At 41.2% G+C, this 57,671-nt stretch carries 57 protein-coding genes (1 of these 57 running past the window's edge); 40 read left to right on the top strand and 17 right to left on the bottom strand.

Annotation, left to right across the window (positions count from 1 at the left end; genetic code table 11):
• The 6 genes from Q1R07_RS04810 to Q1R07_RS04835 form a co-directional block, all read right to left on the bottom strand.
• On the bottom strand, window positions 1-1,326 hold a 1,326-nt coding region (locus Q1R07_RS04810), incomplete at its 3' end, for a sigma-54 dependent transcriptional regulator (protein ID WP_300486546.1).
• 89 nt (window positions 1,327-1,415) lie between these two features.
• On the bottom strand, window positions 1,416-1,877 hold the full coding sequence (locus tag Q1R07_RS04815) for an MAG6450 family protein (RefSeq protein WP_300486549.1): 462 nt from the start codon (window positions 1,875-1,877) through the stop codon (window positions 1,416-1,418).
• On the bottom strand, window positions 1,861-2,337 hold the full coding sequence (locus tag Q1R07_RS04820) for a type II toxin-antitoxin system antitoxin SocA domain-containing protein (RefSeq protein WP_300486552.1): 477 nt from the start codon (window positions 2,335-2,337) through the stop codon (window positions 1,861-1,863). Before Q1R07_RS04820 ends, Q1R07_RS04815 begins: the two co-directional genes overlap by 17 nt.
• A 144-nt stretch (window positions 2,338-2,481) precedes the next feature.
• Window positions 2,482-3,897 carry an alkaline phosphatase gene (locus tag Q1R07_RS04825; protein ID WP_300486555.1) on the bottom strand — a complete coding sequence of 472 codons (1,416 nt, stop codon included), beginning with the start codon at window positions 3,895-3,897 and terminating at the stop codon, window positions 2,482-2,484.
• A 124-nt stretch (window positions 3,898-4,021) separates the two neighbouring features.
• Window positions 4,022-5,230: a diaminopimelate decarboxylase gene (gene lysA / locus Q1R07_RS04830; RefSeq protein ID WP_300486558.1), complete on the bottom strand. Its 1,209-nt coding sequence runs from the start codon at window positions 5,228-5,230 to the stop codon at window positions 4,022-4,024.
• Between the two features lie 290 nt (window positions 5,231-5,520).
• On the bottom strand, window positions 5,521-6,546 hold the full coding sequence (locus Q1R07_RS04835; RefSeq protein ID WP_300486561.1) for a GntG family PLP-dependent aldolase: 1,026 nt from the start codon (window positions 6,544-6,546) through the stop codon (window positions 5,521-5,523).
• 49 nt (window positions 6,547-6,595) lie between these two features.
• Here Q1R07_RS04835 and prfB point away from each other — a divergent pair.
• Window positions 6,596-7,703 (top strand): peptide chain release factor 2 gene (gene prfB / locus Q1R07_RS04840; RefSeq protein WP_300486564.1). Its coding sequence is split into 2 segments (ribosomal slippage): window positions 6,596-6,658 and window positions 6,660-7,703, totalling 1,107 coding nucleotides; the frame shifts between segments, so codons are not numbered across the junction.
• A gap of 103 nt (window positions 7,704-7,806) precedes the next feature.
• Here prfB and Q1R07_RS04845 read toward each other — a convergent pair.
• Window positions 7,807-8,877 (bottom strand): endonuclease, encoded by a 1,071-nt coding sequence (locus Q1R07_RS04845; protein WP_300486567.1) that lies wholly within the window; start codon window positions 8,875-8,877, stop codon window positions 7,807-7,809.
• Between the two features lie 235 nt (window positions 8,878-9,112).
• Between Q1R07_RS04845 and Q1R07_RS04850 the strand changes: the two genes are divergently transcribed.
• From Q1R07_RS04850 to Q1R07_RS04925, 16 genes are all read left to right on the top strand, one after another.
• Complete coding sequence (locus tag Q1R07_RS04850) at window positions 9,113-9,634, top strand: hypothetical protein (RefSeq protein WP_300486570.1); 522 nt, start codon at window positions 9,113-9,115, stop codon at window positions 9,632-9,634.
• Between the two features lie 200 nt (window positions 9,635-9,834).
• Window positions 9,835-12,024, top strand: a complete 2,190-nt coding sequence (locus tag Q1R07_RS04855) for a glutamine synthetase III (RefSeq protein WP_300486573.1) — start codon at window positions 9,835-9,837, stop codon at window positions 12,022-12,024.
• A gap of 305 nt (window positions 12,025-12,329) precedes the next feature.
• On the top strand, window positions 12,330-13,148 hold the full coding sequence (locus Q1R07_RS04860) for a hypothetical protein (RefSeq protein WP_300486576.1): 819 nt from the start codon (window positions 12,330-12,332) through the stop codon (window positions 13,146-13,148).
• 66 nt (window positions 13,149-13,214) lie between these two features.
• Window positions 13,215-13,697, top strand: coding sequence for a hypothetical protein (locus tag Q1R07_RS04865; protein ID WP_300486579.1), 483 nt, complete (start codon window positions 13,215-13,217; stop codon window positions 13,695-13,697).
• Window positions 13,698-13,707: 10 nt separating this feature from the next.
• Window positions 13,708-14,424 carry a CsgE family curli-type amyloid fiber assembly protein gene (locus Q1R07_RS04870; protein ID WP_300486581.1) on the top strand — a complete coding sequence of 239 codons (717 nt, stop codon included), beginning with the start codon at window positions 13,708-13,710 and terminating at the stop codon, window positions 14,422-14,424.
• A 16-nt stretch (window positions 14,425-14,440) separates the two neighbouring features.
• Complete coding sequence (locus tag Q1R07_RS04875) at window positions 14,441-14,893, top strand: curli production assembly/transport component CsgF (RefSeq protein ID WP_300486584.1); 453 nt, start codon at window positions 14,441-14,443, stop codon at window positions 14,891-14,893.
• Between the two features lies 1 nt (window position 14,894).
• Complete coding sequence (locus tag Q1R07_RS04880) at window positions 14,895-16,331, top strand: CsgG/HfaB family protein (RefSeq protein WP_300486587.1); 1,437 nt, start codon at window positions 14,895-14,897, stop codon at window positions 16,329-16,331.
• Between the two features lie 11 nt (window positions 16,332-16,342).
• A complete protein-coding gene (locus Q1R07_RS04885) occupies window positions 16,343-17,830 on the top strand; it encodes a carboxypeptidase regulatory-like domain-containing protein (RefSeq protein ID WP_300486590.1) in 1,488 nt (495 codons plus the stop codon).
• Window positions 17,831-17,968: 138 nt separating this feature from the next.
• The gene (locus Q1R07_RS04890; RefSeq protein ID WP_300486592.1) at window positions 17,969-18,796 is read left to right on the top strand and encodes an OmpA family protein; all 828 of its coding nucleotides are present in this window, start codon (window positions 17,969-17,971) and stop codon (window positions 18,794-18,796) included.
• Window positions 18,797-18,879: 83 nt separating this feature from the next.
• On the top strand, window positions 18,880-20,058 hold the full coding sequence (locus Q1R07_RS04895; RefSeq protein WP_300486594.1) for an AIR synthase related protein: 1,179 nt from the start codon (window positions 18,880-18,882) through the stop codon (window positions 20,056-20,058).
• Window positions 20,059-20,144: 86 nt separating this feature from the next.
• Window positions 20,145-20,585: a hypothetical protein gene (locus Q1R07_RS04900; protein ID WP_300486597.1), complete on the top strand. Its 441-nt coding sequence runs from the start codon at window positions 20,145-20,147 to the stop codon at window positions 20,583-20,585.
• Window positions 20,586-20,588: 3 nt separating this feature from the next.
• A complete protein-coding gene (locus tag Q1R07_RS04905) occupies window positions 20,589-21,152 on the top strand; it encodes a Crp/Fnr family transcriptional regulator (RefSeq protein ID WP_300486600.1) in 564 nt (187 codons plus the stop codon).
• Window positions 21,153-21,220: 68 nt separating this feature from the next.
• Window positions 21,221-21,547: a multidrug efflux SMR transporter gene (locus Q1R07_RS04910; RefSeq protein WP_300486603.1), complete on the top strand. Its 327-nt coding sequence runs from the start codon at window positions 21,221-21,223 to the stop codon at window positions 21,545-21,547.
• A gap of 105 nt (window positions 21,548-21,652) precedes the next feature.
• Complete coding sequence (locus tag Q1R07_RS04915; protein WP_300486606.1) at window positions 21,653-22,396, top strand: class I SAM-dependent methyltransferase; 744 nt, start codon at window positions 21,653-21,655, stop codon at window positions 22,394-22,396.
• Window positions 22,397-22,405: 9 nt separating this feature from the next.
• A complete protein-coding gene (gene ruvX, locus Q1R07_RS04920; RefSeq protein WP_300486609.1) occupies window positions 22,406-22,822 on the top strand; it encodes a Holliday junction resolvase RuvX in 417 nt (138 codons plus the stop codon).
• Between the two features lie 105 nt (window positions 22,823-22,927).
• Window positions 22,928-24,424, top strand: coding sequence for a malate:quinone oxidoreductase (locus tag Q1R07_RS04925; protein ID WP_300486612.1), 1,497 nt, complete (start codon window positions 22,928-22,930; stop codon window positions 24,422-24,424).
• A gap of 109 nt (window positions 24,425-24,533) precedes the next feature.
• Here the strand turns inward: Q1R07_RS04925 and Q1R07_RS04930 are convergent, their stop codons facing one another.
• Window positions 24,534-26,750: an FUSC family membrane protein gene (locus Q1R07_RS04930; RefSeq protein ID WP_300486617.1), complete on the bottom strand. Its 2,217-nt coding sequence runs from the start codon at window positions 26,748-26,750 to the stop codon at window positions 24,534-24,536.
• A 198-nt stretch (window positions 26,751-26,948) separates the two neighbouring features.
• Between Q1R07_RS04930 and def the strand changes: the two genes are divergently transcribed.
• From def to Q1R07_RS04955, 5 genes are all read left to right on the top strand, one after another.
• Window positions 26,949-27,536, top strand: coding sequence for a peptide deformylase (gene def / locus Q1R07_RS04935; RefSeq protein WP_300486620.1), 588 nt, complete (start codon window positions 26,949-26,951; stop codon window positions 27,534-27,536).
• A gap of 56 nt (window positions 27,537-27,592) precedes the next feature.
• Window positions 27,593-28,021, top strand: a complete 429-nt coding sequence (locus tag Q1R07_RS04940) for a DUF5606 domain-containing protein (RefSeq protein WP_300486623.1) — start codon at window positions 27,593-27,595, stop codon at window positions 28,019-28,021.
• Between the two features lie 70 nt (window positions 28,022-28,091).
• A complete protein-coding gene (mazG, locus tag Q1R07_RS04945; RefSeq protein ID WP_300486626.1) occupies window positions 28,092-28,865 on the top strand; it encodes a nucleoside triphosphate pyrophosphohydrolase in 774 nt (257 codons plus the stop codon).
• Between the two features lies 1 nt (window position 28,866).
• Complete coding sequence (locus tag Q1R07_RS04950; RefSeq protein ID WP_300486627.1) at window positions 28,867-29,184, top strand: antibiotic biosynthesis monooxygenase; 318 nt, start codon at window positions 28,867-28,869, stop codon at window positions 29,182-29,184.
• 18 nt (window positions 29,185-29,202) lie between these two features.
• A complete protein-coding gene (locus Q1R07_RS04955) occupies window positions 29,203-30,339 on the top strand; it encodes a hypothetical protein (protein WP_300486630.1) in 1,137 nt (378 codons plus the stop codon).
• Between the two features lie 167 nt (window positions 30,340-30,506).
• On the opposite strand, the gene fabF is transcribed toward Q1R07_RS04955, so the two are convergent.
• Genes fabF through Q1R07_RS04980 form a run of 5 tightly spaced genes read right to left on the bottom strand, consistent with a single transcriptional unit; the run spans window position 30,507 to window position 34,626 of the window.
• On the bottom strand, window positions 30,507-31,745 hold the full coding sequence (gene fabF / locus Q1R07_RS04960) for a beta-ketoacyl-ACP synthase II (RefSeq protein WP_300486632.1): 1,239 nt from the start codon (window positions 31,743-31,745) through the stop codon (window positions 30,507-30,509).
• A 37-nt stretch (window positions 31,746-31,782) separates the two neighbouring features.
• Window positions 31,783-32,328 (bottom strand): TetR/AcrR family transcriptional regulator, encoded by a 546-nt coding sequence (locus tag Q1R07_RS04965; RefSeq protein WP_300486635.1) that lies wholly within the window; start codon window positions 32,326-32,328, stop codon window positions 31,783-31,785.
• A 47-nt stretch (window positions 32,329-32,375) separates the two neighbouring features.
• Entirely contained in the window at window positions 32,376-32,810 is a 435-nt protein-coding gene (locus tag Q1R07_RS04970; RefSeq protein ID WP_300486638.1) for a hotdog domain-containing protein, read from the bottom strand.
• Window positions 32,811-32,824: 14 nt separating this feature from the next.
• Entirely contained in the window at window positions 32,825-33,997 is a 1,173-nt protein-coding gene (locus Q1R07_RS04975) for an acetyl-CoA C-acyltransferase (protein WP_300486641.1), read from the bottom strand.
• A 44-nt stretch (window positions 33,998-34,041) separates the two neighbouring features.
• Window positions 34,042-34,626 (bottom strand): TetR/AcrR family transcriptional regulator, encoded by a 585-nt coding sequence (locus Q1R07_RS04980; protein ID WP_300486643.1) that lies wholly within the window; start codon window positions 34,624-34,626, stop codon window positions 34,042-34,044.
• A gap of 120 nt (window positions 34,627-34,746) precedes the next feature.
• Here Q1R07_RS04980 and Q1R07_RS04985 point away from each other — a divergent pair, with 120 nt between their 5' ends.
• Window positions 34,747-35,361, top strand: a complete 615-nt coding sequence (locus tag Q1R07_RS04985; protein ID WP_300486646.1) for an LpxA family transferase — start codon at window positions 34,747-34,749, stop codon at window positions 35,359-35,361.
• Here the strand turns inward: Q1R07_RS04985 and Q1R07_RS04990 are convergent.
• The gene (locus tag Q1R07_RS04990) at window positions 35,347-36,519 is read right to left on the bottom strand and encodes an MFS transporter (RefSeq protein WP_300486649.1); all 1,173 of its coding nucleotides are present in this window, start codon (window positions 36,517-36,519) and stop codon (window positions 35,347-35,349) included. The two genes, Q1R07_RS04985 and Q1R07_RS04990, sit on opposite strands and share 15 nt — an antisense overlap.
• A gap of 277 nt (window positions 36,520-36,796) precedes the next feature.
• Here Q1R07_RS04990 and Q1R07_RS04995 point away from each other — a divergent pair, with 277 nt between their 5' ends.
• From Q1R07_RS04995 to Q1R07_RS05005, 3 genes are all read left to right on the top strand, one after another.
• Window positions 36,797-37,204 (top strand): hypothetical protein, encoded by a 408-nt coding sequence (locus Q1R07_RS04995; RefSeq protein WP_136402666.1) that lies wholly within the window; start codon window positions 36,797-36,799, stop codon window positions 37,202-37,204.
• A gap of 167 nt (window positions 37,205-37,371) precedes the next feature.
• The gene (locus tag Q1R07_RS05000) at window positions 37,372-37,836 is read left to right on the top strand and encodes a protease complex subunit PrcB family protein (RefSeq protein WP_300486656.1); all 465 of its coding nucleotides are present in this window, start codon (window positions 37,372-37,374) and stop codon (window positions 37,834-37,836) included.
• 165 nt (window positions 37,837-38,001) lie between these two features.
• Entirely contained in the window at window positions 38,002-39,651 is a 1,650-nt protein-coding gene (locus tag Q1R07_RS05005) for a patatin-like phospholipase family protein (RefSeq protein WP_300486659.1), read from the top strand.
• Here the strand turns inward: Q1R07_RS05005 and Q1R07_RS05010 are convergent.
• A complete protein-coding gene (locus tag Q1R07_RS05010) occupies window positions 39,635-40,624 on the bottom strand; it encodes an alpha/beta hydrolase (RefSeq protein WP_300486662.1) in 990 nt (329 codons plus the stop codon). The genes Q1R07_RS05005 and Q1R07_RS05010 overlap by 17 nt on opposite strands.
• A 143-nt stretch (window positions 40,625-40,767) precedes the next feature.
• Here Q1R07_RS05010 and cls point away from each other — a divergent pair, with 143 nt between their 5' ends.
• Window positions 40,768-42,243 carry a cardiolipin synthase gene (gene cls / locus Q1R07_RS05015; RefSeq protein ID WP_300486665.1) on the top strand — a complete coding sequence of 492 codons (1,476 nt, stop codon included), beginning with the start codon at window positions 40,768-40,770 and terminating at the stop codon, window positions 42,241-42,243.
• Window positions 42,244-42,325: 82 nt separating this feature from the next.
• Window positions 42,326-43,072, top strand: coding sequence for a metallophosphoesterase family protein (locus Q1R07_RS05020; protein ID WP_300486668.1), 747 nt, complete (start codon window positions 42,326-42,328; stop codon window positions 43,070-43,072).
• Between the two features lie 7 nt (window positions 43,073-43,079).
• On the opposite strand, the gene Q1R07_RS05025 is transcribed toward Q1R07_RS05020, so the two are convergent.
• Window positions 43,080-43,526 (bottom strand): nuclear transport factor 2 family protein, encoded by a 447-nt coding sequence (locus tag Q1R07_RS05025; RefSeq protein WP_300486671.1) that lies wholly within the window; start codon window positions 43,524-43,526, stop codon window positions 43,080-43,082.
• A 144-nt stretch (window positions 43,527-43,670) separates the two neighbouring features.
• Here Q1R07_RS05025 and Q1R07_RS05030 point away from each other — a divergent pair, with 144 nt between their 5' ends.
• On the top strand, window positions 43,671-44,255 hold the full coding sequence (locus Q1R07_RS05030; RefSeq protein ID WP_300486674.1) for a DUF308 domain-containing protein: 585 nt from the start codon (window positions 43,671-43,673) through the stop codon (window positions 44,253-44,255).
• A gap of 123 nt (window positions 44,256-44,378) precedes the next feature.
• Complete coding sequence (locus tag Q1R07_RS05035) at window positions 44,379-45,074, top strand: alpha/beta hydrolase (RefSeq protein ID WP_300486677.1); 696 nt, start codon at window positions 44,379-44,381, stop codon at window positions 45,072-45,074.
• Window positions 45,075-45,126: 52 nt separating this feature from the next.
• Here Q1R07_RS05035 and Q1R07_RS05040 read toward each other — a convergent pair whose 3' ends face one another.
• Complete coding sequence (locus Q1R07_RS05040) at window positions 45,127-46,350, bottom strand: hypothetical protein (protein WP_300486680.1); 1,224 nt, start codon at window positions 46,348-46,350, stop codon at window positions 45,127-45,129.
• Window positions 46,351-46,756: 406 nt separating this feature from the next.
• Here Q1R07_RS05040 and Q1R07_RS05045 point away from each other — a divergent pair, with 406 nt between their 5' ends.
• From Q1R07_RS05045 to Q1R07_RS05090, 10 genes are all read left to right on the top strand, one after another.
• Complete coding sequence (locus Q1R07_RS05045; protein WP_300486682.1) at window positions 46,757-48,565, top strand: hypothetical protein; 1,809 nt, start codon at window positions 46,757-46,759, stop codon at window positions 48,563-48,565.
• Window positions 48,566-48,605: 40 nt separating this feature from the next.
• Window positions 48,606-49,727 (top strand): ferritin-like protein, encoded by a 1,122-nt coding sequence (locus Q1R07_RS05050; RefSeq protein ID WP_300486685.1) that lies wholly within the window; start codon window positions 48,606-48,608, stop codon window positions 49,725-49,727.
• Window positions 49,728-49,744: 17 nt separating this feature from the next.
• Window positions 49,745-50,572: an EboA domain-containing protein gene (locus Q1R07_RS05055; protein ID WP_300486688.1), complete on the top strand. Its 828-nt coding sequence runs from the start codon at window positions 49,745-49,747 to the stop codon at window positions 50,570-50,572.
• Window positions 50,573-50,605: 33 nt separating this feature from the next.
• Entirely contained in the window at window positions 50,606-51,511 is a 906-nt protein-coding gene (locus tag Q1R07_RS05060) for a TatD family hydrolase (protein WP_300486691.1), read from the top strand.
• Window positions 51,512-51,519: 8 nt separating this feature from the next.
• On the top strand, window positions 51,520-52,410 hold the full coding sequence (gene eboC / locus Q1R07_RS05065) for a UbiA-like protein EboC (protein ID WP_300486694.1): 891 nt from the start codon (window positions 51,520-51,522) through the stop codon (window positions 52,408-52,410).
• Between the two features lie 23 nt (window positions 52,411-52,433).
• Window positions 52,434-53,594 (top strand): 3-dehydroquinate synthase, encoded by a 1,161-nt coding sequence (locus Q1R07_RS05070; RefSeq protein ID WP_300486697.1) that lies wholly within the window; start codon window positions 52,434-52,436, stop codon window positions 53,592-53,594.
• Between the two features lies 1 nt (window position 53,595).
• Window positions 53,596-54,891, top strand: coding sequence for a metabolite traffic protein EboE (gene eboE / locus Q1R07_RS05075; RefSeq protein ID WP_300486700.1), 1,296 nt, complete (start codon window positions 53,596-53,598; stop codon window positions 54,889-54,891).
• Window positions 54,836-56,260: a nucleotide pyrophosphatase/phosphodiesterase family protein gene (locus Q1R07_RS05080; RefSeq protein WP_300486703.1), complete on the top strand. Its 1,425-nt coding sequence runs from the start codon at window positions 54,836-54,838 to the stop codon at window positions 56,258-56,260. Before eboE ends, Q1R07_RS05080 begins: the two co-directional genes overlap by 56 nt.
• A gap of 11 nt (window positions 56,261-56,271) precedes the next feature.
• On the top strand, window positions 56,272-56,694 hold the full coding sequence (locus Q1R07_RS05085) for a VOC family protein (RefSeq protein WP_300486706.1): 423 nt from the start codon (window positions 56,272-56,274) through the stop codon (window positions 56,692-56,694).
• A gap of 157 nt (window positions 56,695-56,851) precedes the next feature.
• A protein-coding gene (locus Q1R07_RS05090; RefSeq protein WP_300486709.1) for an outer membrane beta-barrel protein crosses the window boundary here: on the top strand, window positions 56,852-57,671 show its 5' portion. 1,613 nt of this gene lie beyond the right edge of the window; 820 of the gene's 2,433 nt are visible here — the first part of the coding sequence; it begins with the start codon at window positions 56,852-56,854; the stop codon falls past the right edge of the window.

Raw genomic sequence — 57,671 nt, forward strand, 5'->3', positions numbered from 1 at the left:
GCGGTAGAGCGTTGTTAGCGCAATATTGAGTAATCGTGCTGTTTCGGTTTTGTTTCCGTTGGTATGATTCAGCACTTTTTGGATGTGTATTTTTTCGGCTGCAGCCAATGAAAAAGCAGATAGGATCGTAGTAGTGTCATTTCCGGTTTCATTTTGCAATTGCTGTAATTCCAACGGCAAACTACTAGGGGTTAGCGCTGTTTCGGTTTCCAGAATCACACTTCGCTCGATGATGTTTTTTAATTCACGTATATTACCGGGCCAGGTATGCCGTTTTAAAAGTTGCAGACAATCGTCGGAAATGGTTTTGATTTTTTTATTGGTTCGGATGCTAAAAAACTGAAGAAAGTTTAGAGCCAGTTGATCAATATCGGAAGGGCGGTCTTTTAAAGCCGGAAGCGGAATCTGAAACACGGATAATCGGTAATATAAATCCTGTCGGAAGTGACCGTTTTCGATTTCTTTGAGCAGGTTTCGATTGGTGGCGGCAATGATACGTACGTTTACTTGGGTTACTTTACTTTCGCCCACTTTAATAAACTCCCCGTTTTCGAGTACGCGTAAAAGCTTGGCCTGTAAATCCAAAGGCATTTCGCCGATTTCATCAAGGAAAATCGTACCGTTATGGGCTTCTTCAAATAGTCCTTTTTTGTCTTTATTGGCTCCGGTAAAAGCACCGGCGATATGACCAAACATTTCACTTTCCAACAAGTCATGACTAAAAGCCGAACAGTTAATTGCGACAAAATTTTTATTTTTTCGTTCTCCGGATTGATGAATCGCCTGTGCGAAAACTTCTTTTCCGGTGCCGGTTTCACCGGTTAGCAACACGGTTGTATCGGTTACAGCGACTTTTTTGGCCAGTTCGATCGCTTGCAGTAACGTTTTTGAATTTCCAATGATGCCGTCAAACGAAAATTTAGTTTCCAGTCGGGCTTCCAGTTGAGCAACCCGTTTGGTTAGTGCGCTTTTTTCGATTGCCCGGTGCAACAACGGAATGATCTTATTGTTATCGTCACCTTTTACGATATAATCGAAGGCTCCGTTTTTAATCGCCTGTACGCCATCGGGAATATTCCCGTAAGCGGTAAGCAGAATCACCTCGACATTTGGATATTTTTCCTTGATTGTTTGAGTGAGTTCCACACCATTGCCATCGGGAAGCTTTACGTCGCATAGAACAACATCAATTGGATTTTGCTCCAGTTTTTTTAAACCGGATTTACAATCGCCAGCCTGGAAGACTTCAAAATTTTCCAAACCGATAATGCGCGCCATCAAGGAACGCAGTTTTTCTTCATCGTCTATGATCAGTATTTTTTTCAAGGGAAAAGGCTTAAATGCAAAGCAAAGTTATTAAATAAGCCAATACGGTAAGAAAAGTAGGCTCTATTAGCGCAATAAAAAAATTAAGACTAATGGGTGATCTTATGTTCCCGGTCTAACCAACATAGGTAGAAAACGGATTTATTTCTAAAACCGTGTACTCTTTTTTTTGCATCGACTCTTAATTCGAACAACGTTATATCCTGTGATAGCTTATTTTTGAATTCGGGATTTGGATATTTTTTTACGGGTATGATCGTGTAAGCGATTCCGTTTTTTTGAATTTTTCTGGCAGTAGCATATACTTGTGTCCAGGTATATTGATGCACTTTTTTATAGAAATTCCAAAAATCATTCATGTCTTGTTTGGACCAGTCTGAAAAACACTGATAGCCATTTTGCAGGTGTAAAAAAGAAATGATTAGTTTTAAATCATCACCATTTTCATTCGTTCCGATCAAGTGTGTCGCCGTTTTGTTGATATAGGTTGTTTCCGTATTTGTTTTTACAGCGTCTTTATTGATATAGGAACTTTTATGCTGTTTTGGCATTGTTTAAATCCGAATAAAAACGTTCCATAGTTTGGTGTGTGATTATGGCATTGGAGCGTTCCCATTCATTAAGATTGGCTCGGGCATCGATCCATGGTTTTTCGGAATGGGTTAGGGCTTCTAAATACGTAGCAGAATGTTCATTATAAATTTCAAAAACTTCATTTAAAAGTTTTTCTGTTTCTACATTGTCAAATACGATCTTTTCCAAATTAATACCGGAAGGATCTATCCGATCATTTCTCAGGATATATGAAAAACGGGAATATTGACTAGGAACAACCGGCCCGTGCGCCCATGCCTGAATTTCTTCTTTAAATAAAGGCGTTTTAAAGATTGCTAAATGCCATGCCTGACAATAATAAAGGAGTTTTTGTAATTTCAGAGGAGAAATAGTATCACCGGCATTGGTGTTCACTTTTGAGATAATCCAGTCTGCAATTTGTTTACTCGTTTTCATATTATAAAGGTACAATTTTTCAATTTACATTGACCAGACTAAATTGCAGCGTCTTATTTTGTCTTTCGTTTGACTTTTTTAATACTAAAAAAACCTGTCCAATCTCAAAGATCGGACAGGTTTATAAATCCGGTTTTTAGCGGATTAGAATTTATTTTCCACTTCTGCTGCCTGAAGCATCAGATAGTGTAAGTCGGTATTTTTTACAAATGGTTTTAGTAAATCGCTACCCGGACCAAACATGGCCAGCTCTACATAATCGGCGGAGTGATCCATACTGATCCAGCCCACAGAGTTTGTTTTTTGCTGCATTTCGGAAAACGCTTTATACGGTAACTTTTTGTAGTTGTACAAGCCGTCTTCCTTATGTAAGCCGTCGTAATAGCTTAAAACGGTTTTGGCATCCTCATCGGTTATCGTCTTACCGTTGGCATGTTCGATAATGTCGTGAACCTGTTTTACCGTCGATTGCGGACTAATGGAGTTTAGAATCCACTCGTTGGTTTGGGTATAGTTCTGAATGCTGTCGAAGTTCGCATTGGCGTATTTACCATAAATCACACCCGGATTTGCATTTCCGTGATCGGTTGTGATGATCACTAAGGTTTCCTTATCTTTTTCGGCAAAATCGATGGCCACTTTTACAGCTTCATCAAATGCCACCTGATCGTAAATCAACGCACCGATATCGTTGGCATGTGCCGCCCAATCCACTTTTCCGCCTTCAATCTGCAGTACAAAACCATTTTTATGATTCTTCATGCGATCGATCGCTTTTTGTGCCATTTCGGCTAAAGTCGGGATATTTTCGGTTAATTCTTTGCTGCTTTTACGGTCGATGCTATACGGTAAGGCATCATCATAAAACACACCCAAAATCGGTTTATTGGTATCGGCGGCCAGCATTTCGTTACGGCTACGCGCTACCTGATATCCTTTGGCTTTATAAGCCGCATACATATCTTTTTTATCTTTTCGGATTTCAGGGCTGAAATAATTGTTTCCACCACCCATCATGATATCAAATCCCAGGTCCAGATATTGTTCGGCAATATCTTCCTGTGCATTACGACTTTTGCTGTTTACACAAAAACCGGCCGGAGTAGCATGCGTAATCGGAACAGTGGTTACACAACCCGCCATTTTTCCGGATTTTTTAAATTTTTGCCAGATCGGCATATGTATTTCTCCATTAGGGCCTACGTTAAGCGAACCGTTATTTACACGGAAACCACCACCCCAGGAAGAACTTCCCGCAGAAGAATCCGTAACGATCGAACTCGCCGAAGCGGTATCCATCAACGCACGGTTGATACGGCTGTCGCGGTATAACTGTAACCAATTGGAACCGTGACCCATTTTGCGATTCAGGTATAAATCGGCCATATTTAAAGTTCCGGTACTCATTCCGTCGCTTACCAGGAAAATGATGTTTTTTGCTTTTTTATTTTTTCGAACCGTGTCAAATTCAAGTGTATTGGAAACGGCATCCAGTGGATTTACCAAAGCAGCGCCTAAAGTAAAAATCGAACCGTTTCTGAAAAATCTCCTTCTGTCCATGTTGTATAATGCTGTAATTAGGCTCCAAAGGTAAAAAACAATTGGTTAAGCCGTTTTATCTTAGTGTTATTTTAAGTAAAAAGAGCCTTATTATGAGGCTCTTTTCTTAATTTGATTCTTATTTTTATTCAAAATCTACAATAACCTGATTGCGGATGATGTCTTCGAAAGTTTCCCGCTCGCGAATCAGGTGCGCTTTTCCGTTATACCAAAGCACTTCGGCCGGACGGACTCTCGAATTGTAATTGGACGCCATCGAAAAACAATAGGCGCCGGCATTGCGGAAACACAGGATATCGCCTTCTTTGATTTCGGAAATCCGACGGTTACTGCCAAAGGTGTCGGTTTCACAGATATAACCCACAACGGTATAAAAACGCTCTTTCCCTTTTGGATTGGAGATGTTTTCGATATGATGTTGCGATCCGTAAAACATCGGACGAATCAGGTGGTTAAAACCACTGTCGATACCCGCAAAAACGGTTGAGGTGGTTTGTTTGACCACATTTACTTTAGCCAGAAAATAACCGGCTTCGCTTACCAGAAATTTACCCGGTTCGAAAGCCAGCGTAAGCTCGCGACCGTATTCTTTGCAAAAAGTATTAAAACGACGGGACAATTTTTTACCCAGTTCTTCGACATTGGTTTCGATATCGCCTTTTTTATACGGTACTTTAAAACCGCTTCCGAAGTCGATAAATTCCAGTTCTTTAAAATGACTGGCCGTTTCAAATAAGATTTCGGCCGCATATAAAAACACCTCGATGTCCAGAATATCCGAACCGGTGTGCATATGAATCCCGTTGATGTGCATTTGTGTATTTTCGATAATCCGTAGCAAATGAGGTAGCTGATGAATCGAAATACCGAATTTACTATCGATATGGCCCACGGAAATATTCGAGTTACCACCCGCCATGACATGTGGATTGATTCGGATACAAACCGGAGTGGTTGGATGTTTGGCTCCGAATTGTTCCAGAATGGATAGATTATCGATATTGATCTGAACGCCCAGTTGTGCTACTTCCTCGATTTCTTCCATCGAAACCCCGTTAGGCGTATAGATGATTCGTTCGGGTGTAAAGCCTGCAAGTAAGCCTAACTGTACCTCCTGGATAGATACCGTATCAAGCCCCGATCCCATCTTCTTCAGTAGCTTAAGAACAGATAGGTTCGACAATGCCTTGACTGCATAATTAATGCGCAACTTTTCCACCTTGGAAAAAGCATTGGTTAAACGTTGGTACTGTGATTGCATTTTTTCGGCGTCGTATACATATACAGGACTGCCAAATTCTTCCGCTACTGAAAGTAAATGATTGATTTGCATGCGCTATAAAATTTGTTAATAATAACAAATATAAAAATCATCCGGTTTGCGTTGGAGTTGGTGTGAATAATTAGTAAATAAGTTGAAAATGCTGAAAAAAAGATAGTATTTCGATTCTTTTACTGTTTTTTATTGTTGAAATGATAATGAATTTCCGGATTTAATAAAAGGGTAGTGTGTAATCATGACTTTGAAATGTCGTTGATTTAGAACGATTTAGTCAGATGAAATAAAAAACCGCTAACAGTGTGATACTTTTAGCGGTTGTAATTGTAATATAACAAAAAGTTTTAAAATGTCATTTTCTGTAAGGTTTCCAATACATACGAATGCATCACTTCGCGATAATCAAGGTGTGTTACGAGACGTAATTTTCCTTTACCCATCGAACTGATAAAGATGTTTTTCTGTTTTAGCTTTTCGATGATAGCATTCTCGTTATACTGTGGTTTCACCGAAAAAATAAGAATATTGGTTTCCACGGGTTCTACTTTGGCTACCCAGGGTAAGTCCTTTAAAACCGAACCGATTTGTCGGGCTCTGCGGTGATCTTCTTCCAGTCGGCCAACATGATGTTGCAGGGCATAAAGACCCGCCGCTGCCAGATAACCGGCCTGACGCATACCGCCACCAAAGATTTTACGAATCCGGAGTGCTTTATGTATATCCTCACGGCTTCCCAATAATACCGATCCTATCGGAGCACCCAAACCTTTGGACAAACAAACCGAAATCGTATCGAATAACTCGCCATATTGTTTCGGATGCTGACGTTTGGCTACCAAAGCATTCCACAAACGGGCGCCGTCCAAATGGTATTTCAGACCATGATCGCGACAAACCTGTCGAATGCGTTTTAATTCTTCAATATCATAACAGGCACCACCGCCTTTATTGGTTGTGTTTTCGATGCTGACCAAACTCGTTAACGGACTGTGGTAAAATTCCGGATCGTTGATGTTGGCTTCCACCTGACTGGCGGTTATCATACCGCGGTCACCATCAACAAGACAACAGGAAACCCCGCTGTTAAAGGAAGCACCACCACCTTCGTAATGAAAAATGTGGGACCATTTGTCACATATAATTTGTTCACCGGGATTGGTGTGTAATTTTATTGCGGTTTGATTGGCCATCGTTCCGGAAGGGAAAAAAAGCGCAGCTTCCATTCCGAACAGATCCGCTACGGTTTCTTCCAATTCGATCACCGTGGGATCCTGCTTATACACGTCGTCACCCACTTTAGCCCGGAACATTTGCTGTAGCATTTCGGGAGTAGGCTTTGTAACGGTATCGCTAACTAAATTTATTTCCATATATTTAAAAAGGAATGTCTATTTTTGCGGGTATAAAACTACGATATTTATGGTAAATACCGAACAGATTAAGGATATTATTGAGCGCCTTGGTGCGTTAAGGAGGTATCTTTGACATCGATAAAAAACAGATAGAGATTACCAACGAAGAAGAGAAAACCTTTGCACCCGACTTTTGGAATAACGCCAAAGAAGCGGAACTTATTGTTAAAAATATCCGTTCCAAGAAAAAATGGGTAGACGATTATGAAAAAGGTGTCGCTTTGGCCGAAGAACTGCAGATCATTCAGGAGTTTTTTAAAGAAGGCGATGCGACCGAAGAGGAGTTGGATCAACAATACGAACTGACCAATACGCATATTGAAAACCTGGAATTCCGAAACATGCTTTCGGACGAAGGAGACAGTATGAGTGCCGTACTTCAGATCACAGCCGGAGCGGGTGGAACCGAAAGTTGTGATTGGGCTGCCATGCTGATGCGAATGTATCTGATGTGGGGGGAAAGTCAGGGCTATAAAATCAAAGAACTAAACTTCCAGGAAGGCGAGGTTGCTGGTGTCAAAACCGTAACCCTTGAATTTGAAGGTGATTATTCTTTTGGTTATTTAAAAGGAGAAAATGGTGTACACCGATTGGTGCGTATATCGCCTTTCGATAGTAATGCGAAACGACATACTTCCTTTGCATCGGTTTATGTTTATCCGTTGGCCGATGATACGATCGAAATCGAGATTAGTCCGTCGGATATTTCGTGGGAAACGATGCGTTCGAGTGGTGCAGGAGGACAAAATGTAAACAAAGTGGAAACGGCGGTACGTTTACGTCACCATCCAACCGGGATTATTATTGAAAATTCCGAAACCCGTTCGCAATTGGATAATAAAACCAAAGCGATGCAGTTGTTAAAATCGCAATTGTATGAAATCGAATTGAAAAAGCGTCAGGCCAAACGAGACGAGATCGAAGCCAATAAGATGAAAATCGAATGGGGATCGCAAATCCGAAACTATGTGATGCATCCGTATAAACTGGTAAAAGATGTTCGAACCGGTTATGAAACCAGCGATGTTGACGGAGTGATGGATGGCGAACTGGATGAGTTTTTAAAAGCCTATCTGATGATGATGGGACAAAAAGATACCACCAATAATTCTTAAAAAATACTGCCTCTAACACCTGACAGGTTTCCAAAACCTGTCAGGTGTAAAAAGGAAAGTATACAAATAAAAAAGGGCTACATAGTGTAGCCCTTTTTCTGTATTAGTTGATGATCACTTTTCTGGTAGTAGACTGATTCTCGGCAGCCATTTTTACAAAGTAGAATCCTTGTGGTAAGTTTTCCAAGGTATAGGTACCTTGGTTTCCGGTAGGATTTTTGATTTGTTGTAGTATTTGTCCGTTAAGGGTAATCAGTGTGATTTCGTCCAATGCTTTTTCCGATTGAATAGCAATACGGTTGGTATTCGACGGATTCGGATATACTGTAACCGATGCTAAGGCATCGAAAGTATCGGTAGCCAGTGCCTGACCCCAGATCATTGCTACATATTCTGGATGATCAATATAAGGATTACGATTGCCCTGAAAAGCATAAATCGCATTGTTACGGGCAATTTCACGCGGACTTACCGGATCCTGATTGTGCCAGGTTAATAATATATTTTTAAACCAGTTGCTCAGTGCCTGATTGCTGGTGTTATTAAGCATCGCATGATTCCAGGTGGCTACTTTATCTTCATAACGGGTTACGAAATACAACAAACAACGGGCTACATCTCCTTTAAACTCGTCGATCGGTTCAAAGACTTTTCCGGAATATCCAGAGGTAGTATTATTTCCTAATTTCGAACCGTTTCTAGACGTCCAGGTCGGGTTGCTTACTATTCCAAATGGATAATTGCTACGCATACCGTTTACTTTTCCATCGGTTGGTAAGATATGGTGTGCATCCGATACCATTGGCGAAGCTTCGTTAAAAACACTTTGTGGCATTAAGTGCTCGCGGTTAAAACAATCACCTTCATTGGCATAGTTTCCACAACGGTCACCAGTAACAGTCGCAGAATAATTGTAAAAATCCGGGCCATCCGGTTTTTCAGAATAGATATCCAGAATAGTACCGTCGTTTTCATAAAAATAATCGCGATCGGATGTCTGGTAACAGGTGTAAAGTGCATTGTAGCTTTTGGCGCTATGTCCTTTAATGATGTTGTACAACTGCGTTTTTAGTGTATAACCCGTTCCGGTGGCGGAATTGTAATACCCTTGAGGAATCTGGGCAAACGAGGTTACTACCGACATTAAAAATGCAGATAGGTAAATTTTTGTCATAGTGGATTAATTTTGGACGGCAAATGTAAGTTGTTTATCCGGGAGCGAAAAGAATTTTAACTGTTAAAGTTTTTTAAAATAATAAGAAGTTAAATGATTGGGCTTTAAATTATTAGTATACAGATTTGAACGTTTTGGAAATATTTATAGGAATAACGGCTTATGATAACGTGGCGATAATTTTTGGCCTGATTATTGTCTTATATTTGTTATAACTTATAAAATCAAAATAAATATGAAAAAGATAATTCTACTTTTAACCGTTGTAGCCGCTTTTGTAATTCAGGGATGTGAAGGGCCGGAAGGGCCACAAGGACCTACAGGACCTCCGGGTGATACGATTAGTGCCGTTTATGAATTTCAGAATGTTAGTTTTAGTTATAACAGTACGGATGGCTATGTTTTTTACCGACAAATACCAGGAATGTACCAATCGGATGTAATGTTGATTTATCGTATGAATGGTACCGTTAATTCCACGACACCAATTTGGCAACAGATTCCAAGAACCTTATACCTGCCGCAGGGAGAATTGGATTATGATTTTGATTTTACCAGAACGGACTTTAATATCTATGCCGGCGGAAATTATGATTTATCGTTAACTCCGGCTTATCTTACCAATCAGACATTCCGAGTGGTGATTGTTCCGGGCTATTTTGCTAATAAAGGAGGGAAAACAGTTGATTACTCCGATTATAATGCGGTGATCAAAGCGTATAATATTGATGATTCAAAAGTGAAAGTATTAGAATAAATGTATTACAGTATATAAAAAAGGAGTCGTTTGACTCCTTTTTTTGTTTTTAAAATTGTTTTTACAGGGGTTTGTTGTTGAGAAATGTATTTATTTTTGAATACACCCCTAAAAAAATAGGGGGTGATTTGTTTTTGAATTAAAAAATAATATAAATTTGCAGGGTAAAACAACTAATACAAACAAACAACACAACTTTTATGTCAACATTTCGTTTTCAGGCTTTAAAAGAGGCAAGCAGTAGAAAACCGGTAGCGGTAGAAGAACTGGAGAAAAAATCACTGATTTTTGGAAGTAATGTATTTAATGATAAGGCGATGCGTCAGTTTCTGACCAGTGAAGCATATCAGGCGGTAAAAAATGCAGTCCAGCACGGAACAAAAATCGACAGAAGATTGGCCGATTATATCGCATTGGGAATGAAAGAGTGGGCGTTATCAAAAGGAGTAACACACTACACACACTGGTTTCAGCCGTTAACAGGAACGACAGCCGAAAAGCACGATGCTTTTTTCGAAACGTCGTTTGACGGAAGCGACCCGGTAGAAAAATTCGGAGGAAGTCAGTTGGTACAACAGGAACCGGATGCGTCCAGTTTCCCGAACGGAGGAATCCGAAATACCTTTGAAGCCAGAGGATACACAGCTTGGGATCCAACATCACCGGCTTTTATTTTCGGAACAACACTATGTATTCCAACTGTATTTATTTCGTATACCGGAGAAGCACTGGATTATAAAACGCCTTTATTACGTGCCTTACATGCCATTGATCAGGCAGCTACAGATGTGGCGCGTTATTTCGATAAAAACGTTAAAAAAGTAACACCAACTTTAGGTTGGGAACAGGAATACTTTTTGGTTGACAGTGCTTTGGCGGCTTCAAGACCGGACATTCTGGCAACCGGAAGAACTTTATTAGGCCATACATCGGCCAAAGGACAACAATTGGAAGACCATTACTTCGGATCGATACCAACCCGTGTATTAAACTATATGAGGGATTTGGAAAACGAATGTATGTTATTGGGAATCCCGGTAAAAACACGTCACAACGAAGTGGCTCCAAACCAGTTTGAGCTGGCGCCAATTTTCGAGGAAACCAATTTAGCGGTTGATCATAACTCGTTATTGATGGATGTAATGCAAAAAGTAGCAGAGCGTCATTATTTTAAAGTGTTATTCCACGAAAAACCATTTAAAGGTGTAAACGGATCCGGAAAACACAACAACTGGTCTTTGGCAACCGATACCGGAGTGAACCTGTTAAGTCCGAGCAAAACGCCAATGAGCAATTTGCAATTCCTAACCTTCTTTATCAATACCATCAAAGCGGTTTATAATAATGAAGAATTGGTACGGGCTTCGATTGCTTCTGCAAGTAATGATCATCGTTTAGGTGCGAATGAAGCGCCGCCGGCTATTATTTCGGTATTCATTGGTCAGCAACTAACAAAAGTATTGGAAGAGTTGGAAGGTGTTTCAAAAGGAAAACTATCACCGGAAGAAAAAACCGATTTGAAACTAAACGTAGTTGGAAAATTACCGGATGTATTTTTGGATAATACCGACCGAAACAGAACCTCACCGTTTGCATTTACCGGAAACAAATTTGAATTCCGTGCGGTAGGATCATCGGCCAACTGTGCCAACTCGATGACGATTTTAAATACCATCGTGGCCAAACAGTTAAAAGACTTTAAAATCGAGGTGGATAACCTGATCGAAAATAAAGACATGAAAAAAGATGATGCGATCTTCAACGTATTGAGAGAGTACATCAAACAATTCAAAAAAATCCTTTTCGAAGGTGACGGTTATAGCGAAGCCTGGGAACAGGAAGCGGCCAAAAGAGGACTAAGCAACCATAAAACAACTCCAAAAGCTTTAAAAGCGAAAGTATCCAAAGCGACATTGGCGTTATTTGAAGAAATGGGCGTTATGAATCATGTGGAAATGGAAGCCCGTTACGAAATCGAATTGGAAGAATATGTGAAAAAGATCCAGATCGAAGGACGTGTTTTAGGTGATATTGCCCGTAACCACGTAATCCCTACAGCGATCCGTTATCAGAACACTTTGATCGAAAACGTAAAAGGATTAAAAGAGATTTTTGGAAAAGAATTTGAAACTATCGGACGCGAGCAAATTGGCTTGATCAAAGAAATTTCAGAGCACATTGCAGCAATCAATGCCAAAGTGGAAGAAATGACCGAAGAGCGCAAAAACGCCAACGAACTGTTGGAAGTAGAAAAACAGGCTGAGGCGTATTGCGAAAAAGTAAAACCATATTTTGATGTGATCCGTTATCACAGTGATAAACTGGAACTTTTGGTCGACAATGAGATTTGGACACTAACCAAATATAGGGAGTTACTTTTCACCAAATAAGGTTAGAAATCAATATATTAGTAAAAATAAGCCTCCGGAAACGGAGGCTTATTTTGTTAAAAAACAGTGCTTTTTATCCGGTTTTTTCTTCCGCTTATAGAAAATCGGGTGTTTTTACGAATAAAGTCAAATGGCTGTCTTTTAGCAAAATATAAAATGGCTATCTTTGAAATGGAAAATAACCACAATTTTCCGGACTTTCAAAACAACATTTCCACATGTCGCAACCGACATAAAGGATACCCACGTATCGTATTGCTTCCTCATAATAGAAATGAAATTTTAACCAATTAAATATTTTTATTATGAAAAAAGTGATTTTTGGCATCTCCGCGATGCTGTTAACCGCAGGGGCATTTGCCCAATTTAATTTAAGCACTGTAAGCCAGACCGGAATCGGAAACATGTCGAATGTAAACCAGGCTGGACTTTTGAATATTTCCGATGTAGATCAGTTGGGATTTTTCAACAATTCTGATGTACATCAATTGGGAATTTTAAATGGTTCCGATGTCGATCAGGTAGGATGGGGAAATGACGCCAGTGTAACACAATGGGGTATTTTTAACCAATCATCCGTTTATCAGTTGGGCGCTTTTAACGATGCCACTGTAACGCAAATCGGTATTGCCAATAGTTCGGATATTCAACAAATCGGAATTGGAAACGATGCTTCCGTAATGCAAGTTGGAACGCTCAATGACGCTAATGTATTACAGGTTGGAGCCGGAAACGACGCTGCTGTGATTCAGGTAGGTACTGCCAACGTAGCCGATCAGACTCAGCTTGGAGTAGATAACACCGCTTTGGCTGTTCAGGCCGGAACCGGAAACCATTCAACACAAATGCAAGTGGGTGAGGATAATACGGCTATTGCTTTCCAAACCGGAACCGGTAACCAATCTTACCAATTCCAGTTAGGCGACGATAATATGGCGGTTCACACTCAGGACGGATTCTATAATATGGCAATAACTACTCAGGCCGGCGACGCCAACTTATCTTTAATTAATCAGGATGGTGCGTTAAACTTTGCCTGGACCAATCAAACCGGTTTAGGACAAATGAGTTTTGTAAACCAGGCTGGTATTGCTAACGTATCTTTAGTAAACCAATCAAATTAATCCCATAGAAAAGAGGAGAGGTAACTGCAAAGCGATCTCTCCTTTTTCCTCCTAAATAACAATGCCATGAAAAAGACGGTAACATACGGATTGCTGATGGTTTTGTTTTCCTGTAACCTTCAGGCGCAGGACGAGCAGGATTTTAAACAATTCGGACTGCAAAAGCAGCAGGAAGCCGCACAAAAGGCTCAAAAAGAAAAAAATGTTGCTGGAAATAATACGGTAACGATTCAGCAGGTTGGTTATCAGAATTATACCAACATAGCCGTTAAAGCCCAACAATCCAACATCGATGTAAAGCAGTTGGGAAATCAAAATAACCTGGATCTGTATAAAAATGCCAGGGAGATCAATCAGTCATTGATTCAGAAAGGAAACAACAACAACATCAATGACTTTTCCGCCAATCCGTATAGCGCGAGCAACAATCAGATACTCCAATACGGAAACAATTTGAATTATACCAGTTACGGATCGAATTCGATATCCGATGACATGAAAATCATCCAAAGAGGGAATTCCGGATCCATACTTATCTTAAACCGATAACAGCGCCATCATGAAACCAATCTACCCACTTTTAGTACTACTGTTTGCCTTTTCATTTTCCGGTTATACTCAGATTATGAACAAAGAGGTTAAAGCCAAAATCGAAACTTCCGAATTAGAAAATATGCTGTCGGTTACCGGAACGGCCGAAAATGTAACGGAAATACACAAAAGTTTGCGTTACAAACTAACGGTCATCAAAAAGAATAAAAGAAGTAAAAACCTTTCGAACAATTCGCAGGACGGCCGGTTTACACTGGCGCCAAACGAAAAAAAAGTACTGTCCAAAACCCAGGTCAACATTTCCAAAGAAGACGAAACCATTCTGTTGTTACTCATCTATGATGAAAACGATAAGATTATCGGAAAAGACCGTATCGTGGTAGGCGAAACCGATAAAGCCGAACAACCTGCCGATGGACTGGAACTGATGGGAATTGTATCGGACGAAACCAAGACCAAGTTTGGAAAGGAATTCTACGACTATTTCTACGGGAAATATCAGGAAAAAAAACTCAATACCCGTAAAATCGTAAAAGTAGAAGAAGAACTTAGTTTCGGACGCACTACCCGAATCCGGGTGGTCATTGATAATGATTTGATAAACGAATTTGTTTCGCGACCCGATGAGGATTTCCTGCTCTATATGGCCGAGGATTCCATCGCAAAACTGATCAAATATTTTCAGGATGTCGAAAAACAAAAACAATATATAACACAGTATTAATTCTAGCTTTTGCAGTATGAAAACAATCGTTTTTTTAGTGATGATGACGCTTTCCGGAGTGTATGCAACGGCACAGGATCTGGTTTACAAACCGATAAATCCGGCCTTTGGAGGCGACACCTTTAATTACCAGTGGTTACTCAATTCTGCCGATTCGCAGAACAAGTTTAAAGAACCGACAAGCGATTTGTACAAACCGCAGACAGAATTGGAACGATTCAAAGAAAATTTAAACAACCAGTTGTTAAACTATATATCGCGTTCACTATTTCAGCAACAATATGGCGACGGTACCACAACAGGAGGTACCGGAACGGGAACGGGCACAGGAACCGGCGGACTTCAGCAGGGAACCTATGTTTTTGGAAGCCTTTCGGTCGAAATATACCCGTCTAATCTCGGTGTCGTCGTGAACATACTCGATATCACAACCGGCGAACAAACTCAAGTAATCATTCCAGGGAATTAATATGAAAAGAGCACCATTACTTTCGTTATTACTGGTACTAACCTTATCGGGTTGCGGCGCCTATTTTAACCAACCGGTTGGCGTCGAAAAAGCCGCCATCGGAGAGCCAACCCCGTCGACCAGTGCCTTAAAATCGCTACCGCCTCCTAAGGAACCGGTAGTGATCGGAGTCTATAAATTTAGAGACCAAACCGGACAATACAAACCCACCGAAACGGGAAGTACTTTTAGTACGGCTGTTACGCAGGGGGCGACCTCTATCCTGATAAAAGCATTGGAAGATTCCAAATGGTTTACGCCCATTGAAAGGGAAAACCTGGCAAACCTGATGAACGAACGCAATATTATCCGTTCTACCCGACAGGAATACAACAAAGATCAGAATGCGCCCGAAATGCAATTGGCACCTTTGCTGTATGCCGGTGTATTATTGGAAGGCGGCGTGATTTCATACGATTCGAATATTATTACCGGTGGCTATGGCGCCCGTTATTTTGGCGCAGGCGGATCGACCCGTTACAAACAGGATCGGATTACGATTTACCTACGTCTGGTGTCGACTTCAAACGGGAAAATATTGAAAACGATTTATGTTTCGAAAACAATCCTGTCGCAATCGGTAGATGCAAGTCTGTTTCGCTATGTCGATTTTAAACGATTGTTGGAAGTGGAAACCGGATTTACGAAAAACGAACCGATCCAGATGGCGATTACCGAAGCCATCGAAAAAGGAGTGGAAGGACTTATTATCGAGGGAATCCGCGATAATATCTGGGAAGCCAAAGCACCCATTGCAAAGTTAACCGAGTTGATCAATAATTATGATGCGGAAAAACAGGAAGCCGATGTCTCCGCATTATACGGTCGGCATTTCACGGAACGTCGGGCGCGTTATGGCGTTGAAATCGGAGGCGGAACAACTTTGATCAACGGCGATTATCCGAATGCCGAGTTAAAACCGATGATCCGCGGTGGATTAAAATATTTTTTCTGGCCGAATTTTAACCTGAGTGCGACCTTAAGTCCGTCGTGGTTTGGGAATAAAAACTACCTCGATGTGGGCTATCTCATCGGTGATCTGAATTTCGAGTTATTGGTTTTACCCTACGACCGGTGTACGCCTTATATCTACGGCGGCGGCGGAATGGGGATCAATAGTGCCTACGAAAACCTGCATACGAAAATACAGTTTGGACTGGGCGTGGAGTATCTGCTGACGGATAACTTCGGTATAAAACTATACGGCGAAAACAATATTACCTTTTCGGATAAAGTCGATTATCTGGTGATGGGAAAAAGAGACGATTATTATTGGCGTTTTGGAGCCGGGATTACCTATTATTTTCCAAAACAAAAGTATCCCAATAAAGCAATTAAGAAACATGTAGAAGAAAGTAAACGCGCTACAGGTTATACCAACGGCTTTCCGGAAAACTAAAAGAAAGGGATATGAAAATAGTAATCAGAATAGGACTGTTGCTAATGCTTTTTGGGATCGCATGGTCCTGCAGTCAGGAAGAATTTATTGAAAAAGGACAGGGAATTGTCAAGGGAAGAGTGGTCGAATCGGAAACTTTTACACCCATTCCCAACGCCCGGGTATCGTCCAGTCCAAGTACCAGTACGGTTTTTACCGATTCGTCGGGTTATTATACCGTGACGCAGGTTAACGAAGGCGATTATTCGTTCGAAGCCCGAAAAGACGGCTATATTGCCAAATTTGAAGCCGTACACGTCAATACCGGCGGAACCACCGAGATGGTCTTTGAACTGGTCAAACAACAGCAGGCCAATTTGCCGCCAACGGTTCCGGTTTTGACCACACCAACCGATAATGCATTGGATCAGTCGCTGGAAGTGACGCTTAAATGGACGTGTACCGATCCGGAACAGGATGCGATCACCTACAAAGTTACCTTGCGAAATGACACCAATAATAATGTCGTGACGTATGATGCTATCACGACGACCAGTTTTACGCTGACGAACCTGAATTATAGCACCAAATATTACTGGCAGGTTACGGCAAACGATGGTATTAATGCGGATGTGAATAGTCTTACAAGTTCCTTCCGGACCCTGATGTTTCCGAATGCCCGTTATCTTTTTGTGCGGAAAGCTGGCGATAACAATGTAATTTTTACAGCCGATGATTCCGGAAATGAATTGCAAATCACTTCGGATGCAACCAATAGCTTCCGACCACGCAAAAATACACAGGCCAACAAAATAGCCTTTATCAGAACCACCGGCGGACAAGGGCATATTTATACGATGCGACCCGACGGTTCCAGTGAATTCAAAGTAACGAGCAATGTACCGGTGGCTGGATTTAATCTGGATTATTATAATTATTGCTGGCGCGCCAATGGTAGTCAGCTGATTTACTCCAATTTCGATAAATTATACCGAATTAACGCAGACGGAAGTGGTTTAATCCAATTATACCAAACACCGAATGGGAAATTTATATCGGAATGTGACTGGAGTTACGACGGCAATCGTATTGCGCTTAAAGTGAATGATCTTAGCGGTTATAATGTTGAAATTTATGTGATTGATATGTCCGGAAATGTCGTAGCAAATGTGTTATCCGGTGTTAATGGTGCCGCCGGAGGCTTGCATTTGTCGGTAAATAATACCAAACTGGTATTTACCAGAGACGTTTCCGGCTACCAAAGCAGCGACTACCGCCAATTGGACAACCGAATATTTATGTACGATTTTACAACCAATGCAACCACCGAAGTCGCGGTGCAACGCCCGGCCGGATACAACGATCTTGATGTGCGCTTTTCACCAAATGAAGCCGAGTTGATCTTTGTGAGTACGTCCAACGATGGCGTATCGCCGCGCACGATTACAAAATATACGATGGGAACATCGAATTCCCGGACAACACTGTTTAGCAACGGTGTGATGCCCGACTGGAAATAAACGTCCACCTCTTTCTTTTTGGTAAAGGCGTGTCTCTTGAATATTCGGGATGCGCCTTTATTATTTTCGCGAATAAAACATCGGAATACTTTTAAAATTCACCGGAATATCGTTAATTCGTTACAGTAAACTACTGAAATGAAAACGTTTTTAGCCCTTTTTCTTTTCCTTACGGCTGCGTTTAGCGCATCGGCACAGGAATCATTTGTTGTCTATTTCGAAAGTAACAAACACGAACCAAATAAAAAAGAAATGCTCCGACTGGAAAGTTGGATGCAACAAAATGCCACATCCAAAATCGTCGCGATTAACGGATTTACAGACGAAGATGGAACCACGGCCTATAACGATACGCTGGCTCAGAAACGGGTGTCCTATATTTATGATCTGGTAAAAGAAAAAGTGAAAACCCGGGACGATTTTAAAACCCGCAGTTTCGGAGAAAGTCATAAACAATCTAAAATTAAAGCCGAAAACCGGAAAGTAACCATCCATTATATCCTGGCAAAAGACCTGTCGCGGGAAAATGAAATATTAGGGATTAAACCGGTTACACAAGTGCAAAGAGTCGGATTACCATTGGATGCATCACTGGAATTACAGGTACAACGTGCCGCAGTAGGAGATAAACTAAAACTGGAGAATCTTAATTTTTACGAAAATACCTTTGCTATTTTACCCGAATCCCGACCGAAAATGTTTGAATTACTGGAGATCATGAAAAAGAATCCGAAACTAAAAATCCAGATTCAGGGACATATCTGCTGTATGCCAAACGATCGGGCCGATTTGTCGACCAAACGCGCCAAAGCCATCCGAATGTTTTTAGAAGCACACGGAATCGACAAAAGCCGGGCGACCTTTAAAGGATTCGGAAGTACGCAACCGATCAATCCACTACCGGAAAAAAATGAAGAAGAACGCGCGGCCAACAGAAGAGTGGAAATTGAAATCATAGAAAACTAAGCGGAATATTTTCAAATCCGCATTTTTTTCAAATTCCACATTTTAGAGTATCTTTGCGGGACAACAACACACACAAAAAATACATGAGTTCTGATACGAGTAAACGTTACAGTTTAAGAGGCGTTTCTGCCGCCAAAGAAGATGTGCATAATGCCATTAAAAACATTGATAAAGGGCTCTTCCCGAAAGCATTCTGCAAAATAGTACCCGATTACCTGACCAATGACGACGATTATTGCTTGATCATGCATGCCGACGGTGCCGGTACAAAATCCTCATTAGCGTATTTATACTGGAAAGAAACCGGTGATATGTCGGTTTGGAAAGGCATTGCGCAAGATGCTTTGATTATGAATATCGACGACCTGTTATGTGTGGGAGCGGTCGATAACATTATGCTGTCGTCTACCATCGGACGAAACAAAAACCTGATTCCGGGCGACGTAATTTCGGCCATTATCAACGGAACAGAAGAACTGATCACCGAATTAAAATCGTTTGGCGTAACCATTCATTCCACCGGAGGCGAAACCGCCGATGTAGGCGATTTGGTTCGTACCCTGATTGTCGATTCGACCGTAACGGCACGAATGAAACGCGCCGATGTGATCGATAATGCCAATATTAAAGCCGGTGACGTAATTGTTGGTTTGGCTTCTTTTGGACAGGCAACGTACGAAACCGAATACAATGGCGGAATGGGAAGTAACGGACTAACATCGGCTCGTCATGACGTATTCCATAACTATCTGGCGCAAAAATACCCGGAAAGTTTTGATGCTTCCGTACCCGAAGATTTGGTGTATTCCGGAAATGTAAAACTAACGGATACAGTTGAAAATGCACCGATTGATGCTGGAAAACTGGTTTTATCGCCTACGCGTACCTATGCACCGGTGATCAAAAAAATACTGGAAAAATACAACGCCGCTCAAATCCACGGAATGGTACATTGTAGTGGTGGCGCACAAACCAAAATCTTACATTTTGTAGAAAACCTACACATTATAAAAGACAATCTGTTCCCGGTACCGCCTTTATTTCAATTGATTCAGGAGCAATCCAAAACCGATTGGAAAGAAATGTATCAGGTGTTCAACTGCGGTCACCGTATGGAATTATACGTACCGGCCGAAATTGCCGAAGACATTATTGCGATTTCCAAATCGTTTAATATTGAGGCACAAATAGTAGGACGCGTAACAGCATCCGAAACCAAAAAGCTAACGATAAACAGCGAATACGGACAATTCGAATATTAATAAAATACCAAAAGAATCCCTCAAATGAGGGATTTTTTTATAGGGAATACCGCTAAAAGAAATATCTTTGAGGAAACAAATCGACTATGAAAATCAACTTAAAAACAGGAATAGCCGAACTGGTTTTCGGAATGAAACAAAAAGATGTGGAAGCGGTTTATGGGAAACCGGATCGTCAGTATAAAGACGATGACAACAACATCATTTACCTGTATAACGACAATTATATGCGCCTTACGTTTTATGAAGAGGAAGACATGAAATTGGGCTATATCATCTGTTCAGCTCCCGAATTGGAATTATTTGAGCATGAACTTATAGGGGGTGATGCTATATCAGTACAGGAAGAAATGATAGAAAAAGGAATCAAAGATTGGGAAACCGAAACATTTGATACGGTGGATAACATATTCAACGAAAGCAACTGGCTGATTTTACAATCGGAATTTGGAAAAATCATCCGTGTTGAGGTGGGTGCGATTATCAACGATAAGGACGAATTCGACTGGAAATTCAAATCAAAATAGGCGATGACAGCCACAGAGATTGTACAATCCATCCATCCGCTGCCGGAAAAATCCCTGCAAAAAATCCTCGACCGATTGTCGGAAGTTGCCTATCCAAAAGGGCATTATCTGATTGAAAGCAATAAAATCGAAAACGATATTTATTTTATCAAAAAAGGAATGGCGCGGGCATTTTGTTATACCAGCGATACCGAAGTAACCTTTTGGTTTGGTCGGGAAGGAGGGGTTGTACTGTCGTTTAACAGCTATATCTTTGGAAAAACAGGATACGAAACAATAGAATTGCTCGAAAATGCCGAATTGTACCATATTAAGGCATCTGAGTTAAAAGCTTTGTACGAAGAAGATATCCATATCGCCAATTGGGGGCGAAAACTCAGCGAATACGAACTGGTCAAAACGGAAGAACGACTCATTTCCCGTCAGTTTAAATCGGCTTTAGAACGCTATGAAGAATTGATAAAAGGCGATCCGGAGTTATTAAACCGGGTATCCTTGGGACATATTGCGTCCTATTTGGGCGTAACTCAGGTCACTTTAAGTCGGATTCGAGCCGAAATTCGGTAGCTTTTTTATCATTTGTTAAAAAATAACCGACTAAAAAGACAGAATTTTGCGGTCTAAAAGTAAAGTATATGAACTGGATTTTAATTGTTATCGCCGGACTGTTTGAAGTAGGATTCGCTTCTTGTCTTGGAAAAGCCAAAGAAACCACCGGAAATGAATCCATTATGTGGTATTCCGGATTTTTTATCTGTCTAACCATTAGTATGTTGTTATTGATCAAAGCAACACAAACCTTACCAATTGGTACAGCCTATGCCGTGTGGACTGGAATTGGTGCGGTTGGTACCGTATTGGTTGGTATTATTATTTTTAAAGAACCGGCCGATTTTTGGAGAATGTTCTTTATTGTTACCCTGATTGCCTCAATCATCGGATTAAAATACGTATCCCACTAAAATCGAAAACTTTAAGAAATATTTAAAGCCGTCTTCCCTTTAATTTCACGTTGTTGGAAGTAACTTTGTATAGCACTAGGTTTTATAGTGCTTAAAAAAGAAGAGATGAAAGACAATTTTTCGAAAATAGCAGCAGAATATGCTGTTTTCAGACCGGGATATCCACAAGAAATTATCGACTATATAGTATCGTTGGCGCCACGTACGGAACAGGCGTTGGACATGGCTACGGGAAACGGTCAGTTGGCCCGGAAGTTAGCCTTATATTTTGATCAGGTGTATGCGACCGATATCAGTGCACAACAAATTGAAAATGCCGAAAAAGCAGCCAATATCACCTATAGCCTACAACCGTCTGAAAAAACCGATTTTACCGATAAACAATTTGATCTGATTGCGGTAGCGCAGGCGATACACTGGTTTGATTTTAATACGTTTAACAAAGAAATTTATAGAATCCTGAAAAACGATGGGATTTTTGTAGTGTTGGGTTATGGATTACTAAAAACAAACCCGAAAACCGACGCTATTATTAAAAAACTATATAAAGAAATTTTAGGCGAATACTGGGATAAGGAAAGACGTTATATCGACGAGAATTATAAAACAATTCCATTCCCGTATGAAGAAATCAAAACCAGATCGTTCGAAAACCATTACGAATGGGATTACGAGCAATTGTTGGGTTATTTGGGCACCTGGTCGGCGGTACAGCATTATAAAAAACAAAATCAAGCCGACCCGTTGGAGCTTATCCGCAAAGAACTGAAAACATCCTGGAAAGAAAGCGATAAAAAAGTAACATTTCCACTACTTTTGCGGATAGGAAAATTACAGAAAACACTTTAACGAATAGTTATGCCGAGAATATTAGCCATAGATTACGGACAAAAGCGAACCGGAATAGCGGTAACCGACGAATTGCAGATTATCGCATCGGGACTTACAACCGTTCCTTCGGAAGAGGTAATTGCATTTTTAAAAACGTATTTTGAAAAAGAAGATGTGTTAAAAGTACTGATCGGGGAACCCTTACAAATGAACGGTCAGCCGTCTGAAAGTACCCCGATAATCGAAGCTTTTGTAGCCCGGTTTAAAGCGGCTTTTCCCGACATGAAAGTGGAGCGGGTGGACGAACGTTTTACGTCAAAAATGGCTTTTCAGACCATGATCGATAGTGGATTAAAAAAGAAACAACGGCAAAATAAAGCCCTTATTGATGAGATTTCTGCAACAATTATGCTTCGGGATTATCTAACTCGAAAAATGATTTAGAAAAAAACTATAATTTACTAAAAGTGCATTTTGCATTGTAAAGGTTGGGAAAAAGTGATAGTTTTTCAAACTTTCTAAAGTAACTTTGCACTTTAAAATACTGCGATGACTACTACAATACAAAAAACTGAGGCCGATGTGGTCTTAATTGGAGCAGGAATAATGAGCGCAACATTAGGACTACTACTAAAAGAACTACAACCAAACTTAAAAATTGAAATCTTTGAACGTTTAGATGTTGCGGCTGCCGAAAGTTCGGATGCCTGGAACAATGCCGGAACAGGGCACTCAGCGTTTTGTGAATTGAACTACACACCGGAACTGGAAGACGGTTCCGTAGAAACCAAAAAAGCCGTAAAAATCGTGGAATCCTTTGAAGTTTCCCGACAATTCTGGGCCTATCTGGTAGAACAGGGATTACTGGATAATCCGGAAAGTTTTATCAGAAGTGTACCGCATATGAGCTTTGTTTGGGGAGAAAAAAATGTAAAGTACCTTAAAAAACGATTTGAGGAACTACAAAAATACCATCTTTTTAAAGGAATGGAATATACGGAAGACCAGAACCAGATTCGCGAATGGGCTCCGTTGATCATGGAAGGCCGTAAAGGAACTAAAAAATTGGCGGCGACTTCGATGAAAATCGGTACCGATGTGAACTTTGGAGCGTTAACCCGTAGTATTTTTAATCATCTGCAAAAGCAGGACGGTGTAAAAATGCACTTTGTCCACGACGTAAAAGACCTTAAAAAGTACGAGGATGGAAGCTGGAAAGTAAAAGTAAAAGACGAAACCAACGGGCAGAAAAAACGGGTAAAAGCAAAATTCGTTTTTATCGGAGCCGGCGGTGGATCGTTATTATTACTGGAAAAAGCGAATATCCCGGAAGGAAACGGTTTTGGCGGATTCCCGGTAAGCGGGCAATGGTTAAAATGTGTGAATCCTGAAATCATCGAAAAACACCAGGCAAAAGTATACGGAAAAGCATCGGTTGGAGCACCGCCAATGTCGGTTCCGCATATCGATACCCGTATGATCGATGGTAAAAAAGCCCTGTTATTCGGACCTTATGCCGGATTTTCGACTAAGTTCCTGAAAAATGGATCATATTTCGATTTGGCGCAATCCATCAAATTAAACAATATCAAACCGATGCTTTCAGCCGGTATTAAAAATATTCCGTTGACAAAATATTTAATTGATCAAGTGTTTCAGTCTTCGGAAGACCGTTTAAAAGCGTTAAAAGAATATTTACCGGATGCGAAAAAAGAAGACTGGGTATTGGAAAATGCCGGTCAGCGTGTACAGGTAATTAAAAAAGACAAAGAGGGAAGAGGTGTCTTGGAATTCGGAACCGAAGTAGTGAATGCAGCCGACGGTACACTGGCGGTATTGCTGGGTGCTTCTCCGGGTGCTTCGACTACCGTTTCGATCATGTTGGATTTGTTAGGACGTTGTTTCCCGGAACAATTGGCAACTCCGGAATGGCAATCCAAATTAAAAGAAATGATTCCTTCTTATGGTACTTTATTAAATGATCAACCGGAATTGGCTGATACATTACGCGCCCATACGGCTAAAGTGTTAAAACTGGAAAATTAGACTATAGTTTATTAAAGGAATAAAAAAACGGTACTGTTATAATAGTACCGTTTTTTTGTTGGTATTTTTCCAGACCTGACAGGTTTCAAAAACCTGTCAGGTCTAACTTCTATTCTACATTTTTATTTTTTAGTGCAATAGTAGCTTTTAAAATATTTTCCGAAAGGTTGGTCAGCCAGATTAACTGTTCGATGACCAATTGCGCTTCTTCCAGTTTTAGTTTAAAATCGACATCATTTTCCAGATCTTCGTGAAGCTCTTTGGCCCGAATGCTCTTTAATTCTGAAAAACTGACTTCCAGTTTGGTGCGTTCTTCTTCCGAAAGCAAATCACTTTTCGTATTATTCAATACGGCAATCGCCTGATCAAGATTTCGAACCACGGTATTGACCACGATATTAAAAGCTTCCGAAGCCTTGGTGGTTTTATGGGATTGGACATAAGTACCTATCGATGCCAGTGACGATAATAAGGTATGGTTGAGTACCGCCAGTTTAAAAACCTGCGACTTCTGACGTTGTTTGGATTTCGGTTCCTGAATCATACGCTGAAACGAAGCCATCAGGTTCCCGATTTCGATAAAAGCATGTTTCCGCGCCAGTTTATACGACGTGGTTACCTCGCCTTTTTTATTGTAAAAAACACTGATTTCCAGTAGGTATTCCCGGTTGGCGGCAATCGCTTTTTCAAGGAAAGTCCGCACGTTTAGAAATTCCCAGGAAGGCCATAACAGGTAACTTGCTGTAAAGGAAAGTACCGCACCTACAAGCGTATCGAGAATACGGTATTGAATTACTTCGTTTACATTTGGAGTTAATATCCCGTAAATAAAAATCACATAAATCGTAACAAAAGTTGCCCCGATCTTATAATTGGTATTTGAAAATGTAAAGCCCAAAAGCATCGAAATCACGCATAAAACGCCTAAAATCGTATGATTGTTGGTGATATACAGAAAACCGAAAGCGATAATACCTCCTAAAACGGTTCCCAATATCCGTTCGATCGAACGCTGTTTGGTAAGCCCGTAACCCGGACGCATGATCACGACAATCGTTAACAGAATCCAATACGGATTCTGGAACGGTAAAAACTGTCCGATGATATATCCCAGTAACAACGTAATCGTCATCCGTAGGGAATGGCGGAAAAAAGTAGAGGAAAAACTCAGGTTTTCGACCAATGTATTCCAACGGTAATTTTGTGGTGTCAGGAATTTTTCAATGTCCTTATTTCTGTTTTTATAATCCTGAAGGTTGATGGAATCGGAAAAAACACGTTCCAATACCTTGATTTTTTCAATCTGACGTTCGGCATAATGCAACATATTGTTGAGCATCAGTACGCCTTCATAAGCTTCGACTTTGCCTACGTTTTGTTCGTAGGCCGCGATAACTCTTTGTAAGGCTTCCAGATCTTCCAGTAACGAATGTCGGGACGTATATTTGGTGCCTTTTTCGATACTTCGGGCAATTTTCTTCAGGCTGGCGGCAAGATTATACGCTAGATTCTGATAGGTTGCCAGTACTTTCTGATGTTCGGCAAACTTTTTATGTAATTTATCGTAATCGAATGCTGTTGATAAAGCCAATTCCAGAATATCGACCATTGTGGTAAAAACGATCAGCATCTTACGGTTATGATTCGAGTTGGACGAGCTGTTGTTTCGGATTAAAAACTCGCGCAGGTTCTCGTGAATCGCATTAATTTCAACCTGTAAGTGCAATTGTTTTTCGATGATTTTGGATTTGTTGGCGTCGATATTCCAAAGATCACCTCTCAATTTCAGGTATTTGGACGTGAGTCGGATGCAATCTACGGTCTGTAATTCGACATAGCGTTTCGGGCGGATAAAATAGAAAAGCAGTGAAATCAGGATATAAAAAAGACCGCCAACGGCAATCCATACACTATGCATGATCAAATCCCAACCTTTATAATCGTGACTAAAAGCCAGTGCGATGGCAATAAGTCCGGAAAACGAAACCAGATTTGCCCGTTGTCCGTAGGCCGATAACATCGAAAGGAAAAACAACGTAATACCCATTACCGGATATAAAACCCAGGGATGGTGACTACAGGCGCTGATCAATAAGGTACAGGCCGCACCGAGGAAAACCGCAACCAGCAAACCGTTTATTTTGTGTTTCAGATTCCCGTGAATATCGCTCGGAAAAGCCATAATCGTTCCCAATGCAACGGTAAAGCCAATGCTGGAATAATCCAGTCGGGCAAAAACGATAAATGGAATTACAGCGGCAAGGGTAACTTTAAAAGCATTCGTGAAGTTGGTACTGTCGATGAATTTTCTAATTTGATATAGCATTGTCACAGTGTTAAAAACAAAGGTAGAAAATGTAAAAAAAGTAAGCATAAAATTAAGAATGATTTTGCATAAAAATGTTTAAAAAAAGTCAAATCCGGAGAATCGGTATCGGAATCTGTAAAAAATCATTACTTTTGCGCACGGATTAAGGGTATGATTTTTGCTTTTAATCCACGTAAATCCTTTAAAATAAGAATAATGATTTTACCTATTATCGGATATGGGGATCCCGTACTGCGCAAAGTATGTGATGAAGTGACGCAGGATTACCCGAAATTGAAAGAAACGATAGCAAACATGTACGATACGATGTATAATGCCTATGGTGTTGGTTTGGCCGCGCCGCAGGTAGGAATGCCGATTCGCATCTTTATCATCGATTGTGAACCGTTTAGCGATAGTGAAGATCTGACGCAGGAAGAACAGGAACTGTTAAAAAACTTCCGCAAAACGTTTATCAATGCCAAAATTTTAAAAGAAGAAGGCGAAGAGTGGGGATTCAACGAAGGTTGTTTGAGTATTCCGGATGTTCGGGAAGATGTATTCCGTAAAGAACAGATCACAATCGAATATTACGACGAGGACTTTAACAAGCATACCGACGTGTACGACGGATTGATTGCCAGAGTAATCCAACACGAATACGATCATATCGAAGGAATATTGTTTACGGACAAAATTTCGTCCTTGAAAAAAAGATTAATTTCAAAAAAATTACAAAACATTATGGAAGGCAAAACGCGTCCGGATTATAAAATGAAATTTATTGCCAAAAAAGGGCGATAATTTTTGTTTTTCAATTCAAAGATTAGATATTTGTCATCCTTTAAAAAAATAGAAAAATGAGCATCGAAAGAATATTAGCAATTTCAGGAAAACCAGGTTTATACGCATTAAAATTACAAACCAGAACCGGATTTGTAGCCGAATCATTATTAGACGGTAAAAAAATCACGGTTGGTTTACGTAGTAATGTAAGTTTACTGTCTGAAATTTCAATCTATACCTATGATGGAGAAATCCGTTTGGCAGAAGTTTTCAGAGCAATTGCTGAAAAAGAAGACAACGGACCTGCGATTTCACACAAAGAAGATAACGCAACATTGGAAACCTATTTCAGAGAAGTATTACCGGAATTTGACGAAGACAGAGTATATGCTTCCGATATTAAAAAAGTATTGAACTGGTACAACATGTTACAGGCTAACGGATTGGTGTCGAAAGAAGCACCGGCCGAAGCAGCTGAAACAGAAACAGCTACTGAAGAATAATTGCTGAAACACTTATAAAATAATCCTGCCTTCGGGCGGGATTTCTTATTTTTACACAAATTCTGAACCTATGAATACACGACAGCAGCAACTGGACGCTTTTAATCGCTTACTCGATATTATGGAAGACCTACGGGCAAAATGTCCCTGGGATAAAAAGCAAACGCTGGAAAGCCTTCGCCATCTTACGATTGAAGAAGTTTATGAACTGGGCGATGCGATTCTGGATAACGATCTGGACGAAATCAAAAAAGAACTGGGCGATGTCTTGTTGCATATCGTTTTCTATGCTAAAATCGGAAGTGAAAAAGAGGCATTCGATATCGGCGATGTAGCCAATTCCATTTGTGACAAGCTCATTGATAGACATCCGCATATCTATGGCGATACGGTCGTAGAAAACGAAGAACAGGTCAAACAGAATTGGGAAAAATTAAAACTCAAAGAAGGTAAGAAATCCGTTTTGGAAGGCGTACCTAAAAGTCTGCCGGCATTGGTAAAAGCCAGTCGGATTCAGGATAAGGTAAAAGGAGTCGGTTTCGACTGGGAAGAACCGCATCAGGTATGGGATAAGGTTCAAGAGGAATTGGAAGAATTGCAGGTTGAAGTCCAAAAAGGCGATCAGGACAAGGTTGAAGCCGAGTTTGGCGATGTGTTGTTTTCGATGATCAACTATGCTCGTTTTCTAAATGTAAATCCGGAAGATGCCTTGGAGCGAACCAATAAAAAGTTTATCAAACGTTTCCAGTATCTCGAAAGTAAAGCCGCCGAAATGGGAAAACCGCTGGCCGATATGACCCTGGCCGAAATGGATGTTTTCTGGGAAGAAGCTAAAAAACACTAAAATGATCGCACAAACACCGGAACCGCCGTATTATGCGGTGATCTTTACATCCGAACGAACGGAAATTGACGACGATTATGGCCTAACAGCCGATCGTATGGTCGAACTTGCCAAACAGCAACCCGGTTTTCTAGGAGTGGAATCGGCACGAAATGCGATTGGGATTACGGTTTCCTACTGGACCGATTTGGAAGCGATTACCCACTGGAAAAAAAATGTCGAACATACCATTGCCCGCGAAAAAGGACGTACCGACTGGTATCGCGTTTTTAAAGTGCGTATTGCCAAAGTGGAACGCGATTATGGTTTTGAAAAATAAAAGATAACAAACGAACAGATGAATAAAATTACCCTACTGTTTTTATTGACAGTTAACGTTCTTTTTGCACAAAAAAATAGTACAGTTGCCGAAATCGCCATACAGGTAAAACCCGGCACAACAGAAGAATTGGTATACGGTTTTGCCGAAGGTGATCAGATTTTGCTCACTTTTGAAGAGGAAAATGGAAAAAAGCTAAACGAAGTATCGGTTTCGGAATTTCCGGACATCCTTAAATTTAAAGCGATGGATGTCAAAAAAGTAAAAAAACAGGCCATTGTGGTGAATCATAAAGGGGTTTATAAATTCCTTTTTAAAAATACCGATAAGGAACCCAAACAGCTTTCGGTATTGATACAACGTATACCGGCAACTGAAGAAAACCGGAATTTCAATACGACGGTCAAATGGGTAACGGAACAGGACACGACCTGGAATTCGTTTACCAAAGAAGTTGTGGTGGGTTATGATACGTTATATGTTCGTAAAACCCGAAAGGTAGTTACTTTCGAAAAGAAATATGAGGAAATGGTGGTTGACAAAAGTCAGCGGGTGAGTGCCAAAACAAGTCTGGATCCGAGTCAATCGGGGATCTTTTTTGCACTACCGGGGAATACCATTACGGCAGACGAAACCAAAAAAGTAGTGGCCTGGGCATATTGGGTTGGCGTTGGAAAAGAAAGCAATGATTATTGGCAACAAAACCGTAAGGTTATCGTAGGCGCTGTTCAGGGCGCGACAACGATTTTTACCAGTCCGTTAGGTGGACTTGCGGCCGGAGCGGTGACCAACTTGGCGTTGCCGTCTATTGGGGAAGACGTGGAATATGCTTTGGTAAACGAAGAGAACAAAAAGTTATACCTTCAGGGAAAACCGATTAAATCCTACGATTTCGGAAAAGGAATTGCAACCTCGAAACGCTTTACCGAACTGGGAATGTTACAGGGGAAATTTTATGTGATGTTGAAAAATGACAACTACGTACAGCCTATCGATGTGAATGTAAAAGTGTCGGCTATTATAGAACATAAAAAGTTTAAAGAGGAGACCTATATGGACAAACAGATCAGTCCGAAATATGAAAAAAAGATATTGTCCGAACCGAATATCGTAACCCGGAAATTCCCGGCAACGTTCGATTATAAACGGAAATAGAAAGAGAATAAAGAGGAAAGAATAAAGAGAAAAGAGGCTGGAAATTCCAGCCTCTTTTTGTTTTACACCTGACAGGTTTCTAAAAAGCTGCTTTGATCAAAGCAGCTTTTTTTATTACGTGCTACACCTGACAGGTTTCAAAAACCTGTCAGGTGTGAAAAATAAGATTATATCTTTTTAAAGATCACAATTCCATTATGACCACCAAAACCGAATGCGTTACTCATAGCAACATCCACTTTTTTCTCAAGTGCCTGATTCGCTACGATATGAATGCCTTCCGGAATATTTGGATCAACGTCATCTAAATTGATGGTTGGCGGAATAATACCGTGATTAATCGCTTTAATCGATAGTATGGCTTCGATCGCACCGGCAGCACCTAATAAGTGCCCGGTCATCGATTTGGTTGCGCTTACGCTAAGATTCGGACTGTTAGCAAATACTTTTTTAACAGCGGTTAACTCACTCACGTCACCAACAGGAGTGGAAGTCGCGTGCATATTCAGATAATCCACCTGATCCGGAGTCAATTGCGCTTCTTCAAGAGCCAACTCCATCGCTTTAGCGGCACCGATTCCTTCCGGATGCGGTGATGTCATATGATAAGCATCGGCCGTCATTGACGCACCTACGATTTCCGCATAAATTTTAGCCCCTCTTTTTACCGCATGATCATAATCTTCCAGAATTAAGGCTCCGGCACCTTCACCCATCACAAACCCGTCGCGATTCACGTCAAAAGGGCGACTTGCCGCTGCCGGATCATCATTGCGGGTCGACATGGCTTTAAGGGCCGAAAAACCACCCATGGAAGCTGGCGTAATCGGTGCTTCCGAACCTCCGGTGATAAATATTTTGGCTTTACCCAGTTTGATATAGTTATACGCATCCATGATCGCGGTATTAGACGTCGCACAAGCCGAAACCGTCGTATAATTGATTCCGCGTAATCCGTATTTCATCGAGATCATTCCCGATGCCATATTGATGATCAATTTCGGAACAAAAAACGGACTAAAACGAGGTGTACCGTCGCCTAAAGTATAATCGCGTACTTCGTTTTCGAACGTCTCCATTCCACCTTGTCCAACGCCCCAAATCACCCCAATATCAAACGGATCGATAGTGGTTAAATCCAATCCGGAATCTTCCATTGCTTCAGCGGCACTATATAAAGCATACTGTGTAAACAAGTCACTACGCTTGATTTCGTTATGGGTCAGATAATTCGAAGGTGTAAAGTCCTTTACCTCACAGGCAATCTGCGATTTGAATTTCGAAGCGTCGAAACGCGTTATTTTGGAGGCTCCGCTAATTCCTTTGATACTGTTGTTCCAGAATTCGGCTACCGTATTTCCAATTGGGGTAAGCGCCCCAAGTCCTGTAATTACAACTCTTTTCATTATTAATGGTTTTCTACTGATAAGTATGTTTAAAAATCTACGTTTCCTGAATATTTTGCTGAATCACCTGGCAAACATCGTTTTGCAATACCTTGTTTAAAAGCAAAGAAGCCAATAACGACGACTGAATGCAATAGGCTTTTGCTTTTGGTGTTTCCGTAAAATGAAAACTACCATCGGCTTTGCCTTTTTCCAGTAAACCGGTGAGCCATTGAAGGATACTTTCGGCCATTTCTTTTAGCTTTTGCTGCATTTCGGGCGATAAGGTATCGTGTACCGGGGACAAAGCACCCATAAGACATACCCATCGATTTTCACGGGTTTTATTATGCATACAGGTATACTGATGCAGTTGCGTCTCATACGGTAATGATTCCCATGCGGCAATGGTTTCCAAAAACTTTTCCGTTGTATGATCAATTACAGCTGCGCCCAAATCCGATTTGGAGGGAAAATAGTAATGTATGGCCGCATTTTTAATGTTCAGTTCTTTGGAAATATCCGCATAACTAAATGCATTATAGCCTTTTGACCGGATCAATTCGTCGGCAAGCCGGATAATATGGGATCGGGTATCCTTCATCGGGACAAAGATATAAATTTTACTTATTAGTAAGTAAGTGTTGTGATTTATTTTATATCGGTACGCAACAAGTTGGTATATCCTTTGGCTAAGAGTCGGGTTTTATCGTGATTCCAGATTTCGCATTGGGCATTTACGATTTGTTTTCCTTTTTTGTTGATGGCTGTTTCGGCAATAATAACATCGTTTTCGCGTGCCGAAGCAAAATAATCGATCACATTATTAATCGTCGGATAAAAATATGGTTCATTATAGGAAATCAGCGTCGCACCGATCGCATCGTCTATTATGGCGGCGATAATACCACCGTGTAACGTGCGATACGGATTCGTCATTTCGTGACGTATCGTGTATTGGAAAACCAGTTTGCCTTCTTCGACTTCAAGCATCGTTGGTCGAAGCCAGTTCATAAAAGGAGATGGAGAAGTACTGACTTCCTTGCCAATATGTTGTTTTAAAAATTCAAAAGCGTCGTTTTTCATAGGATAAAATAAGATTAAAGTTTTTCGAGAACTACTGCCGATGCACCACCACCGCCATTACAGATTGCAGCGACACCATAACGGCCGTTTTCCTGTTCCAAAACGGAGATCAAAGTTGTGATGATTCGGGCGCCGGAAACTCCGATGGGATGCCCCATAGCCACCGCGCCACCGTATACGTTTACTTTTTCGGGCGCAAGACCTAGTATTTGCTGATTGGCCAGAATCACAGCCGAATAGGCTTCGTTGATTTCAAAATAATCGATCGTATCCAAGGTCAGATTTGTCTGTTCCAAGGCTTTTGGAATTGCAAGCGAAGGCGAAGTGGTAAACCATTCCGGAGCTTGTGCTGCGTCGGCATAACCGATAATTCGGGCTACGGGTTTTAGATTGTATTGCGCCACCGCCTCATCGGAAGCCAGTAAAATAGCACAGGCGGCATCGTTTAAATTACTCGCATTCGCAGCGGTTATGGTGCCGTTTTCTTCGAATGAAGGGGCTAGTTTTGCGATTTTTTCCGGGATGATTTTATAAATGTCTTCGTCCTGATCCATAATCCGGGTTTCCTTTTTGTCTTGTAACGTGATCGGAATTATTTCCTTTTTGAATTTACCCGATTGCGTGGCTTCAGTCGCTTTGCGATAGGATTCCAATGCATAGGCATCCTGTGCTTCCCGACTGATATTGAATTTTCGGGCGCAGATTTCGGCGGCATTTCCCATATGAAAATGATGATACGGATCGGTTAGTCCGTCTTTTAAAAGTCCGTCGGTTAGAGTATCGTGTCCCATTTTGGTACCTTTTCGGTGTTGGATATAATGCGGAACATTACTCATGCTTTCCATGCCTCCGGCCAATACAATTTGATCGATTCCCAATTGGATTTGTTGTGCGCCCAACATAACCGCTTTCATACCGGAGGAACAAACCTTGTTGATTGTTGTACAATCTGTTTTGTCCGGAATTCCGGCGGTTAATGCGGCTTGTCTGGCTGGCGATTGACCCAGATTGGCAGAAAGGACGTTTCCTAAATAGACGGAATCAATGGCAGTTGGCGGTACTCCGCTTTGTTCTACAAGTCCGTTTATGGCGATTTTACCTAGTTCGGTGGCACTTAATGCCGATAAGCTACCCTGAAATCCTCCTATAGGAGTACGTCGGGCTAAGATGATGTTTACATTTTTCATAAAATAGTTTTTATACCGATTGGTATATTTTTAAATAAAAAAAATCAGAGTTCCAGTATTAGTTTTCGCAGCGTATGCATAACGGAGCGATTATGGTTTAGTTTTCCAGTTAGTTTGATCATCATACGAGAACCTTCGATCAATGCGATGATTGCCAATGCATTTTCTTCGGCATCGGTTTCGGGTTTGAATTCGCCTTTTTCTTTTCCTTTGTTGATAAGATACGTCAGGGAATCTTTCCAATATAATAAGGCATTTTTAGCCGTCTCTTTTAACGCCGGATGCGTATCGTCTGCTTCGATAGCAGTATTCAGAATCGGACAACCGCCAGCCGGGAAATCGTGCTTGGCGAAATCTTCGTATAAATCCGGATAGCATAACAATTTGTCCCGATAGCTCTTTTGTTCAGCAATGGCGCGGATCACAAGGCTACTCACTTTATTCAGATTGTGTTCCAAAACGGCCAGCGCAACCTCGTCTTTGTTTTTAAAATTGCCGTAAATACTCCCTTTGGTCAAACCGGTTACACTGGTAAGATCCTGTAAAGAAGTACCCCAAAATCCTCTGGAATTAAAGACCGAAGCGGTTTTTTCGATAATAAATTGTCTGGTTTTTTCAGCTTTGCCCATTCGTACGGATAAAAAACAAATATATACCGATTGGTATTATTTCGCAATACTTTTAATTTAAAATTAGTATTTGGAAATGGTGTTTCGCCTATTTTTGTAGTGATAAAACCGCAAAAGACCATGAAATTATTCGATTATGCCCTTGATTTTAAAGCCATTTTTCCGGAATACGAAAACCGGTTTCCGTGGGAAATAACACCGCTAATTCCGGAAATCGTACAAAACTGGATTAATGCGTTACCGGAGGAAGAATATTATATCGACGGCACAATTGCGATCCATAAAACAGCGGTTATCGAAACGGGGGTGATTTTAAAAGGACCAATTCTGATTTCAAAAAACTGTTTTGTTGGCGCACATGCCTATTTACGCGGCGGTGTTTTTTTGGCCGAATCGGTAAAAATTGGTCCGGGATGCGAAATCAAAACCAGTATGCTACTTCCCGGTTCGGCTACGGCTCATTTTAACTTTATAGGCGATAGTATTATCGGAAGTTATGTGAATTTCGAGGCCGGATCCGTGATCGCGAATCATTATAACGAACGGGAAGACAAACAAATAACGGTTCGTATAGGCGTGGAAAACAAGGCAACCGGAGTCGAAAAATTCGGTGCTTTAGTCGGCGATTATTCTAAGATTGGAGCGAACGCAGTTTTATCACCCGGAACCATTTTAGATTCAAGGACGATAGTCGGGCGATTAGCATTAATTGACCAGCAATCAGGCCAATTGTGACCGTTTTCGCAACAACATATAGACTAAAGCAATAACCGCCATTACGGCTGTGGTATACATAATGATTGGAATTTTAGCGATGACATCCTGATAATACCATCCGGCACAAAGCGCACCAAGACCAATACCGGCTTCCAGTGCGATATACATCGTAGCCATGGCCTTTCCGCGATGATCAACATGACTCATATCGACGGTCCAGGCATTTAAAGCCGGTGATAGTATACCCGTTGCGATACCATAAATAGAAGAACCGATCATCAATCCGGTAAACGTATCGGCATAACCGATGACGGCTAACGAAACAAATAGTAAAACCAGTCCGATATTGATCACGCGGATGCGTCCGTATTGATCGGAGGCTTTACCGGCTATAAATCGGATCACTAAAGAGGCGATCGTATACACCATAAAAAACAAACCTTTATTCTCAATTCCCATATGCTGACTCCAATCCGGGATAAGGGTTAGTATCGCGCCATAGGCAATATAAGACAGGAAGGTAACAATAGCAGCCGGAAGTACTTCGATAGCAATAATATCCTTTCGAGAGATTTTTAAAATGGAAAAACGAAAGCGTTCTTTGTCCTTTAGTGTCTCTTTCATATTCATCAGAATCAGGATCGATAACAGCGCAAATAGGGAAGAGGCATAAAACAGTATATTCATCGAAAAATAGAGCTTTATCGAACTCCCGATTGCCGGTCCGATTGCCATTCCGGTACTAAAACAAAGTCCGTGTAATCCCAACGCTTCGCCCCAACGTTCTCTCGGAATAATATCGGCCACATAGGCAGCCGTAGCGGTAGGTTTAAAACCGGTTGAAAAACCATGTAGTAATCGCAGGAATAAAAAGCCGGAAACCGTACTTAAAATCGGGTAAAGGAAACCACAAACAAAGCAAACGATAGAACCGGTAGCCATAACGGGAACGCGTCCCATGGTATCGGTAAGCCGACCGCTAAAAGGTCGTGAAATACCGGCAGTAAGTGTAAATAAAGCGATGATCAAGCCTTTATATTCCGCACCGCCCATACTACTCAGATATTCCGGTAGTTCGGGGATAAGCATATTAAAACTGGCTGAAAATAATAAAGAGCTCAGGCAGACCAAGCCGAAGTGAATATTGTAAATGGGGTGGGATGGCTTAGTAATCATTTCCGATAAAGATTTTAAGCACGCAAAAATACGAACTAAATGCGAGACGATAAAAAATTGTCCGATCTATTTGGAAGCGTTGTGAGGTTATTTTTGATCATCCGATTTGTTAAAAAAATAAAACAGCTTGGGTTTAGTCGGATAAAAACGCATTTTTTGTAAGGTGATTTTGGTTATGTTTTAATTTTGTAAAGTTTTTTTAGTTAAAAAAATAGCGGAGTTAATTATTTTTTTTTATAATTTTAGGAGTAAGTTTCAACCATTAAAATTATAACTAATGAAAAAGTTAACGTTAACCCTTGCTGTATGCGGAATGTTATTCGCAACATCGTGTAAAAAAGAAACACCAAAACCGGAAGAAGAAACAATGGAAGTAGCGCCACCACCGGCACCTGCTGAAATGGAAGCCGACACCAACTCGGATATGGCGAAGTTGGAGGCCGACGTAAAAGCTGCAGAGAAGTCGTTGGAAGAAGCAAAAGCTAAAGGTGACAAAGCTGCCGAAAAACTGGCTCAGGAAGCTGTAGACAAAGCGAAAGCCGCTTGGGAAACAGCAAAAACCAAAACAGTTGAAGCGGCTCAGGACGTAAAAGATGCAGCTAATAAAGCGGCAGAAGACGTTAAAGCCGGAACCGAAAAAGCGAAAGAAGATGCTAAAAACGCTATGGATAAATTGAAAAAATAATTGGCATAAAAAAGAAATAAAAACCGGGATCTTGATTCCGGTTTTTTTATTGTTTTAATTTTAAGGTGTTGATAGATAGTGTTTTATTTATTTTTATTTAAATTTGAAAAGACTTTGGCGCTTGAAGTGTGCCGAATACGCAACAATAACCTAATAAACGAATGACTATGAAAAAAATACTACTTCTTTTTACAGGTTTGCTACTGGTAGCCTGTAGTGACGATGCGACTACGGTTGCGAGCGCTCCACAGGAACAGAATGTCAATTTCCAGTTGGTTGGAAAAGGAAACCTTTACGGCGGCAGTTCCGAAAATATCGGTCAGCAAAATTTAGTGATCAATTCACAAACGGAATGGAATGCGCTAAAAGCAGCAATGGATGCCGTTAATAATACGACCTACCAGTTTACACAAACGGATGTTGATTTTGAGCAATATCAGGTATTGGCCATTTTTGACGAAGTTAAAATGAATGGCGGATGGACAATCGATATCACGGATATTGCCGAAAACCAACAAAACCTGTTGGTTAATCTGGACAATATCAAAACAGGCGATGCGACTACCGTGATTACACAACCCTTTGAAATTGTAAAAATCAAACGCACTGTCAAACCGATCGTATTTGAATAACAAAAATCCGGAATAGTACTACCAATAAGATGAGCCGTAATGGCTCATTTTTATTTTAAGATAATTACAAATACGGCGATAATTGTGTAATTGTTGGAAACATAATGGTAAAGATTTGCGTATTCCGTCATAAATAATGATTTTAGCGTGGCCAAACCCACACCCATGAAAAACATTGCACTCGCCTTTTCCGGAGGCGGATTTCGCGCGGCAGCCTATAGTCTGGGATGTCTGTCGTATCTAAACAGAATTCAATACGAAGGAAAACCGTTATTGCATAATGTCCGTTATATTTCATCGACTTCCGGTGGTAGTATCACCAATTTATCCTACAGCACTTTTCTATTCGAAGGGAAAACGTTTGATGAGTTCTATGCCTTTCTGGATCAGCAGCTCACAGGTGAACAACTTTTGGGTGACGCTATCCGAACCCTGGACAACGCCGCTTCCTGGAAAGAACGACCGCATAAGAGTCGTAATTTGATCAATGCTTTTAGTCTGGTATACGACAAGATGTTTTCCGGAAAAACCTTTGGAGTGTTTTCGAAATCCGAAAAACCGGTACACCTGGAGGAAATCTGCGTGAATGCAACCGAATTTTCAAACGGATTACCGTTTCGTTTCCAGTCGCAAAATGCCGATAAAAAACGATCAGGTGGAAAAATTGGAAACCGCTATATCTATTTTACGCCAAAAGGAAAAACCGTAGCCGATGAGCTTAGATTGGCCGATATTTTAGCCTGTTCGTCCTGTTTTCCGTCCGGTTTTGAACCCATGTTGTTCCCGGAAGACTTTACAGGTCCGAATCTGACTAAAGAGGCGTTGGAAAATGCCATTGCCTATGAAGAAAACGAATATACGCTGTCGGATTACAACCGGGTGGATTTCCTGAAAAATAAAAATTTCGAACAAAAACAATTCGGAATCATGGACGGCGGAATTACCGATAATCAGGGAATCGGGTCTTTTTTAAAAGCGGATGAACGTCGGAAAAAAGCGGATAAATTCGATTTGTTTATCAGTTGTGATGTGAGTAGTTATCTGATGGACGGTTATACGTTGCCGGTGTATAAAAACCGTTGGTATAATGGTTTTTCGCTTCGCAGCATCGGAACGCTGCTTTTTCTGCTGGCATGCGTACTTCCTTTGATGCTGGTTTTGATTGACAATTGGAAACCGTGGCACTATATCGTGGGAACGCTGACCGGAATTTTTTCGACCGTAGTGATCGGATTTATGGTTTCAAAAATGATAAAAGCGGTCCGAAAACCTTCCGAAACCGGATCCTGGAATACGGTGTTTAAAAAATACAGCAGCATATTGTACCGACTGCGTTTTGATATTTTAAAGCACATGTTGTTGTCGCGAGCCAAATCGGTCTTTATTTTGGCCAATGATGTATATCTGAAACAAATCCGACGGATGTATTACGATCGTTTGTTTACGGATAAAAAATACCGCGATAAAGTCATTCAGAATACCATTTACGATCTGAGCCGAACCAATTTTAATACCGACGATGTTTCCATCGATCCGTTATATCCGTCACAAAAGTTAATTGCAGTAGCCGAAAAAGCCCGTACGATGAGTACGACTTTATGGTTCGATTCCCGTCATCAGTCCGAGAAAGTAAAAGAAAGTATTATCGCCACCGGACAGTTTACCACTTGTTATAACCTGTTGCAATACCTGAAAAAAATAAAGGAAACGGATAAAACGCCGGAAATTATCGAATTGGAAGCCGTGTTAAAATCCGATTTTGATGCCTTTAATACAACCCCGTTTTTTATGATCGCGGCTACGGCAACTTCGTAATAAACTGGACAGAACGTTGTAAAGCGGTGGTTCCGGCTTTATGGTCGAGATCAAACTGGTACTCGTGTGGTAGTTTCGGAGTATAGGCATTCGGAAAAAACAAGGTGTCGACCGGAACGCCCAAATGACCTAGATGACGAGCCAATACCTGAGATTGAAACAATAAATCATCTCCGTTTCCGGCCGAAATAAAGGCTGGTGGAAAATGTTTTGTGAGGTATTGATTTACCGAAGCGGTTTTAAAATAAGCATCCGTCAGAAAATCTTTTGTACCGCTATACGACCATAATATAGGTCGGGCGAGCCCTTTAAATCCGGTTTCCACATCGGTTTTTCCAATGTCATATGGCCCGCAATACAAAACCAATCCGGCGATAGGACAAACCGGAGTTTTTGGAACAATCCCCAGTAGTTTGGCATACTCCGGCGATGTAAGTAAAGCGGCGGTTTGTGCTGCGATTTGCGCTCCGGCCGAGTCACCTGCCAAAATCATTTTCGCAGTGCGGATATGCAATCGTTGTTGGTTTTGCATCAGATAGTCCAAGGCTGTATTCAATTGGCGCACCGGACCGGGATAGACTACAGATGGTGCCAGTGCATAGTCAATACTAACCACCGAAAAGCCTTTTGAGGCCAGTATTTTACAATAATTAGCAACCTGTTTTTTATTTCCGGAAAGCCATCCGCCACCGTGAATCCAGACAATGGATGCGCTTATGACTTGGTTTTCGGGATAATATACGTCCAGAAGCGCTTCCGGATCGGTTGGATCATAACATTGATTCTGTATTGTGGTAATACGATCCGGAACGTATTTTTCCAAGGCTTCCGACTTTTTATCGGCGCCGTAATCAAACGCATAGCGGAGTAAAAGCGCCGTAGGCCACGGACTGATTTTTGAAGTAGCATAGCCGGCAATACCCAAAACCAGCAGGGTTCCCAATAACCATAAAATGACTTTTTTACTATTCATGGCGAAGTAACGGTTAGAATTACTTTTAATCCGGATTTCCGGGATACATTCCGGAGTTACACAAATATAGCATTTCTGTTTTTCCTGTTAAAATTTGTTACTGTAACGAAAACAAGGTACATTTAAGGTAAAATCCGGCTTTCATGACTCTGGAAGAATTGATCAATCAGTGGAGCACCTTATTTTTAGCAATTTATTACCTGATCGTAATAGCGGTTTGCTGTATCGTTATATACAATACCAAATCACCGGCCAAAGCATCAGCCTACCTGCTTTTGGTTACTTTCCTTCCGGTAGCGGGTATTTTTGTTTACTTTTCTTTCGGATTTAATTACCGGAAACGGGAAATCTATTCCAAAAAAATCATAAAAGACGATAATTTACTGGCGCAGGTAATCCGGGCGGTTAATGATAATTCCAGAAAGATACTGCAAAACAAACCGGAAGCTTTTGGCAATTTCGACAGTGTAGCGAAGATGGTTTTAAAAAATGAAAACAGCCTGATTTCCGATACGAATTGTGTCGACTTATTGATCAACGGGGAACAAAAATTTCCGCGATTGCTGGACGATATAGCCGCGGCCGAAAAAAACATCCATCTGGAATACTATATCTACGAAGACGATGAAACCGGAAATGCGATTGCCAACCTGCTTATCCGAAAAGCCAGAGAAGGTGTAGCCGTACGCTTTGTTTATGACGCTTTTGGAAGTTCCGGAATCAAAAAACTGGCGCGTCGGCTACGGGAAAACGGCGTCGAAGTCTATCCGTTTTATAAAATCATTTTTTCATTGCTCGCCAATCGTGTTAACAACCGGAATCACCGGAAAATTGCCGTTATCGATGGTAAAATAGGTTATGTAGGCGGGATCAATGTAAGCGACCGCTATATAAACGATTCCCGGTTTGAAAATGATTATTATTGGAGGGATGCCAGTATTCGTATAGCCGGAACCGGCGTTTACAACCTGCAATATACGTTTCTGAGTGATTGGAATTTTGCATCCGGACAAACCTTACAACCGGAAGAATGCTTTTTCCCATCGGGATTAAACCGCGAAAAACCAGGTAATACGATTGTACAAACGGTGGTGAGCGGAGCCGATTCGAAGATGCCGTCCATTATGCTGTCGATGGCGCAAAGCATTGCAGTATCGCGAAAGGAAGTGTTGTTAACGTCACCGTATTTTATTCCGGATGAAACCCTGTTAAATGCCATTAAGGTCGTCGCGTTAAGCGGTGTTCCGGTTAAAGTATTGGTGCCGGGTATTTCCGATTCGAAAATAGTCAATGCCGTATCGGCTTCGTATTACAAGGAACTGATGGAAGCCGGAGTAGCGGTGTATCGCTATCAGAAAGGCTTTGTACACGCCAAAACAATGGTTTGCGACGGACAATTTAGTATGGTGGGTTCGGCCAATATGGACTATAGGAGTTTCGATCTGAATTTTGAAGCCAATGCGATTATTTACGATACGACCATAGCGGAAGCTTTGCGCGCTCAGTTTTACAAAGATCTCGACGATTCCGAGCAGATTGATCCGATACAATGGCGAAAACGATCCCGAATGCAAAAATTTAAAGAACGTCTGGTACGTTTGGCCGCTCCATTAATGTAACTGATCGTTATAAAAAGAGGATCATCGGAAAATTAATATCCAAACTGTCAAATGCTGTACCTTTGTAGTAAACTCCAGGCCTATGAGTAGAATAGCTATTTTTAGTGATGTACATGGAAACCTTCCGGCTTTAAAAGCCATTTTAACCGATTTGGATCTGCGAAAACCCGATCAGGTATATTGTTTGGGCGATCTGGTCGATTTTGCACCCTGGCCGAATGAAGTCATCGAATTATTGCGAAGCCATCGCATTCCTTGTATCATGGGAAATCACGACGAACGCATTGCTTTCGATTATCCGGTGATTCCGTTGAAAAAACACTCCGAAGACGAAACCCAGGCACGGATACAAGCTGTTGATCATACCCGAGATACCATTACGCCCGGAAATAAAGACTTTTTAAGTAAGCTACCACAAAAAATCAGGCTGACGTTTACGCAACAGGAACGCGAGCTTGCGCTTTTACTGGTACACGGTAGTACAAGGAGTAACGAGGAATATATTTATGAAAACCATAATGAGGCCGATCTGTACGACATGATGGCGCAGGAAAATACCGATATTTTGGTTATGGGACATACGCACCAATCGTATATCCGAAACATAAAAGCAGGAGAAGCTACTGAAAAACTGGCCTTGAATTGCGGTTCGGTGGGACGTTCCAAAGAAGGCGAATCCATGGCAACCTATTTGTTACTGGACATTGGAACGACAACGGTAACCGTAGAAATCATCAAATTGCCGTACCCGGTCGAAGAAACGGCCGATGCGATTATGGCAAGCGGTATTCCCGATTTTTACGCCAATTTTCTATTGTTACAACGTTAGGAAGTGGTTATTCGAAATTGTCGTAATACGTAAAATCTTTACTGATCATTCCATTTTCAATAGTGAAAATAGTACAGATCGGAAGCAGGAACCGGGATTTATCCGGTGCTGTACCACTCGAAGTAAACTCTACTACCACATGATGTTCTCCGGCCAGATAAATCGTCGAAACGCTATCTTTAAGATCGGGGAACAGTTGCGCTAATTCCGTATATTTTTTAATGATCTGATAACGGGATTGCTTTACGACTTCCGGACCGAGCGACGGATCCCGAAATTCGGCTGTTTCGGTATACATTTCGGATAATTTTACCCAATCGTGCTTGTTAAAATAGTCGAAATACTGTTGGATCAGTTTTTCGTTTTGGTGTAACGTTTCTTTTCGATCTGTTTTTTTATCGGAACAAGACACCATTACCACTAAGGCGAACAAGGCTAAGACAAGATTTTTCATAAGCGTATCGATTAGATATAATTGTAAAAGTCACAGAAATTTAGTAATTTAAAACCAAATAAAAGTTTCTTCTGACAGGAAATTTTGAATTTGGACAGGCAAAAGAAGAAATAAGGAGCTGTATTCACTTTTAAATCGATCGATATGGAAAATCAATTGTTCAAAAACATTAAAAATGCTGTAAAACATTGGTATTTATCGCTTATTGTAGGTATTCTGTTTCTTTTATTCGGATTCTGGATTTTAAAAACGCCACTGGAATCCTATGTAACGCTGGCACTGTTGTTTGGTGTTGTTTTTTTAGTAAACGGAATCTTCGAAATTATTTTCTCCATTAGCAATCGGAAAGAAATCGACAACTGGGGCTGGATATTAGCCGGCGGGATTATCGATTTATTGTTCGGAATTGTATTGGCATCCAACGTAGGATTGTCGATGGCAGTATTGCCGTTTTATGTAGGTTTTATACTGTTGTTCCGTTCGGTTGCGGCTATGGGCTATGCTTTCGACCTGAAAGGCTTTGGTGTGCGGGACTGGTATTGGTTATTGTTACTCGGAATTCTGGGATTGATCTTTTCGTTTATTATGATCTGGAATCCGATTTTTGGTGGAATGACCATCATCATCTGGACGGCATTGGCTTTTATTACCTATGGTCTTTTTAGAATTATCCTGGCTTTTAAACTACGCCGACTACACACTTTAGGTAAAAAGTATTTTGAAGAATAATACTTTTACGGTCAATTGTTTATAAAATTTCAGAATTGTTAAATAGAAGCGAAGAAAAAGCAAAATCAATTTGTATAAAATGTTTTTTTCGTAATTTTAATAGACTGATTTAAAACAAAAATTATGGCAAATAAACTCAATATAGTACTGGTTCACGGTGCGTGGGGAGACGGTTCTCATTGGAAAAATGTCATCCCCGAATTGGCAATGGCGGGACATACGGTCGTGGCGGCACAAAATCCGCTAACGGCATTGGCCGATGATGTAGAAACCGTAAAACGCCTGGTTGAATCTTTGGATGGTCCGACGCTTTTGGTTGGCCATTCGTATGGCGGCGTAGTTATTACCGATGCCGCGGCAAAATGTCCGGACGTGGTAGGTCTGGTGTATATTGCGGCTTTTGCGCCGGATGAAACCGAAAACCTAAAATACCTGCTGACAAAAGATGCTGTTCCGGCAGGAGGCGCTCATATTTACCCGGATGCGTACGGCAATTTCTGGATTAAGAGAGACAAATTCCGGGAAAGTTTTGCGCACGATTGTTCCGAAGCGGAAGCCTTGGTTATGGCGGCAACCCATAAGCCCACATCGGGCAGATGTTTTGAAGACAAGCCCACAACCGTAGGGTGGAAGCGATTGCCGGTTTGGTATCAGATTTCGGAAAGCGACCAGATGCTGCCACCGGTGACCCAACATTTTTTTGCCGAAAGGATGAATGCCAAAACCTTGTCGCTGGATGCCAGTCACGCCTCAATGGTTTCCCATCCGCATGAGATTGCCAAACTGATATTGCGAGCGGTTAAAGAACTGGAAAAGTAATACCCAGACAAAATAAAAACACCCGGATTACCGGGTGTTTTTATTTTTAGCATTAATGGTGTAGATAATTGCTTGGACCTCCGGTGCCTTCAATCGATTCCGGCAATATACCATAGCGATTTCGCAAATCGACTTTGCCCAGATTTTCGCCGGTTTTTACGTCGACTACCGTAATCGTACCGGAATTCAGATTGGGTAGATTGAGCAGGTTATTCTGAACCGCAACCACCTCTCTTCCGGATTTTGTTTTAAAGAAAACCATATGATGCGCCCCTTCATCGGCGTCCAGTGTTCGCAACAGTTTTAACGTTGGCAATTTGCTGATGTCGAATACCAAGACTTTTCCGGGTTGTCCGAAACTAACGTAAAGTTGTTTGTTATTGTCCATATACATTTCCAGAGCCCATCCCAATCCCATAGCCGAACCGTCGAATGCTTTTGTAAAGGCATCGTATTTACCGGTAGTCGCATTATAGGGAGCCATCCAGATATCGCCGCCAAGCATCGTCGTAGCCAAGGCAAATTTCGGAAACTGACCTCGCAGTAATAAAACCTCCACCGGACTGGACATATCCGTCGGACTATCAGCAACGGTATAGGTTTCGATCATTTCGTACGTATTTAAATCGATTAAGGTGCACGTATTCCCCACGCCGGAAGTCAGATCCGGATGTATCGTTGAGGTAACCATCATGAGTCCTTTTTCTTCACTGATCGAAATACCATGTGGATACATAATAAACTTGTTTGGGTTGACATCAATAGAACCGGATATTGTTTTGATCAATTGGTTATTGGATGCGTTAAAAACCCCCACACTTCCGCCTTTCAGGCTTCCGTCGCCACCCATAAAGGTTACAAAATAACGATTGTCGCTGGTAAAGAAAATATCTTCTCCAACGGTACTGGTACCGGTATTAATAGGAGTGGCATTAACCAACGTAGGCAAGCCATTGGCATCTTCCACCGTACGGATCTGATACAAATAACTGCCACCTAAAGCGGTAGTGTAGAGTCTTTGGGCAAAATAATCGTAATAGATATGATGCGGAAGTACGCCTACACCCAATTCCAGTTTACTACTGATATTTCCGAAGTTGGGTGATTCGGGATCGAGCTCGATTACGGCCATACCGTCTGATCCGCCGCCAAGATGCCGATAGTCGATAAAAAACATGGAATCGTGGTTGTTATTTTCCGGATCGTGATCGTGATGACATCCTGAAAGGGTCATCAAAGACAAAAGCAATAACGCTGAAAGTGATTTTTGTACCATAAGTAATAGTGATTTGGGATTAATTGGGATAACTAAAATACACAAAATGTGATTATTTTAAAATAAAATTAAAAAACAATGGTTCTTTTTGAGAATATTTTATATTTTTAAATTTATTATTTAGTTGTCTTTTTTACAGTGTTTTAGCGTATTAAGGGAAAGATTCGTACGGTTAGCAATGTGATTAAGTGGAAATACGCGATTGATAAAACGGGTATTTATACTTGGTGGTTAAGTGTTTGTATTTGTGAAATTTATACTTTTTTAAATGGAGTATGGACATATCAGTAGCTTATTTTCGGTTATAGGGATACCAGGTTTTGAATAAATAATAAATAATCTCATTTTGAGAATAAAATAATTGCCCCAAATCTTTCATTAACGTAATAATTTAACTTGTTATAATATGGCTTATTTAAATTCACCGAGACTTACCTTTTCGGGGAAGTTTCAGGCAGATCCTTCCACGGTAAACAATGATGTGAATCATTACAACAATGAGACCTTCCAGCCCAGCTATCAGGAATATGGGGCAGGAGGAACGAATGGTTGGTGGAATCCGGACGGAACCGGAAACTGGCGTCTGATCGATTGTGTGATCACTAGTGTGACCTATAAGGACGGTACTACCACCAGCGATCCGAATGCCGATCCGATTATCGGAATGAGTATTATGGATGCCAACAGCCGGGTGGCCGGAAAAATTGTCGATCTGGATCCTCAACAACAATCGGTTTCTCAGATTTGGGGAATGATCGTTAGAATTGGACAGGGCGAAACCGATTTTGTAAAAGGAAATTTCGAACCGATTGCCTTTAACGACATTTGGTGGAATCGTTCAACCACTGAAAAAGGATCTGGAGGCGCATCGGCCAGCTATCAGTCGGTTGTGACAGACCTGCAATGGTCGGAAGTAGAAAGTAAATCCCGTTATCTGGAAGAATTAAGAAGTGAAAGTCCGGATCGCTTATCGATGAAATTCAACGTGGATGTGTTTAATCAGATACACGATTCCGCCCATTTTACGATTGGCCGAATAGTGGGAAGTATCGGACCATCGCGTCTGGATGAACCAAAACACTTTCTTATGGGAAGACAATTCGTTTCCGATCTTACCTGTAACAGTGGAATGTATATGCCATTGAGCACCTCCGTATATGTGGCCAATGGATTACTAGAGGAAGAAACCAAACAATTTATTCTGGATCTTGGAAATTTTCTGCAAACAAAAGGCCCGGAAGGAACAATTGCAGAATCACGCACATTGGTTCTAGCTGCAAACATTGGGGGTGAAGATTATGTTCCGCTGGGAGAGCTCAACTTTAAGCTACCAAAATGGTATGAAAACAGAGGTGGTTTGGTTAAGATCAGGCTAAATGACGAGCAGGTGGATATGGTGAGAAATTGCCCATTGGCAATCATGAACCAGCTACCGGACGGAAGCTTATCGCCTTTAGTTAAAGAACTTACCCATTATGTAAGAGCCGATCAGTTTGTATTCCGAATGAATCCGGGAGAAGAAAGCACCATCGATTTTTTTGCAACCAATTTAGGGCAGCCAATGGACAATCAGGTGGTTATTTGTCAGTTTCAGGATAGTTTGATCAATATCATGGGACAAGGAGACGGAACTCCGGTTACTTCGTCGCCCAATATTCTTGCTTTCGAATCCAATGTGGTGACCGATAAAAATGGAAAAGCGACAGTAAGCGTAAAAGCGTCCAATCCGCAAAACCCAAGAGGCTTTATCGATGGACAGGTTTATGCGTTATGGTATTACCTGGATGGCTATCCGACGGTCGATTTCACGTTTAGCATGGAAAATAATAATCCTGTTGTAACGCCGGCAACGTTATCCGGTATCGATCCGACGAACTTTATCAGTATTCTGGTTTTCGATGCCATTCAGCAGGAGATCATTGCCAAACCGGATTGGGACAAAGACGTGCAACCCGTAATGCAGCAATATGCCAATTTGTATCCGTTAATGTCCAAAGGGATTTTCAATTTGGCCAATAGAGAAGTGGTTGATAACAATGCCAAACTACTGCGATTTGTTTTCGATCTGCCAAGAGAAGACCCGAACCATATGCCGGTAACCCGTGACCTTTCGAGAGACAAAAAGCAAATGATACTGAATTATCTCGACAGTGTTATAGAAGAAAATGCGTTGGTCGAATTATCGACGGCAGAACGTATCATCCAAAGGAGCTAAAACAAACAAAACAAACAACAAAACAAAAAACAAACTACTCATGATCTATCTTAAAAATATACGAATAGAAACGATTGATGATGTCAGAAAGGCACTTCAAACGGCAATAGAGCTGGAACATTCTACGATTCCACCATACCTGACGGCGATGTTTACCCTGTTTGAAACCGGGAATGACGAGATTTCAAAATTAATCGGATCGGTTGTAGTAGAAGAAATGCTGCATTTATCCATCGCTTGTAACTTACTGAACGCCATTGGAGGGAAACCCGTATTAAACCAACCCGGTTTTATCCCAACGTATCCGGGACCACTTCCGGGAGGCGTTGATACCGGACTGATTGTGCCGATCGCGAAGTTCACAAAAGACCTGATGAAAGATGTTTTTATGGCGATTGAAGAACCGGAAGATCCGATCAAAATAAAAAGTTTTATGATGATGAAAGGAGCAGAAGATAAGCTGACTATCGGAATGTTTTACGATAAAATTGCCAAACAGCTTACATTTCTGGAAGCAGAAGCAAAACTGAAAGGTAAAACCATCTTTACAGGCGATTCGACGTATCAGATGACCAATGAAAAATGGTTCCCAGCCAAAGAATTATTCCCGATCACGGATTTATTGGCCGCATTAAGAGGGATCAATATCATTGTGGATCAGGGAGAAGGAACCAGTACCGATCCATTTATAAGTGAAAAAGATTTAGGACCGGACGAAGCCGCCGAACCGGCACATTATTACCGTTTTGAAGAAATCTATAAAGGTAGAAAACTGGTAAAAGATCCGAATGCCGAAAGCGGATATTCGTATTCCGGTGATCCGATTCCGTGTGACGAATCAAAAATCCCGAATATGGCCATAAATCCTAAAATGAGCGATTATCCGACAGATTCTTCCGCTTATGTAAACAGCAAATTCTTCAATTATACCTATACCAACCTGTTAAACAGTTTGCACATCACGTTTAACGGTGCACCGGAAAAAATTGACATGGCAATGGGACTGATGTATTCGCTGCGATTATACGCTTTGCGATTATTAAAACTGCCGAGTCCGAATCAGCCGGGATATACCGCCGGACCAAGCTATGAATATATCACAAACGATAATTTAACGCCAAGTGAAAAAGACATGTACATGGCAAACAGAGTAAATGTTTAATATAAAATTCCGAACAGATGTATAAAACGGCAGAAATTACAGCACACCAGGTCATACTGGAATTGTTGCAGGACACTTTACCGGAAGTCCAACGCAGCTGGTTCGACGCCAACATAGGTTCTAAAAATAGAGATGAACTGGGAAACCAGTTCATTTCCTTATTTAGTTTGGTTCCCCGTTATATCACGCCGGACGTACCGGAATACAAACCGGAAGTCCTCAGCCGACTGGAAAAACTGTATCCCGGATTTGCTGCTTCAGAATGGAATAACCAACAATTGTGCAGGGTATTTTTAATGGTTAATCTACCTCTGGAAAGAAATGAAATCATCCTGAAATTGCTATTCGAAACAGCCGATATAAAAGAACTGATAACCCTATACAAAGGCCTGTATTTTCTTGATAATGCAGAAGATTTCACCTTGCGGATGCAGGAAGGTGTACGCACCAATATGACCGATGTTTTTGAAGCCATAGCCCTGCATAATCCGTATGCCTACCTGTATTTACCCGAAGATGCCTGGAACCAACTGGTTTTAAAAGCCGTTTTTACCGCGAGACCCTTATTCCGTATTTATGGTCTGGATTTGCGGGCAAACGAAAAACTGGCTTTTATGCTTCACGGATACATTCACGAACGCTGGTCGGCGGGAAGAGCCGTAACGCCCGAAATATGGAGAGGAATCGAAGGTTTTGTCGATGAGGTTATCGAAACCGATCTGTATAAAGTCATGCAAACCGGAACACCGCTCGAACAAGAAGTAGCCGCCAAAATTCTGGAAAACCACGGAAGATGCTGGAACGAAATAGGAGCCGATTATCAGGCATTGATCAGCAACGCATAACACACCATTACAAATTACTAAAAAAGAAAAACGATGTATTTTATAGACCCACATATTCACATGGTATCCAGAACAACTGATGATTACCAGGCCATGCGCGCAGCCGGAATAGTAGCCGTAATCGAACCCGCTTTTTGGTTGGGACAACCCCGAACCGAAGCCGGATCGTTTAAAGATTATTTCAGTACGCTAATCGGTTGGGAACGCTTCCGCGCGTCGCAATTTGGAATCAAGCATTATTGTACGATGGGACTCAACTCCAAAGAAGCCAATAACGAAGCACTGGCCGAGCAGGTAATGGAATTATTACCGTTGTTTGCCGGAAAAGAAGGCGTAGTTGCCATTGGCGAAATTGGGTATGACGACCAAACACCTGCAGAAGACAAATATTTCAGACAACAAATAGAACTGGCGTTATTGTTTAACCTTCCGGTAATGGTGCATACGCCACACCGCGACAAAATCAACGGAACCATCCGAAGTATGGATGTACTCGAAGAGCACGGTATTCCGCCCCATATGGTTGTAATTGATCATAACAACGAAGAAACCGTAAAACACGTATTGGATCGAGGTTACTGGGCTGCATTTACCATTTATCCGAATACCAAAATGGGGAACGAACGAATGGTTGAAATCGTAAAACAATACGGTTCCGAAAGAATTATTGTCGACAGTTCAGCCGATTGGGGAGTAAGCGATCCGCTATCCGTACCCAAAACAGCCGCTTTAATGCTGGAAAGAGGTATATCCAAGGAAGATGTACACCTGACCTGCTATAAAAATGCCTTATCGGCCTATTCGCAAAGCGGACAAATGAAAGAAGACGACTGGAAAAAAGAAATGATCGTAGAACAGTCGGCTTTGTATGACGGTAGCGGAATCCTGAGAGGACAGGATGCTAAAGTGATATCGTTTTCGAATATCGTTGATAATTAATAGGTACTATGAAATTATATTATTATCTGACGTTAATGCGCCCGGCCAATATCATGACGGCTTTATCCGATATTTTGGGCGGCGTGGCAATTTCCGGTTTCCTTATCGCAACCGATTGGGAAACAACGTCGTGGAGTAGTGTCGGATGGTTATTGCTGGCTACCATTGGCCTTTATGCCGGTGGAATCGTTTTTAATGATGTTTTCGATCTTAAAGAAGATCGTATCAATCGTCCGGAAAGGATTTTACCAAGCGGAAAAGTCTCCGTTACAGAAGCAGTCGTATTAGGAATGTTGCTTTTTGTTATCGGAATTATAGCCGCCTTACTGGTTTCGGTAACCAGCGGTATTTTAGCTTTGATCATTATGGTATTGGCTTTAACATACGATATAATCGGTAAACACCATTCGTTTCTGGGACCATTAAATATGGGACTTTGCCGGGGCGGAAATTTATTACTCGGCATGAGTATTATGCCCGAAAATATGTTCCGTGACTGGTATGTAGTGATCATCCCAGTCTTGTTTATTGCTGCGATAACATTAACCGGACAAAAAGAAGTAAGTGGAAACAACAAAACCTCCATTTTGCTTGCCATGCTTTTGGACGCGGTAGTCGTGGTGCTATTTATCGGGATAAGCCAATACGGTAATCTCAATTTAAAAATTGCCGCACCGTTTCTGGTACTTTGGTACGGTGTTAACTTTTTTGCCAAGTATAAAGCCTATAAAAACAACCAACCCGATTGGATCAAAAAAGCCGTAAAAACAGGCGTATTGTCACTAATCGTACTCAATGCCTGTTATATCGCCGGATTTGCAGACTGGAATTATGCACTTCCGGTTTTATTGTTATTGCCATTATCCGTTTTACTGGCGCGGAAATTTGCCGTAACCTGATGTCCAATTTAATACGATGACTTATGTATAAAGCCCAAAATATCCGTCAGCATTTTCAGGTAGAATACCACTACGATGTTGTTTTTACCCGAAATGTCTTTAAAACCGACAATAAAGAACTAATCAACATCATTAAAACCGATAATCCCAAAATAGTGGTGGTTATCGAAAGAGATATCGCTGTTTATCATCCGAACATCATTAACGACATATCCGATTATTTCCAGTTGCACACTGTCGATAGCAGTATATTGATTGTACGAGGCGGTGAAAACATTAAAAACGACGATCATACTATTGAAGAAATATTACAGTTAATTCACAACAACCAAATCGACAGGCATTCCTATCTGATTGCCATTGGAGGTGGCGCCGTACTGGATGCCGCCGGATATGCCGCTGCAATCGCACACCGCGGGATTCGTCTGATTCGCGTTCCGACTACGGTATTGTCGCAAAACGATTCGGGTGTAGGCGTAAAAACCAGTGTCAACTACTTTGGGAAAAAGAACTTTCTGGGAACCTTTTCGCCGCCGTATGCTGTTATAAACGATTCCTGTTTTTTGGAAACGTTGGATGACAGAAACTGGCGTTCGGGAATTTCGGAAGCGGTAAAAGTAGCCTTGATTAAAGACGCGGCTTTTTTTAACTGGATTGCACAAAATACCGAGGCGTTAAACGAACGGAATATGTCGGTTATGGAACAATTGATTTTCCGTTGTGCCCAATTGCATATCGAACATATCGGAACGGCAGGTGATCCGTTTGAAAAAGGCTCGTCACGACCGTTGGATTTCGGACATTGGGCCGCCCATAAACTCGAATATTTGTCCGGATATGAAGTGCTTCATGGAGAAGCCGTTGCTATTGGAATCGCACTGGATGCGGTATATTCCTATAAAACCGGACGACTGCAAGAAGATGCGTTACAACGCATTCTGACCTGTTTAACAGATTTAGGCTTTGATATTTTTCACACTTTATTATCGGATGAAACCCAAACGGAAATCAATCCGCTATTGTACAAAGGACTTGAAGAATTCAGAGAACATCTGGGAGGAGAACTCACTGTCATGTTGTTAAAAGGCATCGGAAGTGGTGAAGAAGTGCACCATATGGAAAAAACGATCCTTTCGCAGGCAGTTCAATATCTGGCAAAATCGAATGTTCTAATTCAGGAATAAAATGAAAATCAGGAACAACGCCCATTTGAGTTATTGTACCAACATTCATTCCGGGGAAACCTGGGAGGAAGTGTTTGCAAATTTAAAGCGCTATACGCTCGACGTAAAATCGAAAATGGCCGTAGGAAAACCTTTTGGAATCGGATTGCGATTATCCAATGAAAGTGCGTTAACATTACAACAGGAAGAAAACCTGACAGCGTTCCGGCAATGGCTGTTGGAAAACGATGTTTACGTATTTACAATTAACGGTTTTCCGTATGGCAATTTCCACAAACAGGAAGTAAAAGACCGCGTGCATTCGCCCGACTGGTTACATCAGGAACGAGTGGATTATACCCGTTTATTATTTGACCTGTTGGCACAATTGGTTCCAAAAGAAATTTGCGGAGGCATATCCACTTCGCCACTTTCCTATAAATACTGGTTTAAAGAGGAAACGGAACGGGAAGAAGCCAAAAAGAAAAGTTGTCTGCAGCTGATTACTATTGTAACGCATCTGATCGGTTTGCAAAAAACAACCGGAAAGAAAATGCACCTTGATATCGAACCGGAACCGGACGGATTACTAGAAAATACCGATGATTTTATTGATTTTTTCCAGAACTACCTGTTAAAAGAAGGCGTAACCGAATTGGTAAAAAAGATAAAATGTACCGGAGCAGAAGCGCGCAATTATATCCGCGAACACATCCAATTGTGTTATGATGTTTGCCATTTTGCTGTCGCTTTTGAAAAACCGGAAGAAGTAATCCGCATCATGGAAGCCAACAGGATAAAAATCGGAAAGATACAAATCAGTGCTGCTTTAAAATGCGATATAGCCTCCGAAGCAGACCGGGAAGCACTTTCCGCACGCCTGCAACAATTTGACGAACCGGTTTATTTGCATCAGGCGGTAATCCGGACTAAATCGGGAGCCTTATTAAAATTTCCCGATCTAAGACAAGGTATCACCAACATGATGGAATGCGATTCCGAAGAACTTCGAACCCATTTTCATGTACCGATATTTCTGTCGGATTATCAGGGATTACAGTCCACACAGGAAGACATTAGTAAAGCGTTGCAACTTTGGTCGAAAAAACCGTATTCGACCCATCTGGAAGTCGAAACCTATACCTGGGACGTATTGCCATCGCAACTGCAAATGCATTTAACCGATGCGATACACCGGGAACTATCCTGGGTTTTAATGCAGCTTGAAACAGAACATTCAACCGTAATAAAAGCAGTAAAAAATGCAGCAAACAGCAGTCATAAACATAGTAGGGCTTACGTCCGGTTTACTCAATAACGAAACACTTTTTTTAAGCCGATGGATAAAAGAAAAAGCGGCTAAAAGTAGTATAGAGCCGGTTTTTCCGGCTTTAACCTGTTCGGCACAGGCCACCTATTTAACCGGGAAATGGCCATCGGAACACGGTATCGTGGGTAATGGATGGTATTTTCGGGACGAAGCCGAAGTAAAATTATGGCGGCAATCCAATAAACTGGTTCAGGCACCCAAAATCTGGGATAGGGCCAAAGCGATCAATCCGGAATTTACCTGTGCCAATATGTTCTGGTGGTATAATATGTATTCCAATGCCGATTTTTCGGTAACACCACGACCGCAATATTGGGCCGACGGACAGAAAAAACCGGATTGTTACAGTCAACCGGCAGATCTTCGCGATCGCTTGCAGCAAGCGTTGGGAACCTTTCCACTTTTTGATTTCTGGGGACCGAAAACCTCTGTAAAGTCCAGTAAATGGATCGCCGATGCTTCCAAATTGGTACAGGAATGGCATAATCCGACATTAATGTTGATCTATCTTCCGCATTTGGATTATTGTTGTCAGAAATTCGAACAGGGATCGTCGGAAATTACGAAGGATATCAAAGAAATTGATGCTGTTTGTGAAGACTTGATCCTGTTTTTTGAAAAAAAGGGAGTCAACCCGATTATCGTATCGGAATATGGAATTACCAATGTTAGTAATCCGATTCATGTGAATAGGGTATTACGCGACAACGGCTATATCACCATCCGCGAAGAAAGAGGACTCGAACTGTTGGATGCCGGACAATCATCGGCATTTGCGTTGGCCGATCATCAGATTGCCCATGTATATGTAAAAGATCCGTCGCAGATTGCCACAGTAAAAACCTTATTGGAAACCATTCCGGGCATAGAACGTGTATTGGACGAAAAAGGTAAAAAAGAGTATAACATCAACCACGAAAGAGCCGGAGAACTGGTTTGTATCGCTGATAAAGACAGTTGGTTTACCTATTATTACTGGGAAGACGATCATCGCGCGCCGGATTTTGCCCGAACGGTCGACATCCATAAAAAACCGGGTTATGATCCGGTGGAAATGTTTTTTGATCGGGAAAAGAAAATGCTCTTTCCGCGAATTGCGATAAAATTACTTCGCAAAAAACTCGGATTCCGAACCGTCATGGATTTGATTTCCCTTGATGCCGGACTGGTAAAAGGTTCGCACGGACGAATAGATACGGATGATGCGGATAAACCGGTTTTTATCAGTAAATCCGTCACGAAAGAAAAAATAAGCGGTATCGATGTTTGTCCGCTTATTTTGGAAGCCATATTTGGCGAAGATGCCCGGAAAGCACAACAAACAGAACGCATTAAAGAAAAAGAATTAACCGATTAAAAACGAAAGCCATGATTTTTAAAGAAGTAAAACAGCAGCAAAAAATGGTGATCAAACTATCTGTCAGCAATATGCCGGTTTCCGAAAAATTCTATACCGAAAAGTTAGGATTTAAAGTACAGTCGGATTACACGATCAACAAAGGCGGGACTTTTGAAAACGACTCTTATTTACAACTGTTACACGATGATATGGATACCGTAGCAATAGGATTGTTTAAAGATATTGACAAACCGCTACAACCCGAAGAAACCGGAACAGCGCCTACTTTTATTGTTAGTGATATTGTAAAAACCAGAGAACATTTACTAGCGGAAGGTATAACTGTAAGTGAAATCGTTGCCAATACATCCGACAAAGGATATATTGATCATTTTGCATTTTTTTCCGATCCGGATAATAATACACTGGCCATTCGCCAGAATATGAATTAATTGAATAGCGTAAAACCAATTGATAAAGCTTCCAAATGGGAGCTTTATCTTTTTAGTATTCCCGATTTTAAGTAATATTTAACAACCATTTTAAGAAAGTTATTATTTTTATTTAGTCTAAATATTGGTAATTTTGTCCGCAATAAACTACAAAACCGTGAGACAATTTTACCTATTACTACTGGTTGTATGCAGCCAGTGTGCTATATACGCCCAGGAAACGTCAACAACGCTAGCCGGTAAAGTCGCTAGTGAAACCTTACCGATGGAATTTGTAAACATCGTAATACTCGATTGGGAAACCAAAAAAATAGTGAATGGAACGGTAACCGATGCGGATGGCGCTTTTTCATTTACGATTGCACCGGGTACCTATAGCGTTAAAGCCAGCTTTTTAGGATACGAAAACTACGAATCGCCCGCTATAAAAGTGGAAAGCGGTAACAACCAGATTATCCCTTTGATCAACTTAAAACAGGATGGAAAACTGTTGAATGAAGTCGTTGTTGAGGCGACAACCAAAAAGCCGTTAATCCAATTGCAATCGGATAAAATCGTGATGAATGTTGAAAACAGCGTACTGTCTGAAGGGAATACCGCATTGGAATTGTTGGAAAAAGCACCCGGCGATATGGTCGATAATGACGGGAATATAAGCCTGCGAGGGAAACAAGGGGTTACGATTATGATCAACGATAAAAAGACCTATTTGTCTCAACAACAGTTAACGAATCTATTAAAAGGAACTTCGTCATCTTCTATTAGTGCTATAGAAGTAATTACAAACCCTTCGGCCAAATATGATGCTGCGGGAAATGCCGGAGTGATCAATATCAAACTTAAAAAGAATGCCCGTAACGGATTTAACGGTTCGGTAAATGCCAACTATGGACGTGGCCGTAAAAACCGTTTCGGCAGTGGATTAAACCTGAATTATAAAACCGGAAAATACAATTTATACGGAAGTTATGATCAAT

It is taken from the genome of Flavobacterium sp., assembly GCF_030146175.1.
Lineage (GTDB): Bacteria > Bacteroidota > Bacteroidia > Flavobacteriales > Flavobacteriaceae > Flavobacterium.

Coding starts and splice junctions, on each gene's coding strand:
- Q1R07_RS04815 (WP_300486549.1), bottom strand. CDS start 1,877: ATGCCAAAACAGCATAAAAGTTCCTATATCAATAAAGACGCTGTAAAA.
- Q1R07_RS04820 (WP_300486552.1), bottom strand. CDS start 2,337: ATGAAAACGAGTAAACAAATTGCAGACTGGATTATCTCAAAAGTGAAC.
- Q1R07_RS04825 (WP_300486555.1), bottom strand. CDS start 3,897: ATGGACAGAAGGAGATTTTTCAGAAACGGTTCGATTTTTACTTTAGGC.
- lysA (WP_300486558.1), bottom strand. CDS start 5,230: ATGCAAATCAATCATTTACTTTCAGTAGCGGAAGAATTTGGCAGTCCT.
- Q1R07_RS04835 (WP_300486561.1), bottom strand. CDS start 6,546: ATGGAAATAAATTTAGTTAGCGATACCGTTACAAAGCCTACTCCCGAA.
- Q1R07_RS04845 (WP_300486567.1), bottom strand. CDS start 8,877: ATGACAAAAATTTACCTATCTGCATTTTTAATGTCGGTAGTAACCTCG.
- Q1R07_RS04850 (WP_300486570.1), top strand. CDS start 9,113: ATGAAAAAGATAATTCTACTTTTAACCGTTGTAGCCGCTTTTGTAATT.
- Q1R07_RS04855 (WP_300486573.1), top strand. CDS start 9,835: ATGTCAACATTTCGTTTTCAGGCTTTAAAAGAGGCAAGCAGTAGAAAA.
- Q1R07_RS04860 (WP_300486576.1), top strand. CDS start 12,330: ATGAAAAAAGTGATTTTTGGCATCTCCGCGATGCTGTTAACCGCAGGG.
- Q1R07_RS04865 (WP_300486579.1), top strand. CDS start 13,215: ATGAAAAAGACGGTAACATACGGATTGCTGATGGTTTTGTTTTCCTGT.
- Q1R07_RS04870 (WP_300486581.1), top strand. CDS start 13,708: ATGAAACCAATCTACCCACTTTTAGTACTACTGTTTGCCTTTTCATTT.
- Q1R07_RS04875 (WP_300486584.1), top strand. CDS start 14,441: ATGAAAACAATCGTTTTTTTAGTGATGATGACGCTTTCCGGAGTGTAT.
- Q1R07_RS04880 (WP_300486587.1), top strand. CDS start 14,895: ATGAAAAGAGCACCATTACTTTCGTTATTACTGGTACTAACCTTATCG.
- Q1R07_RS04885 (WP_300486590.1), top strand. CDS start 16,343: ATGAAAATAGTAATCAGAATAGGACTGTTGCTAATGCTTTTTGGGATC.
- Q1R07_RS04890 (WP_300486592.1), top strand. CDS start 17,969: ATGAAAACGTTTTTAGCCCTTTTTCTTTTCCTTACGGCTGCGTTTAGC.
- Q1R07_RS04895 (WP_300486594.1), top strand. CDS start 18,880: ATGAGTTCTGATACGAGTAAACGTTACAGTTTAAGAGGCGTTTCTGCC.
- Q1R07_RS04900 (WP_300486597.1), top strand. CDS start 20,145: ATGAAAATCAACTTAAAAACAGGAATAGCCGAACTGGTTTTCGGAATG.
- Q1R07_RS04905 (WP_300486600.1), top strand. CDS start 20,589: ATGACAGCCACAGAGATTGTACAATCCATCCATCCGCTGCCGGAAAAA.
- Q1R07_RS04910 (WP_300486603.1), top strand. CDS start 21,221: ATGAACTGGATTTTAATTGTTATCGCCGGACTGTTTGAAGTAGGATTC.
- Q1R07_RS04915 (WP_300486606.1), top strand. CDS start 21,653: ATGAAAGACAATTTTTCGAAAATAGCAGCAGAATATGCTGTTTTCAGA.
- ruvX (WP_300486609.1), top strand. CDS start 22,406: ATGCCGAGAATATTAGCCATAGATTACGGACAAAAGCGAACCGGAATA.
- Q1R07_RS04925 (WP_300486612.1), top strand. CDS start 22,928: ATGACTACTACAATACAAAAAACTGAGGCCGATGTGGTCTTAATTGGA.
- Q1R07_RS04930 (WP_300486617.1), bottom strand. CDS start 26,750: ATGCTATATCAAATTAGAAAATTCATCGACAGTACCAACTTCACGAAT.
- def (WP_300486620.1), top strand. CDS start 26,949: ATGATTTTACCTATTATCGGATATGGGGATCCCGTACTGCGCAAAGTA.
- Q1R07_RS04940 (WP_300486623.1), top strand. CDS start 27,593: ATGAGCATCGAAAGAATATTAGCAATTTCAGGAAAACCAGGTTTATAC.
- mazG (WP_300486626.1), top strand. CDS start 28,092: ATGAATACACGACAGCAGCAACTGGACGCTTTTAATCGCTTACTCGAT.
- Q1R07_RS04950 (WP_300486627.1), top strand. CDS start 28,867: ATGATCGCACAAACACCGGAACCGCCGTATTATGCGGTGATCTTTACA.
- Q1R07_RS04955 (WP_300486630.1), top strand. CDS start 29,203: ATGAATAAAATTACCCTACTGTTTTTATTGACAGTTAACGTTCTTTTT.
- fabF (WP_300486632.1), bottom strand. CDS start 31,745: ATGAAAAGAGTTGTAATTACAGGACTTGGGGCGCTTACCCCAATTGGA.
- Q1R07_RS04965 (WP_300486635.1), bottom strand. CDS start 32,328: ATGAAGGATACCCGATCCCATATTATCCGGCTTGCCGACGAATTGATC.
- Q1R07_RS04970 (WP_300486638.1), bottom strand. CDS start 32,810: ATGAAAAACGACGCTTTTGAATTTTTAAAACAACATATTGGCAAGGAA.
- Q1R07_RS04975 (WP_300486641.1), bottom strand. CDS start 33,997: ATGAAAAATGTAAACATCATCTTAGCCCGACGTACTCCTATAGGAGGA.
- Q1R07_RS04980 (WP_300486643.1), bottom strand. CDS start 34,626: ATGGGCAAAGCTGAAAAAACCAGACAATTTATTATCGAAAAAACCGCT.
- Q1R07_RS04985 (WP_300486646.1), top strand. CDS start 34,747: ATGAAATTATTCGATTATGCCCTTGATTTTAAAGCCATTTTTCCGGAA.
- Q1R07_RS04990 (WP_300486649.1), bottom strand. CDS start 36,519: ATGATTACTAAGCCATCCCACCCCATTTACAATATTCACTTCGGCTTG.
- Q1R07_RS04995 (WP_136402666.1), top strand. CDS start 36,797: ATGAAAAAGTTAACGTTAACCCTTGCTGTATGCGGAATGTTATTCGCA.
- Q1R07_RS05000 (WP_300486656.1), top strand. CDS start 37,372: ATGAAAAAAATACTACTTCTTTTTACAGGTTTGCTACTGGTAGCCTGT.
- Q1R07_RS05005 (WP_300486659.1), top strand. CDS start 38,002: ATGAAAAACATTGCACTCGCCTTTTCCGGAGGCGGATTTCGCGCGGCA.
- Q1R07_RS05010 (WP_300486662.1), bottom strand. CDS start 40,624: ATGAATAGTAAAAAAGTCATTTTATGGTTATTGGGAACCCTGCTGGTT.
- cls (WP_300486665.1), top strand. CDS start 40,768: ATGACTCTGGAAGAATTGATCAATCAGTGGAGCACCTTATTTTTAGCA.
- Q1R07_RS05020 (WP_300486668.1), top strand. CDS start 42,326: ATGAGTAGAATAGCTATTTTTAGTGATGTACATGGAAACCTTCCGGCT.
- Q1R07_RS05025 (WP_300486671.1), bottom strand. CDS start 43,526: ATGAAAAATCTTGTCTTAGCCTTGTTCGCCTTAGTGGTAATGGTGTCT.
- Q1R07_RS05030 (WP_300486674.1), top strand. CDS start 43,671: ATGGAAAATCAATTGTTCAAAAACATTAAAAATGCTGTAAAACATTGG.
- Q1R07_RS05035 (WP_300486677.1), top strand. CDS start 44,379: ATGGCAAATAAACTCAATATAGTACTGGTTCACGGTGCGTGGGGAGAC.
- Q1R07_RS05040 (WP_300486680.1), bottom strand. CDS start 46,350: ATGGTACAAAAATCACTTTCAGCGTTATTGCTTTTGTCTTTGATGACC.
- Q1R07_RS05045 (WP_300486682.1), top strand. CDS start 46,757: ATGGCTTATTTAAATTCACCGAGACTTACCTTTTCGGGGAAGTTTCAG.
- Q1R07_RS05050 (WP_300486685.1), top strand. CDS start 48,606: ATGATCTATCTTAAAAATATACGAATAGAAACGATTGATGATGTCAGA.
- Q1R07_RS05055 (WP_300486688.1), top strand. CDS start 49,745: ATGTATAAAACGGCAGAAATTACAGCACACCAGGTCATACTGGAATTG.
- Q1R07_RS05060 (WP_300486691.1), top strand. CDS start 50,606: ATGTATTTTATAGACCCACATATTCACATGGTATCCAGAACAACTGAT.
- eboC (WP_300486694.1), top strand. CDS start 51,520: ATGAAATTATATTATTATCTGACGTTAATGCGCCCGGCCAATATCATG.
- Q1R07_RS05070 (WP_300486697.1), top strand. CDS start 52,434: ATGTATAAAGCCCAAAATATCCGTCAGCATTTTCAGGTAGAATACCAC.
- eboE (WP_300486700.1), top strand. CDS start 53,596: ATGAAAATCAGGAACAACGCCCATTTGAGTTATTGTACCAACATTCAT.
- Q1R07_RS05080 (WP_300486703.1), top strand. CDS start 54,836: ATGCAGCAAACAGCAGTCATAAACATAGTAGGGCTTACGTCCGGTTTA.
- Q1R07_RS05085 (WP_300486706.1), top strand. CDS start 56,272: ATGATTTTTAAAGAAGTAAAACAGCAGCAAAAAATGGTGATCAAACTA.